This window comes from Streptomyces sp. NPDC001858 (assembly GCF_053594615.1).
The window spans coordinates 55,832-111,616 of sequence record NZ_JBSFEV010000022.1 but is presented as its reverse complement, the minus strand read 5'-3'; the positions used below and the strand labels follow the sequence as shown (position 1 = coordinate 111,616).

56 protein-coding genes (2 of these 56 only partly in view) are annotated in these 55,785 nt (G+C 72.2%); 38 read left to right on the top strand and 18 right to left on the bottom strand.

Features of this window, described 5'->3' with window-relative positions; genetic code table 11:
• A protein-coding gene (locus tag ACWCPF_RS27755) for a carbohydrate ABC transporter permease (protein WP_451047827.1) crosses the window boundary here: on the top strand, positions 1–496 show its 3' end. Its footprint begins 530 nt before the window's first position; 496 of the gene's 1,026 nt are visible here — the last part of the coding sequence; its start codon lies beyond the left edge, outside the window; it ends in the stop codon at positions 494–496.
• A gap of 2 nt (positions 497–498) precedes the next feature.
• Positions 499–1,359 carry a carbohydrate ABC transporter permease gene (locus ACWCPF_RS27750; RefSeq protein ID WP_451047826.1) on the top strand — a complete coding sequence of 287 codons (861 nt, stop codon included), beginning with the start codon at positions 499–501 and terminating at the stop codon, positions 1,357–1,359.
• 34 nt (positions 1,360–1,393) lie between these two features.
• Here ACWCPF_RS27750 and ACWCPF_RS27745 read toward each other — a convergent pair whose 3' ends face one another.
• From ACWCPF_RS27745 to ACWCPF_RS27720, 6 genes are all read right to left on the bottom strand, one after another.
• On the bottom strand, positions 1,394–1,810 hold the full coding sequence (locus ACWCPF_RS27745) for a hypothetical protein (protein ID WP_451047825.1): 417 nt from the start codon (positions 1,808–1,810) through the stop codon (positions 1,394–1,396).
• Between the two features lie 159 nt (positions 1,811–1,969).
• Entirely contained in the window at positions 1,970–3,178 is a 1,209-nt protein-coding gene (locus tag ACWCPF_RS27740; protein WP_451047824.1) for an ABC transporter substrate-binding protein, read from the bottom strand.
• Positions 3,179–3,203: 25 nt separating this feature from the next.
• A complete protein-coding gene (locus tag ACWCPF_RS27735) occupies positions 3,204–5,768 on the bottom strand; it encodes an ATP-binding cassette domain-containing protein (RefSeq protein ID WP_451047823.1) in 2,565 nt (854 codons plus the stop codon).
• Positions 5,769–5,780: 12 nt separating this feature from the next.
• Complete coding sequence (locus ACWCPF_RS27730; RefSeq protein ID WP_451047822.1) at positions 5,781–6,650, bottom strand: branched-chain amino acid ABC transporter permease; 870 nt, start codon at positions 6,648–6,650, stop codon at positions 5,781–5,783.
• Positions 6,651–6,852: 202 nt separating this feature from the next.
• Complete coding sequence (locus ACWCPF_RS27725; protein ID WP_451047821.1) at positions 6,853–8,244, bottom strand: FAD-dependent oxidoreductase; 1,392 nt, start codon at positions 8,242–8,244, stop codon at positions 6,853–6,855.
• A 199-nt stretch (positions 8,245–8,443) separates the two neighbouring features.
• Entirely contained in the window at positions 8,444–9,541 is a 1,098-nt protein-coding gene (locus tag ACWCPF_RS27720) for an NAD(P)-dependent alcohol dehydrogenase (RefSeq protein WP_451047820.1), read from the bottom strand.
• A gap of 61 nt (positions 9,542–9,602) precedes the next feature.
• On the opposite strand from ACWCPF_RS27720, the gene ACWCPF_RS27715 reads away from it, so the two are divergent.
• The 17 genes from ACWCPF_RS27715 to ACWCPF_RS27635 all read left to right on the top strand — a co-directional run bounded on the left by ACWCPF_RS27715 (position 9,603) and on the right by ACWCPF_RS27635 (position 24,609).
• Positions 9,603–10,397, top strand: coding sequence for an SDR family NAD(P)-dependent oxidoreductase (locus ACWCPF_RS27715; protein ID WP_451047819.1), 795 nt, complete (start codon positions 9,603–9,605; stop codon positions 10,395–10,397).
• A gap of 114 nt (positions 10,398–10,511) precedes the next feature.
• Positions 10,512–11,690, top strand: a complete 1,179-nt coding sequence (locus ACWCPF_RS27710; RefSeq protein ID WP_451047818.1) for an acyl-CoA dehydrogenase family protein — start codon at positions 10,512–10,514, stop codon at positions 11,688–11,690.
• Positions 11,691–11,800: 110 nt separating this feature from the next.
• Positions 11,801–12,589, top strand: coding sequence for an enoyl-CoA hydratase/isomerase family protein (locus tag ACWCPF_RS27705; RefSeq protein ID WP_451047817.1), 789 nt, complete (start codon positions 11,801–11,803; stop codon positions 12,587–12,589).
• On the top strand, positions 12,574–12,990 hold the full coding sequence (locus ACWCPF_RS27700; protein ID WP_451047816.1) for a Zn-ribbon domain-containing OB-fold protein: 417 nt from the start codon (positions 12,574–12,576) through the stop codon (positions 12,988–12,990). The genes ACWCPF_RS27705 and ACWCPF_RS27700 overlap by 16 nt, the downstream gene beginning before the upstream one ends.
• The gene (locus ACWCPF_RS27695; protein ID WP_451047815.1) at positions 12,987–14,135 is read left to right on the top strand and encodes a thiolase family protein; all 1,149 of its coding nucleotides are present in this window, start codon (positions 12,987–12,989) and stop codon (positions 14,133–14,135) included. Before ACWCPF_RS27700 ends, ACWCPF_RS27695 begins: the two co-directional genes overlap by 4 nt.
• Positions 14,136–14,190: 55 nt before the next feature.
• Positions 14,191–15,402 (top strand): acyl-CoA dehydrogenase family protein, encoded by a 1,212-nt coding sequence (locus ACWCPF_RS27690; protein WP_451047814.1) that lies wholly within the window; start codon positions 14,191–14,193, stop codon positions 15,400–15,402.
• Positions 15,399–16,370: a phosphotransferase family protein gene (locus tag ACWCPF_RS27685; protein ID WP_451047813.1), complete on the top strand. Its 972-nt coding sequence runs from the start codon at positions 15,399–15,401 to the stop codon at positions 16,368–16,370. The genes ACWCPF_RS27690 and ACWCPF_RS27685 overlap by 4 nt, the downstream gene beginning before the upstream one ends.
• Before the next feature lie 13 nt (positions 16,371–16,383).
• Positions 16,384–17,598: an acyl-CoA dehydrogenase family protein gene (locus tag ACWCPF_RS27680; RefSeq protein ID WP_451047812.1), complete on the top strand. Its 1,215-nt coding sequence runs from the start codon at positions 16,384–16,386 to the stop codon at positions 17,596–17,598.
• On the top strand, positions 17,595–18,371 hold the full coding sequence (locus ACWCPF_RS27675) for an SDR family oxidoreductase (protein WP_451047811.1): 777 nt from the start codon (positions 17,595–17,597) through the stop codon (positions 18,369–18,371). The genes ACWCPF_RS27680 and ACWCPF_RS27675 overlap by 4 nt, the downstream gene beginning before the upstream one ends.
• A complete protein-coding gene (locus ACWCPF_RS27670) occupies positions 18,368–19,144 on the top strand; it encodes an SDR family NAD(P)-dependent oxidoreductase (protein ID WP_451047810.1) in 777 nt (258 codons plus the stop codon). Before ACWCPF_RS27675 ends, ACWCPF_RS27670 begins: the two co-directional genes overlap by 4 nt.
• Positions 19,141–19,944, top strand: a complete 804-nt coding sequence (locus ACWCPF_RS27665) for an enoyl-CoA hydratase/isomerase family protein (RefSeq protein ID WP_451047809.1) — start codon at positions 19,141–19,143, stop codon at positions 19,942–19,944. Before ACWCPF_RS27670 ends, ACWCPF_RS27665 begins: the two co-directional genes overlap by 4 nt.
• 102 nt (positions 19,945–20,046) lie before the next feature.
• A complete protein-coding gene (locus tag ACWCPF_RS27660) occupies positions 20,047–20,673 on the top strand; it encodes a TetR/AcrR family transcriptional regulator (protein ID WP_451047808.1) in 627 nt (208 codons plus the stop codon).
• A gap of 99 nt (positions 20,674–20,772) precedes the next feature.
• The gene (locus ACWCPF_RS27655; RefSeq protein ID WP_451047807.1) at positions 20,773–21,123 is read left to right on the top strand and encodes a nuclear transport factor 2 family protein; all 351 of its coding nucleotides are present in this window, start codon (positions 20,773–20,775) and stop codon (positions 21,121–21,123) included.
• A complete protein-coding gene (locus tag ACWCPF_RS27650) occupies positions 21,120–21,500 on the top strand; it encodes a nuclear transport factor 2 family protein (RefSeq protein ID WP_451047806.1) in 381 nt (126 codons plus the stop codon). The genes ACWCPF_RS27655 and ACWCPF_RS27650 overlap by 4 nt, the downstream gene beginning before the upstream one ends.
• Before the next feature lie 153 nt (positions 21,501–21,653).
• Positions 21,654–21,974, top strand: coding sequence for an EthD family reductase (locus tag ACWCPF_RS27645; protein ID WP_451047805.1), 321 nt, complete (start codon positions 21,654–21,656; stop codon positions 21,972–21,974).
• Between the two features lie 50 nt (positions 21,975–22,024).
• The gene (locus ACWCPF_RS27640) at positions 22,025–23,557 is read left to right on the top strand and encodes a class I adenylate-forming enzyme family protein (RefSeq protein ID WP_451047804.1); all 1,533 of its coding nucleotides are present in this window, start codon (positions 22,025–22,027) and stop codon (positions 23,555–23,557) included.
• Positions 23,554–24,609 (top strand): MBL fold metallo-hydrolase, encoded by a 1,056-nt coding sequence (locus tag ACWCPF_RS27635; protein WP_451047803.1) that lies wholly within the window; start codon positions 23,554–23,556, stop codon positions 24,607–24,609. The genes ACWCPF_RS27640 and ACWCPF_RS27635 overlap by 4 nt, the downstream gene beginning before the upstream one ends.
• Positions 24,610–24,744: 135 nt before the next feature.
• On the opposite strand, the gene ACWCPF_RS27630 is transcribed toward ACWCPF_RS27635, so the two are convergent.
• The 3 genes from ACWCPF_RS27630 to ACWCPF_RS27620 all read right to left on the bottom strand — a co-directional run bounded on the left by ACWCPF_RS27630 (position 24,745) and on the right by ACWCPF_RS27620 (position 27,236).
• Entirely contained in the window at positions 24,745–25,494 is a 750-nt protein-coding gene (locus ACWCPF_RS27630) for an SDR family NAD(P)-dependent oxidoreductase (RefSeq protein ID WP_451047802.1), read from the bottom strand.
• Positions 25,495–25,553: 59 nt separating this feature from the next.
• Positions 25,554–26,357, bottom strand: a complete 804-nt coding sequence (locus ACWCPF_RS27625) for an SDR family NAD(P)-dependent oxidoreductase (protein WP_451047801.1) — start codon at positions 26,355–26,357, stop codon at positions 25,554–25,556.
• A 171-nt stretch (positions 26,358–26,528) separates the two neighbouring features.
• Entirely contained in the window at positions 26,529–27,236 is a 708-nt protein-coding gene (locus ACWCPF_RS27620) for a TetR family transcriptional regulator (protein ID WP_451047800.1), read from the bottom strand.
• A gap of 139 nt (positions 27,237–27,375) precedes the next feature.
• Here ACWCPF_RS27620 and ACWCPF_RS27615 point away from each other — a divergent pair, with 139 nt between their 5' ends.
• Positions 27,376–28,200, top strand: a complete 825-nt coding sequence (locus ACWCPF_RS27615; RefSeq protein ID WP_451047799.1) for an SDR family oxidoreductase — start codon at positions 27,376–27,378, stop codon at positions 28,198–28,200.
• A gap of 96 nt (positions 28,201–28,296) precedes the next feature.
• Here the strand turns inward: ACWCPF_RS27615 and mftG are convergent, their stop codons facing one another.
• On the bottom strand, positions 28,297–29,883 hold the full coding sequence (gene mftG / locus ACWCPF_RS27610) for a mycofactocin dehydrogenase MftG (protein WP_451047798.1): 1,587 nt from the start codon (positions 29,881–29,883) through the stop codon (positions 28,297–28,299).
• Between the two features lie 123 nt (positions 29,884–30,006).
• On the opposite strand from mftG, the gene mftA reads away from it, so the two are divergent.
• The 9 genes from mftA to ACWCPF_RS27565 all read left to right on the top strand — a co-directional run bounded on the left by mftA (position 30,007) and on the right by ACWCPF_RS27565 (position 37,685).
• A complete protein-coding gene (mftA, locus tag ACWCPF_RS27605; protein WP_451047797.1) occupies positions 30,007–30,153 on the top strand; it encodes a mycofactocin precursor MftA in 147 nt (48 codons plus the stop codon).
• A 10-nt stretch (positions 30,154–30,163) separates the two neighbouring features.
• Positions 30,164–30,439 (top strand): mycofactocin biosynthesis chaperone MftB, encoded by a 276-nt coding sequence (mftB, locus tag ACWCPF_RS27600; protein WP_451047796.1) that lies wholly within the window; start codon positions 30,164–30,166, stop codon positions 30,437–30,439.
• Positions 30,436–31,656 carry a mycofactocin radical SAM maturase gene (gene mftC, locus ACWCPF_RS27595; protein WP_451047795.1) on the top strand — a complete coding sequence of 407 codons (1,221 nt, stop codon included), beginning with the start codon at positions 30,436–30,438 and terminating at the stop codon, positions 31,654–31,656. The genes mftB and mftC overlap by 4 nt, the downstream gene beginning before the upstream one ends.
• Positions 31,649–32,881, top strand: coding sequence for a pre-mycofactocin synthase MftD (gene mftD / locus ACWCPF_RS27590; protein WP_451047794.1), 1,233 nt, complete (start codon positions 31,649–31,651; stop codon positions 32,879–32,881). Before mftC ends, mftD begins: the two co-directional genes overlap by 8 nt.
• A gap of 2 nt (positions 32,882–32,883) precedes the next feature.
• Positions 32,884–33,657: a mycofactocin biosynthesis peptidyl-dipeptidase MftE gene (gene mftE, locus ACWCPF_RS27585; protein WP_451047793.1), complete on the top strand. Its 774-nt coding sequence runs from the start codon at positions 32,884–32,886 to the stop codon at positions 33,655–33,657.
• The gene (gene mftF, locus ACWCPF_RS27580; RefSeq protein WP_451047792.1) at positions 33,654–35,039 is read left to right on the top strand and encodes a mycofactocin biosynthesis glycosyltransferase MftF; all 1,386 of its coding nucleotides are present in this window, start codon (positions 33,654–33,656) and stop codon (positions 35,037–35,039) included. The genes mftE and mftF overlap by 4 nt, the downstream gene beginning before the upstream one ends.
• A gap of 129 nt (positions 35,040–35,168) precedes the next feature.
• Positions 35,169–36,350: a hydroxylase gene (locus ACWCPF_RS27575; RefSeq protein WP_451047791.1), complete on the top strand. Its 1,182-nt coding sequence runs from the start codon at positions 35,169–35,171 to the stop codon at positions 36,348–36,350.
• On the top strand, positions 36,347–36,922 hold the full coding sequence (locus ACWCPF_RS27570) for a flavin reductase family protein (RefSeq protein WP_451047790.1): 576 nt from the start codon (positions 36,347–36,349) through the stop codon (positions 36,920–36,922). The genes ACWCPF_RS27575 and ACWCPF_RS27570 overlap by 4 nt, the downstream gene beginning before the upstream one ends.
• 22 nt (positions 36,923–36,944) lie before the next feature.
• Complete coding sequence (locus tag ACWCPF_RS27565) at positions 36,945–37,685, top strand: hypothetical protein (protein WP_451047789.1); 741 nt, start codon at positions 36,945–36,947, stop codon at positions 37,683–37,685.
• A gap of 224 nt (positions 37,686–37,909) precedes the next feature.
• Here the strand turns inward: ACWCPF_RS27565 and ACWCPF_RS27560 are convergent, their stop codons facing one another.
• Genes ACWCPF_RS27560 through ACWCPF_RS27545 form a run of 4 tightly spaced genes read right to left on the bottom strand, consistent with a single transcriptional unit; the run spans position 37,910 to position 42,119 of the window.
• Positions 37,910–38,668, bottom strand: a complete 759-nt coding sequence (locus ACWCPF_RS27560; protein WP_451047788.1) for an SDR family NAD(P)-dependent oxidoreductase — start codon at positions 38,666–38,668, stop codon at positions 37,910–37,912.
• A gap of 8 nt (positions 38,669–38,676) precedes the next feature.
• A complete protein-coding gene (locus ACWCPF_RS27555) occupies positions 38,677–39,441 on the bottom strand; it encodes an SDR family NAD(P)-dependent oxidoreductase (RefSeq protein WP_451047787.1) in 765 nt (254 codons plus the stop codon).
• A gap of 25 nt (positions 39,442–39,466) precedes the next feature.
• Complete coding sequence (locus ACWCPF_RS27550; protein ID WP_451047786.1) at positions 39,467–40,597, bottom strand: acyl-CoA dehydrogenase family protein; 1,131 nt, start codon at positions 40,595–40,597, stop codon at positions 39,467–39,469.
• A gap of 43 nt (positions 40,598–40,640) precedes the next feature.
• Positions 40,641–42,119, bottom strand: coding sequence for an aldehyde dehydrogenase family protein (locus ACWCPF_RS27545; protein ID WP_451047785.1), 1,479 nt, complete (start codon positions 42,117–42,119; stop codon positions 40,641–40,643).
• Between the two features lie 226 nt (positions 42,120–42,345).
• Between ACWCPF_RS27545 and ACWCPF_RS27540 the strand changes: the two genes are divergently transcribed.
• Positions 42,346–43,605, top strand: a complete 1,260-nt coding sequence (locus ACWCPF_RS27540) for an amidohydrolase family protein (RefSeq protein ID WP_451047784.1) — start codon at positions 42,346–42,348, stop codon at positions 43,603–43,605.
• Between the two features lie 81 nt (positions 43,606–43,686).
• Here the strand turns inward: ACWCPF_RS27540 and ACWCPF_RS27535 are convergent, their stop codons facing one another.
• Positions 43,687–44,697, bottom strand: coding sequence for an LLM class flavin-dependent oxidoreductase (locus ACWCPF_RS27535; RefSeq protein ID WP_451047783.1), 1,011 nt, complete (start codon positions 44,695–44,697; stop codon positions 43,687–43,689).
• A gap of 63 nt (positions 44,698–44,760) precedes the next feature.
• Complete coding sequence (locus ACWCPF_RS27530; protein ID WP_451047782.1) at positions 44,761–45,534, bottom strand: enoyl-CoA hydratase/isomerase family protein; 774 nt, start codon at positions 45,532–45,534, stop codon at positions 44,761–44,763.
• Positions 45,535–45,637: 103 nt separating this feature from the next.
• Here ACWCPF_RS27530 and ACWCPF_RS27525 point away from each other — a divergent pair, with 103 nt between their 5' ends.
• From ACWCPF_RS27525 to ACWCPF_RS27515, 3 genes are read left to right on the top strand one after another with little or no spacing between them, the layout of a single operon-like run.
• Positions 45,638–45,949 carry a hypothetical protein gene (locus tag ACWCPF_RS27525; protein WP_451047781.1) on the top strand — a complete coding sequence of 104 codons (312 nt, stop codon included), beginning with the start codon at positions 45,638–45,640 and terminating at the stop codon, positions 45,947–45,949.
• 18 nt (positions 45,950–45,967) lie between these two features.
• Complete coding sequence (locus ACWCPF_RS27520) at positions 45,968–47,488, top strand: class I adenylate-forming enzyme family protein (protein ID WP_451047780.1); 1,521 nt, start codon at positions 45,968–45,970, stop codon at positions 47,486–47,488.
• A 4-nt stretch (positions 47,489–47,492) separates the two neighbouring features.
• Positions 47,493–48,533 (top strand): phosphotransferase family protein, encoded by a 1,041-nt coding sequence (locus tag ACWCPF_RS27515; RefSeq protein WP_451047779.1) that lies wholly within the window; start codon positions 47,493–47,495, stop codon positions 48,531–48,533.
• Positions 48,534–48,644: 111 nt separating this feature from the next.
• Here ACWCPF_RS27515 and ACWCPF_RS27510 read toward each other — a convergent pair whose 3' ends face one another.
• Entirely contained in the window at positions 48,645–49,415 is a 771-nt protein-coding gene (locus ACWCPF_RS27510; RefSeq protein WP_451047778.1) for an SDR family NAD(P)-dependent oxidoreductase, read from the bottom strand.
• A complete protein-coding gene (locus ACWCPF_RS27505; RefSeq protein WP_451047777.1) occupies positions 49,412–50,731 on the bottom strand; it encodes an acyl-CoA dehydrogenase family protein in 1,320 nt (439 codons plus the stop codon). The genes ACWCPF_RS27510 and ACWCPF_RS27505 overlap by 4 nt, the downstream gene beginning before the upstream one ends.
• 137 nt (positions 50,732–50,868) lie before the next feature.
• On the opposite strand from ACWCPF_RS27505, the gene ACWCPF_RS27500 reads away from it, so the two are divergent.
• From ACWCPF_RS27500 to ACWCPF_RS27480, 5 genes are all read left to right on the top strand, one after another.
• Entirely contained in the window at positions 50,869–52,101 is a 1,233-nt protein-coding gene (locus tag ACWCPF_RS27500) for a CaiB/BaiF CoA transferase family protein (RefSeq protein WP_451047776.1), read from the top strand.
• 42 nt (positions 52,102–52,143) lie between these two features.
• Positions 52,144–53,343, top strand: a complete 1,200-nt coding sequence (locus tag ACWCPF_RS27495; protein ID WP_451047775.1) for a cytochrome P450 — start codon at positions 52,144–52,146, stop codon at positions 53,341–53,343.
• 157 nt (positions 53,344–53,500) lie between these two features.
• Positions 53,501–53,866, top strand: a complete 366-nt coding sequence (locus tag ACWCPF_RS27490) for a VOC family protein (RefSeq protein ID WP_451047774.1) — start codon at positions 53,501–53,503, stop codon at positions 53,864–53,866.
• Between the two features lie 15 nt (positions 53,867–53,881).
• Positions 53,882–55,024, top strand: coding sequence for an acyl-CoA dehydrogenase family protein (locus ACWCPF_RS27485; protein ID WP_451047773.1), 1,143 nt, complete (start codon positions 53,882–53,884; stop codon positions 55,022–55,024).
• Between the two features lie 4 nt (positions 55,025–55,028).
• Positions 55,029–55,785 carry the 5' portion of a class I adenylate-forming enzyme family protein gene (locus ACWCPF_RS27480; RefSeq protein ID WP_451047772.1) on the top strand. It continues 740 nt past the right edge of the window, so the window shows 757 of its 1,497 coding nt (coding positions 1–757); its start codon is at positions 55,029–55,031; its stop codon lies beyond the right edge, outside the window.

Sequence of the window (55,785 nt, the reverse complement as noted above, 5' to 3'; positions counted from 1 at the left end):
CATGCTCAACTCCGCACTGGACGCGGTGAGTTTCGGCAACTGGGGCGCCTTCGACTGGCTCGGCGACTCCATGACCGCGATGGCCTCGATCATCGTGCTGTCGGTGTGGCAGGGCGTCGGCTTCCAGATGGTCATCCTGCTGGCCGGACTCCAGCAGATACCCACCGAGCTCTACGAGGCGGCGCGCCTCGACCGCGCCACCCGCTGGCAGCAGTTCCGCCATGTCACCCTGCCCGGCATGCACGGCACCCTCGTCTTCGTCGCCATGCTCACCTCGGTGCTGTCCTTCCGGGTCTTCGACCAGGTGTACGTCCTGGTCAAGGGCGGCGGACTCGACGAGGACGCCACCCGCACCGTGATGTACCAGGCCGTCACCACCGCCTTCGACCAGAACAACATCGGCCAGGCGTCCGCGATCACCGTCGTCTTCTTCCTGATCGTCGTGGTCCTGACGCTCGTCCAGCGCCGAGTCGTCCGCCCCGGAAACGAGGACTGAGCATGAGTACGAGCATCAGTGCGGGGACGCCCCGCCCGCGACTGCGGCGCTTCCTCGACTACGCCGTGCTCAGTGTGCTGGCGTTCGTCTTCACCCTGCCGGTGATCTACCTGTTCCTGGGCAGCCTCAAGCCCTCCGACGAGGTGCTGAACGGGCTGTCCGGGTTCCTCCCCACCCATCTGTCCTTCGACAACTACGCCGCTGTGTTCGACGCGCTCAACTCCGACAGCACCGGCTACTTCTGGCGCTTCATGGGCGTCTCGCTGCTGCTGGCGTTCGTCGTGGTGACCGGCGGTCTGTTCGTCAACTCGATGGCGGCGTACGGACTGTCACGGCTGAAGTGGCGTGGCCGGGAGGCCGTCTTCACCCTCGTCCTGCTGCTGATGCTGGTCCCGTTCGAGTCGGTGGCCGTGCCGCTGTTCTACATGTTCAACGACCAGCGCAACACGCTTCTCGTCCAGGCGCTCCCGTTCATCGCCAACGCCTTCTCCGTCTACCAGTTCCACACGGTCTTCCGCTCGATCCCGCCGAGCATCGAGGAAGCCGCCCGTATCGACGGCGCAGGACCGTGGCGCACCTTCTTCGCCATCGTCGTCCCCATGTCGAAGCCGGCGTTCGCGTCCGTCGCGATCCTCACCTTCCTCACCCAGTGGGGCTCCTTCCTGTGGCCGGTCCTGATGGTCTCCGACCCCGCGGTCCGTCCGCTGCCGCTGGAGATGAGCGTCTTCCAGGGACAACTGCCGCCGGACTGGGGTCAGATCCTGGCCTTCGGCGTCCTTCTGGTCCTGCCCGTGCTGGTGGTGTTCGTCTTCTTCCAGCGCTGGTTCGTCCAGGGCGTGGCCAGCTCCGCGGTCAAGGGATGACAGGTGACAGGTCGGGCAGGACAGGGCGCCGGGTCTAACCGGCGGAGCACAGGCCGTTGATCGGGCAGAACATCACCCACGTGAAGTTGTAGCCGGTCCGTATGGTCACGGGATTCGGCGTGGGTCCGTCGTTCACGACGGACCCCGGGTCCGGGGTGGCCGTGAAGGTGACCGTGGTGCCGACCTCGAAGGTCGCGGTGCACGGGCCGGACGGGTACGGCTGCGGTTGCTCCTCCGCGTACGGGTCCCATGCCGTCGTATGGCAGTTGATCCCGGCGGGCTGGCTGGTGACGGTTCCGCCGCCCCAGCCGTCGGTGACCCACGCGGACAGTTGAGCGGTGGACTGAGCCTGAACCGGGGCTGCGGAGGCGATCGCGGCGGCCGTGGCGAACGCGGTGACGACTCCCGCCGCACGCCAGGCGCCCGTTCTGTTCTTCCTCGTCTTCCTCATGGGACGCTCCTCGGACCGGATCAGAGATCGACCCCTTCGACCAGCGTATTCGTCTCCCCGGGGACCTGCTACAGGAGGCGCGTCCGGCCGGCCCGGCATGCAGCGGCATGCCGGGCCGGCCGAACGGGCTCCTTCGCAGGAGTACGACGGGGAGAGCTCTCAGTCGCGGGCGGGCGGCGTGTAGAAGTCGCCGACGGACGTCCAGACGCCGTTCTTCACGACGACGCGCTGCACACTGCGCGTGCCGAGATGGTCGCTCGCGCTGAACTTCATCACCGGCGACACCCCGGGATCCACCGCGGACGCCTTCTCGTACGCCGCGGTGATGGCCTGTGAGGTGACCGGCCCCTTGACGGTCTTCGCGATCTCGGCGAACACCTTCGCGTTGCTCCAGCCCCACAGGGCGAGGAAGCCCGCGTCCTGACCGGGCTCGTACTTGGCCATCGCGGTCCGGAACTCCTGCACCGCGGGATCCGCGTCCGAGGGCGCCTTCACCAGTTGCACGGCCTTGAGGCCGTCGGCCGCGTCCTTCGCCAGCGCGACCGTCGACTCGGCGGCCACCGGGGCGTACGCGTACGTCGGCAGGGAGAGCCCCTGGAGCTTGGCCTCCTTGAGGAAGGCGGCCGCCTCGGGGGAGGTGAGGATCACGATCACCGCCTGGGTCTTCGCGGCCTTCACCTTGCTGATCACCGGTGTGTAGTCGGTGGTCTGGTACTTCACGGGCAGCCGCTCCACCTCCACCGACGGGTCGATCTTCTTCGCGACGGGCTCCACCTGCTCGGCCACGTTCACGAACGCGGCCGGGTCGCTGTGCACGACGAGGATCTTCTTCGCGCCGTCCTGCACCGCCCAGGCGGCGATCGCCGCGGCCTGGTCCTCGTAGAGGGTCTGGGTGCCGAACAGCCCGGCGCGCGGCGGCTCGTACCAGGACTCGGTGCCGCCCACCTCGTTGAGGACCGGCACCTTGGACTGATTGAGGACGAACGGGAAGGCCGCCTCCGCCTGCGCGGTGCCGTTCGCGTTGACGATGGCCACGACCTTGTCCTGGCCCACCAGCTCTCGGGCGATCTGCACGGTCTGCTGCGGGTCGGCCGCGTTGTCCTTGACGGTCCACTTGATCTTGCGGCCGTTGACGCCGCCCTGGGCGTTGAGCATCTTGAAGTACGCGTCGGCGCCCGCCCGCTCGGCCACGCCGTACGTGGCGGTCGCCCCCGTGAGCGGGAGCCACGCGCCGATGTGGATCTCGGACGAGCTGCCGCCGGCCGCCGCGGAGTCCTCACCGGCACAGGCGTTGGCCGTCAGCGCCACCACGGCCAGCACGGCCGTCGCTCCCGCTGCTCGGCGGAATCTTCTTATGGTCCGGAACACGGTCCACCTCGTTCACAACGGGAGTTCAGTTCAATGGGGAGGTCCGGGCGGAGGCCGCCACGGTGGGGGCGGCCGCCAGGCCGCCGCTGAAGTAGGCCGCTTCGGCCAGGGCCGCGAACTCGGGGTCGTCCGGCCGCCCGTGGGCCGCGACGACGCCCTCGTGCAGCACGGCCACCTCGTGGCACACCGACATGGCCCGGCTGAGCAGTTGTTCGAGCAGGACGACGGTCAGGCCGTCGTGGGCCAGCCGCGCCAGCCGGTCGTACACCTCGTCGACCAGAGCGGGCGCCAGCCCGAGCGCCGGTTCGTCGACGATCAGGACGTCCGGCCCGACGATCAGAGCCCGGGCGATCGCGAGCATCTGCTGCTCGCCGCCGGACAGCCCGCCGGCCGAGGCGGACATCCGGTCGCGCAACCGCACCGGGAGCCAGTCGACGGTTTCCTCCAGCCGTTCGCGCAGCGGCGCACCGGTGATGCCCGCCGCGTACGCCGCGACTTCGAGGTTCTCGCGCAGGGACAGCGTCTTGAACAGGGCCCGTCCCTCGGGCGCCAGGCTGGTGCGGACCACCCCGCCCGTCTCCCGGCCGCCGCGGGCCGGTGCGAGCGAGCCGTGCAGGATGCCGGCCAGCGTGCTCTTGCCCGCTCCGTTGGCTCCGGCGATGCCCAGCACGACCCCCTGGCGGACGTCGAGGTCGACGTCGCGCAGGGCGACCACGCCACCGTAGGTGTGGCCGACCCCGTGCAGCCGGATCATGCTCCGATCGCCGACGCGCTCGGGCGGCCGCGTCCGGCCGTCGACCGTCCCCAGGTACGACGACCGCACCTTCGGGTCCTCCAGAACGGTGTCCGGGGTGCCCTCGCCGATCGTGCGGCCGAAGTCGAAGGCGAGCACCCGGTGGGCGACGGAGAAGAGGTCGTCGAGGACGTGGTCGATGACGACCACGGCGGTGCCGTCGGCCTGCAGCCGCCTGATGTGCCCTGCCAGCAGGGCCCGTTCACTGGAGTCCAGACCGCCGAACGGCTCGTCCAGGACCAGCAGTTTCGGTTCCCCGGCCATCGCACGGGCCAGGTCGAGACGCTTCTGCAGACCGAACGGCAGCTCCCCGGGGCGGCGGTCGGCCAGCTCCGCGAGGCCGACGGAGTGCAGCAGCCGCGCGACCTCGGCCCGGTCCCGGGCGGTGATCCGGCGGCGGGTGCACAACACGTTCTCCGCGACGGTGAGTTCGGAGAACACCTCCGCGTGCTGAAACGTGCGGCCGATGCCCAGCCGCCGCCGCGCGGTCGCCCTGGCCTTCAGCAGCGGCCGGCCGGCGAAGTCGGCGGTCCCGCTCACCCGGCCGTTGCCCGTCAGCCCGGACAGCGCGTTCAACAGGGTCGTCTTTCCCGCCCCGTTGGGCCCGATGACCGCCAGGATCTCGTGCTGCCGCAGGGACAGCGAGGCGTCCTCCAGGGCCTTGAGCCCCCCGTAGGAGACCGACACATGCTCCAGGTGCAGGAGGACGGGGCCGTCGCCGGTGGCCTCGGACGCCGGGCGGGGCGACGCGATGGACGCGAGGTCGGCCGACGCTTCGGAGGGCGACGCCTCGGCGGGCGACGGCGACGGCACTTCGGCGTCCGGCCTTCGCAAGCCGCGCCGCAGGACGATCCGCGCGGGCCTGGCGAGGAACGGCACGACCCCGCCCGGCAGGAAGAGGAGCACCGCGATCAGCACGAGGCCCTGCACGACCGGCTGGGGCAGTCCGACGGCGGACGACAGCGAGGGGTTCCAGGTGAGATAGATCCCGCCGGCCACGGCCCCGACGACGGTCCCGACCCCGCCGAGCACACACGCCGCGATCAGCGAGATGCCCAGGGTCAGCGAGAACGGGTCCGGGCTGACGAACCCGGTGAGCAGCCCGAGCAGCACCCCCGCGAAGCAGGTGGCCGCCCCGCTCACCGCGAACGACAGCGCCGACTGCGCCTCCGGCGCGATGCCGATCGTACGGGCGGCCAGGGGGTGCGACTTGGCGGCCACCAGGCGCATCCGCAGCCCCGAGGCGGCGGCGGGCACGGCCAGCGCCAGCACCACGGCGGCCGCCCCGACCGCGAGGTACTGGGCGTCGGTGCCGCCGCCCGCGAGGGTGCCCAGGCCCAGCGCGCTGCGCAGCTGGATCACCGGCACCCCCTGGTCGCCGCCGGTCACGCTGCTCCAGCGGTTGATCAGCTCCAGGGTGACCGTGGTGAACGCGAGGGTCAGCAGGGCGATGTAGAGGACGGAGAACCTGGCGCCCGCGTACCCCAGGAAGGCGCCCAGGGCGGCCCCGGCGGCGACGGCGCACAGGACGACCGTCTCCAGGGACCAGTCGTGGCCGCTGCCGTACGCGGCGAAGTAGGCGCCGATGGCGAAGAAGGCGGGGTGGCCGACCGACCAGATGCCGGACCAGCCGGCCAGCAGGCCGACCGACAGCACGACGATCGTGTACACGGCCGCGAGCCCCACCGAGTACATCTGGTAGGCGGGGATCGCGCCGGCGGCCATGAACGCCATCAGCACCGCGCCGGCGGCCGGGCCCAGGGCGGCCCGCGCCAGGAGGGAACGGTTGAAGACCATGGATGCGACCCCTCAGACCCGTTGGAAGGTGCGGGTGCCGAACATTCCCTGCGGACGGATCAGCAGCACCAGCACGGTGAACGAGAACACGAACGTGTCCCGGAAGCTGGCGGAGGCGTAGTTCGCCGCCAGGTTGTCCAGGACGCCGATGGTCAGCCCGCCGAGGACAGCCCCGTACATGCTGGTCAGGCCGCCCAGGAAGATTCCCGCGAAGGCCCGGAACAGGGGCGCGACGAGCGCGGTGGGCACCAGGCCGGAACGCGGCGCGTACAGACAGGCGGCGAGTGCGGCCAGGCCCAGGCCGAGCGCCCAGGAGATCCGGGCCAGGCGCTGCGCGCTCAGCCCGACGACGCGGGCGGTGTCCGCGGACTCGGCCACCGCGCGCATCGCCGAGCCGAGCGTGGTGCGGGAGAACAGATACCCCACCAGCGCCATCGCGACGGCGGCGACGGCGATCGTCACCAGGCTCTGGACCGGCACGGCGGCGCCCGACCAGCGCACCGACCCGTCGACCAGACTGGGGAAGGCCTTGGGCTGGTCGCCCCAGATCGATCCGGCCACGCTCTCCGCGATCAGGGACACGCCCATCGTCACGACGAGCGCGGAGAACAACTGGCCCTGTCCCAACGGCCGGATCACCGTCTCGCGCACCACCAGGCCCGCCGCGATCGTGATCGTCACGGCGGCGAGGATGCCGACCACCGTGGCCACACCGCGGTCGTGCAGCGAGACCGCCACGTACAGGCCCAGGGTCGCGAGCGAGGCCATCGCGAAGTTCACGACGTCCGTGGCCCGATAGATGATCACCAGCCCGAGACCCATCAGGCCGTACACGGCTCCACTGGCCACCCCACTGACCAGGACAAGCAGGAACTGACTCACAGTCCCTCCCTCGGGGAAGAGCGCGTTCGCGCCACGCATGCGGAAAGCATGATCACCTCACGAACCATCGAGTTAAAGTGAACTCAATTCAGTAAGCTAGACACTGCGGTGCCGGACGGGCAAGCCTCGTGCACGGGATTTGTGCGGAGCGGCAGCCGAAGCCGACGGAAGCAGATGGAAGCCGACCGGAGCCGACCGGAGCTCAGCGGGCGAGGGCGGCCGGTGCCCCGGCGAGGGCGGTGCGTGCCGCCGTCAGGCCGAAGACCAGCGCGGGGGCGAGGCCGCCCGCGTAGGCGCGGCGGTAGAGGCCCCCGGCGTCGGCGCCGGCCGCGAGGAGGCCGGGCACCGGGCGCCGGCCACCCGGGTCCGTCGAGAGGACGTGTGTCGCGGCGTCGATCAGCAGGCCCCCGAAGGTGAACGTGATCGCCGGGGCCGCCTCTATGACGTAGAACGGCGGCTCGTCGAGCGGTCGACGGTCGAGCGGCCGACGGTCGAGCAGGCGGCCGGGTGTCGGCCCGCCGCTCGCTTCGGTCGCGCCGGCGCCGCCCACGGAGTCGTTGAACTCCTCGATGCGGTCGCGGATCGTCGCGCCGGGATAGCCCCATTCCTCGGGCATCGAGGCGAAGTCATCCAGGCTGTCGGCCACCGCGCTGCGGGCCCCGGCGCGGTGGCAGAGCTGGAACTTGTCCACGCCGGGGATGCCCTCCACGTACGAGGCGCTGATCCACTCGCGGTGCACCCGCGCGTCGGCGACCAGCAGACCGCGGGCCTCCGGCCGTTCCAGCAGCGCCATGGTGGTGAGATGGTCCCCGAGCGTCTCGTCGACGAAGCGCTCGCCCGTCGTGTCGAACAGCAGGGCGTGCTCGCTGTAGTAGAGCGCCAGGTCGACGAAGCGAGCCGGGTCGGCCAGCGAGACGCCCGCCGGCATCAGGTGCCCGTAGAACCCCGCGTCCTTCTTGCCGAAGGCCGCGCCCGCGGTGCGCCCGAGGGTCAGGCCGTCGCCCCGGCTGTGCGGGTTGGCCCGCAGCCCGATGTCCACGGCCCGAGGGTGCAGATGCTCGGCGCGCAGACTCGGATCCCCCTGGAAACCGCCGGTCGCGAGCAGGGTCCAGGCGGCCTCGACGCGGCGCAGCGATCCGTCCGGCAGGACGCACTCCGCCCCCTTGACGACGCCGTTCTCCATCACGAGGGAGCGCGTCCAGGTGTCGGTCAGCACTTCCTGGCCCCGCTCGCGGATCAACCGCTCGCAGGTGTCGAGGTAGTGGTTCGTGTCGACCTGGTGCCCACGGCCGAAGCCGAGCACGGGCACCGGCGGTCGGCAATCCACACCGAGCGACCGGATCCAGGAAACGCCGTCGGCGAACCCGTCCACCAGGGCGGTGGCCAGCTCCGGGTCGCCGTCCGGGTTGACCCGGCGCAGCTCCTCGACGGTCGGGGTCGTCCATACGAAACCGGCGAAGCGCGCGGAGCCGCCGGTGCGCTCCGCCTTCTCCACCAGCGCCACCGAGCCGCCCTGGGCGGCCACTTGGGCGGCGGCCGTCAGACCGGCCATGCCGCCGCCTATCACCAGCAGATCCACTGTCTCCGCATTCATAGCGGGTCCCACCGCCTTCGCATTGCCGAGTAGTGCGAGAAAACGCTAATTGAACTCACTTCTGGAGTCGAGAGGGTGGTCGGCAACGGGTACGGCAGTACGGGTTTCGGCCGGACGGGCGGGAGCGGCGCGAGAAGCGTGTCGATCGATCGGGCCGATCGGATCAGCCGCGCCGATCGGCCCGGTCGGACCGGTCGGGTCAGTCGGGGAGCAGGACCGCGCGCCCCCGGACCTCGCCGGAGCGGAGCCGCTCGACGGCCTCCGTCGCGCTCGACAGCCCGAACCGTTCGACGTCCACCTTCAGCACCCCTTCGCGCGCCAGGGCCACCACGGCCTCCAGTTCGGGCCGGGTCCCCCAGAACGGCAGCGAGACCCGCGTTCCCGGAGGGAGAGCGCCGGGTTTACGGACCTTCAGCTCCCCGCCGCCGCTGCCGACCACCGCCAGTTCCCCGCCCGCCCGCAGCACGGCCACCGCAAGCTCCAGGCTGGACCGGCTGCCGACGAAGTCGAGCACGGCCACCGCCCCGACTCCGCCCGTCCGGCCCCGCAGGACCGCCGCCGTGTCGGGTCGCAGCAGCGTGCCGAAGTGGGCCCCGCACTCGTCGGCCAGCGCGAGCGCCTCCTCCCGCACGTCCACGGCCAGTACCTGCGCGGTCGTCGTGGCGCGCAGGATCTGCACGGCCAGATGCCCCAGCCCGCCGACGCCGACGACGACCACGCCGGCGCCCGCCTCGTCGTCCAGCGCGCGGCGCACCGTGGCCACGGCGTGGTACGCGGTGAGCCCGGCGTCCGACAGGGGTGCGGCCTGGGTGGCGGCCAGGTCGCCGACCGGGACCAGCAGTCGTCCGGACGGGACGAGCAGCAGGTCGGCCATCCCGCCGTCGCGTCCGAGTCCCGCCCCGGTGCCGACGCGGTCCGCGTCCAGGGTCGCGCGCCGGTCGCAGTAGTTCTCCGCTCCGACCGTGCAGCGCGCACAGCTCCCGCAGCCCCAGGGGCCGTGGACGACGACGCGCGCGCCCACCGCGGGGCCGACGGCGAGCGGGCCGCGTTCCATCACCCGGCCCGCGACCTCGTGCCCGAGCGTGAACGGAAGCCGGTAGGGGAGATCGCCCGGCCGGGCGTCGATGACGTGAAGGTCCGAACGGCACAGGCCGGCCGCCTCCACCCGGATCAGCACCTCTTCGCCCGTGGGGGTGGGGCGCGGCACCTCGGTGAGGATCGGCGGACCGCCCCAGCGGGTCAGCCGCAGCGCTCTTGTCGCGTCCGTCGTCGCGTGCGTTGACCGGTCTGTTGACATACGTGAGACAGTAACAAAAATGAAGTCAGTTCAGTAACTGATTGCGGGGTGGTGACCGTGCATGGACGGTGAGCACACGGGGCGTTTCGACGGGCGGATCGCGCTGGTCACCGGCGCGGGATCCGGCATCGGCGCGGCGGTCGTCCGGCGACTGTGCGCGCAGGGCGCCGAGGTCTTCGCCGTGGACGTCGACGGCCCGGCGGCGCAGGCCGTCGCGAAGGAGGTGCCGGGAGCGCACCCCCTGACCGTCGACGTGGCCGAACCGGCGCAGGTCGACGAAGCCTTCGAGGAGGTCGTACGGCGGCACGGGCGGCTCGACATCGTCGTGCACGCGGCCGGAGTCGACGACCCCACGGCCAAGGAGTGGATCGCCGAGGCCCTGGTGGCGGACCGGCCGCCGGAGGTGACGGGGCGGCTGGGCGACGACGCCTGGCGGCGCGTCATGCGCGTCAACCTGGACGGCGCCTTCCACGTCCTGCGTGCCGCCCTGCGGGTCATGGCGCCGCACCGGTCCGGAGCCGTCGTCACCGTCGGCTCCTCCTCGGCCTTCGACGCCCAGGCCGGCTATCCGCACTACGCGGCCTCCAAGGCGGGTGTCCATGCGCTCAGCCAGTCGGTCGCCAAGGAGGCGATCGCGTTCGGCGTCCGCGTCAACACGGTCGCTCCGGGGCCGACGGAGACGGGCATGGCCGCTCGGACCCCCGCGGCCCTGCGCAGCGGCTTCGCCGATCCGCGGGTCCGCCCCTACGCGACGCCGGAGGAGATCGCCGACATCGCGCTGTTCCTGGCCGGCGACGAGGCCGCGAACCTCGTCGGGGCGGTGCTGTTGGCCAACGGCGGGCGGTTCACGGTGTGAGGGTCCCCCTGGCGTGTGCCGGCTGCGGGCCGTCCGTGGCCGGTCGCGCCCCGCGGCGCAACCGCGGACCGAAGGATCCCCGCGCCCCTGGCGGTACAACCGAGGGAGGATTGGATGTTCCGGCTCGATGCCGATCCCGGGCTGCTGCTCGAGACCGAAGAGCGGCGCGAACTGCGCACGGTCCTACGGGACTTGCTCACCGACAGCGGCGGGACCGAAGAAGTGCGCAGGCAGGCCGAGAGCCCGCGCGGATACGACCGGGAGCTCTGGGACCGGCTCGCGGGCGAGATCGGTGTGCACGGGCTCGCCGTGCCCGAGGAGTACGGCGGCGCGGGCTACACCTTCGCCGAACTCGCCGTGGCACTGGAGGAGACCGGCCGCGCGCTGTGCCCCGCACCGCTGCTGAGCACCGTCGTCCTCGCCGGACACGCCCTGCTGGAGAGCGGCGACCGGCAGGCGTGTGCGCGCTGGCTGCCGGGCATCGCCGGCGGTGCGCGCACGGCGACGGTCGCCGGATTCCTGCAGCCCGCCGACGTCACGGCGGAGCGCGGCCCGGACGGCTGGGTGCTGCGCGGAGACGCCGACTTCGTGCCCGACGGAGCGGGCGCCGAACTGCTGCTGGTCGCGGCCCGCGCGCCGGACGGGAAGCGGCTGTTCGCCTGCGAGCCGGACGGCGCGACCTGCGACCGCACGGCTCGCCGGGTTCTCGACCCCACCCGCCGCCAGGCGCTCGTCCGCTTCCGGGCGGCTCCGGCCGAGCCGGTCGGCGAGCCCGGACCGGCGGCGGAGGAGGTCGTCGATGCCGTCCTCGACGCCGGGCGGGTGGCGCTGGCGGCCGAGCACGTCGGCGGCAGTGCGCACGCCCTGGACGCCGTACTCGCCCATGTCTCCCGGCGGACCCAGTTCGGCCGGGCCATCGGCTCGTTCCAGGCGGTCAAGCACCGGCTGGCCGATCTGCTCGTCGCGGTCGAGGGCGCGCGGTCGGCGTCGGCGTATGCGAGCGCCTGCCTCGCCTCGCGGGCCGGCGAACTGCCCGTGGCGGCGAGCGCGGCGGCGGTGGCCTGCACCGGCGCCTATCGGCTGGCCACCACGGAATACGTCCAGCTCCACGGCGGGATCGGCTTCACCTGGGAGCATCCGGCCCATCTGTATGTGCGCCGGGCCCGGGCCGACGAAGCGCTGTTCGGCACGGCGGACGACCATCGCCTGCGGCTGGCCGGCCTGCTCGGCCTCACCGGCGGCAGCGGCCTCGCCCGCACCGGCCGCAGCGGCAGCATCGACCGTACCGACTGACCGGTCGCGGTTCTGCCCGTCGGGTGGCGCAACCACCCCGTCCCAGTCCATTGACACGGGCCATCACTGGCCACAGAATCGAACTCAATTCAGTTCAGTTTGGAGGACTCATGGCAGTCGAAGACGAGATCCAGTTCGAGCGGGACGGTCATGTCGCGCGGGTCTGGCTGAACCGCCCGCACAAGAAGAACTGCGTGACCGTGCCGATCCTGAACCGGCTGGACGAGATCATCACCGAGGTCGACGCGGACCCCGAACTGCGTGTGCTGGTGCTGCGGGGGCGCGGCAACACCTTCTGCTCCGGGTTCGACCTGGACAGCCTCAAGGCCGACTTCATCGGCAGCTCCACCGCCATCGACGTCGCCGTGCTGTCGGCGAAGGTCTGCGACCGGCTCTACTCGATGAAGACCCCGTCGATCGCAGTCCTCGAAGGCCATGTCACCGCGGGCGGCTTCGAGCTGATGATCTCCTGCGACTTCGCGATCGCCGCGGACGACGCCCTGATCGGGGACTTCCACATCCGGCGCGCGCTGTTCGGCGGCGCCGGGCCGATCTACCGGGTGCCGCGCATGATCGGCGTCCGCAAGACGAAGGAGCTGATGCTCACCGGCAAGCTGCTCACCGGGGTCGAGGCCGCGGAGTTCGGTCTCATCAATTCCTCGGCGCCCGCGGACAAGCTCGACGCGACCGTCGAGGAGTTCGCCGACCAGCTCATCGACAAGAGCCCGTTCACCATGTGGATCACCAAGATGACCATCGACCGCAGCCTCGACGCCGACATCCAGTCGCTGATGGTCATGGAGCACCTCGCGGTCGGCGTGATGCTCAACTCCGAGGACGCGGCGGAGGGCGTGGCGGCGTTCCTGGAGAAGCGGGAGCCGCAGTGGAAGGGTCGCTGACCCGCGGGCCGGAGACCGGGAGCCGCCTGCGCGGCTCCCGGTGCGCCGACTGCGCGGTGGCCGCCTACCCCGCCCAGCCGGCGTGTCCGCGCTGCGGCGGGCCGGCCGAGCCGGTCCTGCTCTCCGCCGCCGGCACGCTGTGGACCTGGACCGCGCAGCGCTACGCGCCCAAGTCGCCGCCGTACCTCCCGCCCGCCGCCGGATTCGCGCCGTTCACCGTCGGCTACGTCGAACTGCCGGAGGGCGTACGGGTGTTGGCGGTCCTCGACATCCGGCCCGAGGACGCCGAAATCGGCATGCCGGTGACCATCACGGCGGGGGACGGCGTCCCCAGGGCCACCGGAGCGGCCGGAGTCGCCGGAGCCGTCGGAGCGGCCGGAGTCGCCGGAGCCGCCGTATGAGCGACGAGGAAGTACTCGTCTGCGGTGCCGGGATCACCTCCTTCGCCCGTACGGAGGCCGACGGCCGGCAGCTGGCCGTGCAGGCCGTGCGCGCCGCGCTGGCCGACGCCGGACTGCCGTGGTCACGGGTGCGGGCCGCCTACGGCGGCAGCGACGCGGCCGGCAACGCCGACACCCTGGTCGCCGAACTCGGTCTGACCGGAGTGCCGTTCACCAATGTGCGCAACGGCTGCGCGACCGGCGGCAGCGCCCTGGTCGCGGCCACGCATGCGATCCGTTCCGGCGCGGCGGACGTGGCCCTCGCCGTCGGCTTCGACAAGCACCCGCGCGGCGCCTTCGACCCCCGGCCCGCGGACTGGGGGCTCGACGAGGCCTACGGCCGCGACGGGCTGATGGTGACCACCCAGTTCTTCGCCATGAAGATCCAGCGGTACATGTACGACCACGGCATCAGCGCCCGCACCCTCGCGCTGGTCGCCGAGAAGGCGTACGCCAACGGCGTGCTCAACCCGCACGCCTGGCGCCGCAAACCGCTCGACGCGGACGAGATCCTGGCGTCCGGCACGGTCAACGACCCGCTGACCCGGTACATGTTCTGCTCGCCCGGCCAGGGCGCCGTCGCCCTGATCCTGTGCAACCGGGCGGTGGCCCGCGAGCTCGACGCCACGCCGGTCGCGCTGCGGGCGGCGGTCGTACGGACCCGCCGGTTCGGCTCCTTCGAGGTGTTCAGCCCGTGGGCGCCGCCGGGAACGCCGACGAGCGTGACCGCGGACGCCGCGCAACACGCCTTCGAGGAGGCCGGGTTGGGGCCGCGCGACATCGACGTGTGCCAGCTGCAGGACACCGAGAGCGGGGCCGAGGTGATGCACATGGCCGAGTGCGGGTTCTGCGAGCACGGCGAGCAGGAGTCGCTCATCCCGTTCGGGGCGACCAGGATCGACGGCTTGCTCCCGGTCAACACCGACGGCGGCTGCATCGCCAACGGCGAGCCCATCGGCGCGTCCGGACTGCGCCAGGTCCACGAGGTCGTGCAGCAGTTGCGCGGCCGGGCCGGCGAACGGCAGGTGCCGGGGGACCCGTCGACCGGCTTCACCCATGTGTACGGGGCGCCGGGCGTCAGCGCCTGCACCGTACTGACCCGTTGAGAGCCCGCCGAGATCTCCGTCGAGATCCGTTGGGGGTCCGTTCGAAAGGAGGATCATGGACGGCATACCCGCACCGGACGACTTCCGCGCCGAGGCCCGGCGCTGGCTGAAGGGCGTGGCGACAGCGCGCGCCGCAGATCGTGAGTGGGGCCGCGGCGACGACTCGGTGGCCGTCTTCGAGAACTGGACCGAGGCCGAGGAACGCGCCCACACGGACCGGGCCCGGGACTGGGAACGCACCCGTCACGACCAGGGCTGGGGCGCGCTCGCCTGGCCCCCGGAGTACGGCGGCCGTGAACTGCCCGCCCACTACGAGCAGTTGTACCGGACCGAGGAGTCCGCCTTCGACGTACCGAGGCGCACCGAGGTCTTCCCGGTCACCCAGCAACTCGTCGCCCCCGCCATCCGCAGCTGGGGGACGGACGAGCAGAAGGCGCGCTGGCTGCGCCCCATGCTCCGCACCGACGAACTCGCCTGTCAGCTGTTCTCGGAGACCGAGGCCGGCTCCGATCTCGCCGCCGTCCGCACCCGGGCCGTGCGGGAGGGCGACGGCTGGATCCTGAACGGCCACAAGATCTGGACCTCCGGGGCCCGCGTCGCCACCTGGGGTGTGGCCGTCTGCCGCACCGATTCCGCTGTGCCCAAGCACGCGGGCATCACGGTCTTCCTGGTCCGGATGGACGCGCCGGGCGTGACCGTCCGGCCCATCCGGCAGATGACCGGCGGCGCCAGCTTCAACGAGGTGTATCTGGACGACGTCCACGTGCCCGACACCGACCGGCTCGGCCCCGTCGGCGAGGGCTGGCGGGTCACGCTCACCGTGCTCGCGGCGGAACGCCTCGACTCCGGCGGACTGGGGCTGGACAACGCCGAGCGCGCCCTCGACCTCGCCCGGCACCTGCCCCGCCCGCTCACCGACGGGGAGCGGCTGCAGGCGGCCGACCTGGTCGTCCACACCCTCGTCCAACGGCTCACCGGACTGCGTGTGACATCGGCGCTGGCGGCCGGCCGCGCACCGGGCGCCGAGGCCTCCGTCGGCAAGCTCCACGCCACCGCGACCATGCGCGCCACCACCGACCTCGTCCAGCAACTCCTCGGACCGCGCCTCGCCGCCGACACGGGGGAGTGGGGCGCCTTCGCCTGGACCGAGCACCTGCTCGGCGCTCCCGGCTACCGCATCGCCGGCGGCAGCGACGAGATCCAGCGCAACATCCTCGCCGAGCGGGTGCTGGGACTGCCCAAGGAACCGAAGGGGGCGGGGAGTTGAGCACCGCCACCGAGGTCGCCGAACTCACCCGCCGGGTCCGCGGGCAGCTCGCCGCACGCCATCCGGGCGCCCCGCTCGGCGACCTGCGCACGCTGCCCGGCGGCCACTCGGGACTGACCTACTCCATCACGGCGGGACCGGTCTCGTACGTCGTCAAGGCGGTGCCGCCGGGCCGGCGGCCCATCGGGCGCGACGACGTGCTGCGCCAGGCCCGGATCCTGCGCGCGCTCGCCGGATCACCGGTCCCCGTGCCGGGCGTCGTCGCCGTCGACGAAGCCGAACCGGCCTGGTTCGCCATGGAGTTCGTCGACGGCGAGGCGATCGAACCCGTCCTCGACGAGCACCGGCTCGACCCCGCGCTCTGCCGCACCCGGATGCTGGTCCTGGCCGACGTACTCCGCGACCTGCACGCCACCAAGAGCCCTCAGACCGATGAACTCCTGGATCGGGAAGGCGAGTTGGACCGCTGGAGCCGCACCATGCGCGCGGTCCCGCCCGAACTCCGCCCCGGGGCCGAGGACGTGCTGGCCGCCCTGGCCGCGCGCCTTCCGGAACCGGTCGCGCCCACCCTCACCCACGGCGACTTCCGGCTCGGCAACGCCCTGTTCGCGGGCGCCCGACCGGCCGCCGTCGTCGACTGGGAGATCTGGGGCCACGGCGATCCCCGCATCGATCTCGCGTGGTTCCTCCTCTTCGCCGACCACCGCAACTTCCCCCGGCTCGGCCGTGCCGTCCCCGGCCTGCCCACCGAGGAGGAGCTGCTCGCCGCCTACCTCGACGGAGACCCCGAACCCCCCGCCTTCGACTGGTTCCGTGCCCTGGCCCGCACCAAGATGGCCGCGATCATGGGCCACAACCTGCGCCGGCACCGCGAGGGCAAGCACCACGACCCCGACCAGGAGCGGCTGCCGCCGACCATCGCGGCGATGATCCGCGCGGCCCGCGACGTCCTCGCCCGACGGCCCTGAAGGAGCGCCACTCATGGATTTCGCACTCTCCCCGAGGGCCGACGAACTCCGCTCGCGCATGGCCGCGTTCATGACGGAGTACGTCATGCCCGCCGAGCCCGTCTACGACCGGCAGCTCGCCGAAGCGGACGATCCCCATGAACTACCGCCCGTCATGCGGGAGTTGAAGGAGAAGGCGCGCGCCGAGGGCCTGTGGAACCTCTTCCTCGCGCACGGCGACTGGGGCGCCGGCCTCACCAACCTCGAATACGCCCCCCTCGCCGAACTGGCCGGCCGGTCCGTGATCGGACCGGAGGTTTTCAACTGCTCCGCACCCGACACCGGCAACATGGAACTGCTCGCCCTCTTCGGCACCCCCGAGCAGCAGGACCGCTGGCTGCGGCCCCTGCTCGCCGCCGAGATCAGATCCTGCTTCGCCATGACCGAGCCCGAGGTGGCCAGCTCCGACGCGCGCAACATCCGCACCCGGATCACCCGGGACGGCGACGAGTACGTCGTCGACGGCCACAAGTGGTACACGTCCGGGATCCTCGATCCGGACTGCCGGATGATCATCCTGATGGGCGTCACCGACCCGGACGCGCCGACGTACCGGCAGCAGAGCATGCTGCTGATCCCGCGCGACACCCCCGGCATCACGATCCTCCGCGATCTGCCGATGTTCGGCTACACCGACCGCTGCGGCCACGGCGACGTGCTCTTCGAGAACGTACGGGTGCCTGCGTCGGCGCTGCTGGGCGGCGAGGGCGACGGATTCGCCCTCGCGCAGGGGCGGTTGGGGCCCGGCCGCATGCATTACGCCATGCGGGCGGTCGGATTCGCCGAACGGGCCCTGGAGTTGATGTGCCGACGGACCCTGACCCGCACCGCCTTCGGCGGTCCGCTCGCCGAACGGGGCGTGGTGCGCGAGTGGATCGCCCGCAGCCGGATCGAGATCGAGCAACTGCGGCTGCTGGTCCTCAAGTCGGCCTGGCTGATGGACACCTCGGGCAACGCGGCCGCCCGCACCGAGGTCGCCGCGATCAAGGTGGCCGCCCTGGAGGTGGCCCACCGGGTCGTCGACCGGGCGGTACAGGCGCACGGGGCCGCAGGGGTGAGCGACGACACCGTACTGGCCCGGCTGTACGCGATCACCAGGGCGCTGCGGATCGCCGACGGACCGGACGAGGTCCATCTGCGGACGGTCGCCCGGCGCGAACTGGCCAAGTACCCGGAGGAGTCGGCGTGAGCACACAGGCACTGAGCGGGCGGGTCGCCGTGATCACCGGCGGTTCCCGGGGCATCGGACTCGGGATCGCCAAGGCGTACCGGGAAGCGGGCGCCCATGTGGTGATCGCCGCCCGCAAACCGGACGGACTCGCCGCCGCACGCGAGGAGTTGCTGCGCGTCAAGGGCGACGGCGAGGTCCACGAGACGGTCGCCAACGCGGGCGAGCCGGCCGACGCCGAGGCTTGCGTCGAGGAGACCATGGCCCGCCTCGGACGCCTCGACGTCCTGGTCAACAACGCGGCCACCAACCCCTACATGGGCGATCTCCTCGACCTCGACCTGCCGCGCGCGGAGAAGACCGTGCGGGTCAACCAGTACGGCATGATCGCCTGGACCCGGTGTGCCTGGCGCGCGTGGATGCGCGAGCACGGGGGAGCGGTCGTCAACATCGCCTCCGTCGGCGGACTGATCGTCGACCCCCACATCGGCTGGTACAACGCCACCAAGGCGGCCATGCTGCACATGACCCGCCAACTCGCCTACGAACTCGGCCCGATGGCCCGCGTGAACGCGATCGCGCCCGGATTGATCAAGACCGAGCTCGCCCGGGCCGTCTGGGAGCCGAGAGAGCCCATCCTGACCGCGAAGCTGCCGCTGCGCCGACTCGGGACGGTGGAGGACGTCGCGCACGCGGCCCTCTTCCTGGCCTCCGACGCCTCGTCCTGGATGACGGGGCAGACGCTGGTCCTGGACGGCGGGGCGACCGTGCTGCCGATCGGGGTGGAGGGATGAGCCACGCGATCACGGACCTGTTCTCGCTGGACGGCCGGACCGCCGTGGTCACCGGGGCGTCGTCCGGGCTCGGGGCCCGGTTCGCCACGGTGCTCGCGTCGGCCGGCGCCACCGTCCTCGCCGCCGCCCGGCGACCGGACAAGCTCAAGGAACTCGCCGACGGCGACCCGCGCATCCACCCCGTCGTCTGCGACGTCTCGCGCGGCGAGGACCGGGTGCGGCTGATGGAGACGGCGCTCGACGAGACCGGCCGGATCGACGTCCTCGTCAACAACGCCGGCGCGCCCGGCGCCGTACGCGCCGAGGACGAGAGCGCCGACGACTTCGCGGACGTGCTGGCCGTGAATCTCGTGGCGCCCTTTCACCTCGCGCGGCTGCTGGCGGAGGTGCCGGCGCACGACCACGGCCGTCCGACGCGATCGGTCGTGAACGTCTCCTCCGTCCTGGGCCTGGTCTCCGGCGCCCCGCTGGGCGGAGCGGCCTACGCGGCCTCCAAGGCCGGGCTCGTCGGGCTGACCCGGGAACTGGCGGGTCAGTGGGGAAGGTCGGGGGTGCGGGTCAACGCGCTCGCGCCCGGCTGGTTCCGCTCGGAGATGACCGACGAGTTGTTCGCCGACGAGCGCTCCCGCCGCTGGGTCGAGCGGGGCACGATGCTGGGGCGCGGCGGGGAGCCGGGGGAGCTGGACGGGGCGCTGCTCTATCTGGCCTCGGACGCGTCCTCGTACTGCACCGGGCACGTGCTCACCGTGGACGGCGGATGGACGGCGCGATGAGGGTCACGGTCGAGATCGACGGCGACGGGCTGGCCCGGGTCGAGATGTGCCGCGGTGCCGGCAACGCCATCGATCTGGCGATGGCCCGGTCGCTGCTGGACGCCGCCCGGGAGTGCGAGAAGGAGCGGGTGCGGGCGGTGCTGCTCACCGGTCGGGGCCGGTCCTTCTGCGTCGGCGGCGATCTGAAGGAGTTCGCCGCCCTGCCTCCGGAACGCCTGGCCGGGCATCTCACCGACGTCACCGACGCGCTCCACGGGGCGCTGCGGATCCTCGCCGGGCTGGACGCGCCGCTGGTGGTCGCCGTGCGGGGGGCCGTCGCGGGCGCCGGGCTGGGGCTCGTGGCGGCGGCGGACGTGAGCCTCGCGGCGACCGACGCGGGCTTCACGGCCGCGTACACCGCGATCGGGTACACGCCGGACGCCGGGGTCAGCTGGTCCCTGCCCCGGCTCGTCGGACCGCGGCGGGCCGTGGACCTGCTGCTGACCAACCGGCGCGTGCCCGCCGCCGAGGCACTGCAGCTGGGCCTCGTCGGCCGGGTCGTCGCGCCGGAGCGGCTGGACGAGGAAGCCGCACGGGTGGCGGGCGAGCTGGCGCGCGGCGCGACGGAGGCGTACGGGGCGACCCGGCGGCTGGTCGGGCAGGCGGCAGCCGACACCCTCGACGAACACCTCGACGCGGAGGCCCGCAGGCTGGCCGCCGCCGCAGTGTCCGGGGAGGGCCGGGAAGGCGTGGCGGCGTTCCTCGCCGGACGCCGGCCCGACTTCGCGGGAACCCGCGCCTCACGGTCGGACGGCCGGTGAGGGCTCCGGACGATCTTCGATTCGTAGCCGACCTGAACTTGGGTCTACTCTCGGACGACCGGGGCGGCGGTCGGTGCCGACCGTGGAGGAGAGGGAGAGACGATGGCAAGGGCACGGATCGTGGATCCGGAGGAGGGGCCCAGGTCGAAGCGCGGCGCGATCCTCGTGGCCGCCGTGGAGCGGTTCGGGGAGGACGGCTACGAGAACACCAAGTGGTCCGAGGTGGCCGACCGGGTCGGCATCGGGCAGACCGCGCTGTACCACTACTTCGAGTCCAAGGCCCACTGCCTGCTCACCATCATGCGGCTGGAACTGCAGCGCTCCCACGACCAGTTCGTCGAGGCCACGGGCGGTGTGTCGGAACCGGTGGAGGAGCTGCGCGCCGCGGTCGGGGCCGCCTTCGCGGTCACCGACCAGGAGATCCGCCAGATGCGCATCCTCCAGGCCAACATGTCCCTGCTCGCCACCCCGCGGAAGTCCAAGCGCGAGGAGACCGAGCGGGTCGCGGCCCGTCAGCTGGTCCAGATGGTCGAGCGGGACTGGACGAGCCTGCTGATGCGCGGCATGGCGAAGGGCGCCTTCCCGGTCCGCGACGCGCACACGCTGGGCCTCGCCGTGCTCGGCATGATCGTCAGCGTCTGGCGCTGGTACCGCCCGACCGGAGCGATTCCGCTGGCGGAGATCGGCGACACGATAGAGGGATGCGTGGTGCGGATGGTCGCGGAATAGCCTCGGCCCCGCCTCTTGCCGGGGCGGGGCGGCCGTCTTACAGTCAAACTGAACTGAACTCAGGTTGTTTCATGTGGCGCTGAGGGAGAACGATCGGCAATGGTGATTCGCGAATACATGGCCAGAATGGACGACCAGGACCCGGAAAAGGCCCTGGAACTTCTGGAACCCGGATTCCGGTTCCTCATCGCCGTCCCGGGCGGCTTGCACAGCGGCACGTCCCGCGCGGACTTCGCCGACTACATCGCGGGGCGCAACGCCGTGGACCGCAGCCACGAGATCGTGCGCTACTCGGTCGACGGCGACGTCGAGACGGCGTACGGCTTCGTCGTCGACCGGGGTGCGACCTCCGGCGCGTTTCTGTCCGCCGCGCAGATCTCGCCCGCCGGGCTGATGGCCCGCTACCAGTCCTTCTTCACCCCCGAGTTCGACCTCGTGGACCGGCCGTGAGCGCGCCCGCCACCTCCGCCGCCCCGTTCCTGACCACCTGGTTCGGGATCCTGGACAGCCCCGACGCCGACCGCATCCTCGACCTGATCAGCGACGACTTCTCCTTCTCGATCCTGTTCTCCACCGGCGGCGACGCCGGCACCGACTTCCATGGCGGCCGGGCGGAGATGGAGGGCTACCTCGCCCAGCGCGAGGTGGGCGTGCGCACCCACCACCTGCTCACCGCGTCCACGGTCGGCCCGGACGAGCTGTACCTCGGCGAGGTGCGCAGAGCGGGCGTGCCGGAGGCGACCTTCGTGGCCTCGGTGCGGCTCGACGACCAGGGCCGGGTACGGCGGCTGCTGATCGGGCGCTCGCCCGCGGTCCTGTTCACCTGAGCGGACCCGCTCCCGACCGGGTCCGCTCCAGACCGGGTCCGATCCCGACCGGGTCCGATCCCGACCAGGCACGGCCCGGACCGGGCCCGATCCCGACCAGGCACGATCCCGACCAGGCACGATCCTGGGCATGCGCGATGCTGAGGAGGCGCGATGTACAACCTCGTCCTGCTGGCGGCCCGGCCGCCCGAGTGGACCCACGAACGGTTCATCGACTGGTGGCGCGGCGAACACGCCGAACTCACCCGCCACCTGCCCGGGCTCAGGTCCTGGCGGCACACCGACCTCGACGCGGCCCTCGAACCGCGCTCGGAGGGCTGGGACGGCCTCTCCGTCCTGAGCTTCGACACCGCCGAGGACCTGCGCAATGCGCTGCAGAGCCCCGAGTGGGCGGCCGCCGTCGCCCAGGTCGGCGACATGCGCGGCCGCCGGATCGCCGTCATGGGCGGCGAGCTGGAGATGTACGGCGGCTGAGCGCGGCAAGAGGTTCGGCAAAGAGGCTTCGCAAAGGGGCGAGGAAACGGATGCGACAGACAGTGCGGGAGTTCTACTACCGGTCCGAACAGGCCGACTTCACAGCCGTCGTCGACGATCACGGACGCCACGGCGCACGCGATCTCCTACAGCGGGCCACCGACCTGGCCGAGGCGATGACCCCGGAGGACACCACGGGCGGCACGGTGCTCCTCCAGGCCGACAACTCGTGGCGCACGGTCGCGGCCACCCTCGCCGTCGGGCTGACCGGCGGTGTCCTGGCCCTGGTCAACCGGCACACGACGCGTGCCGAGTTCGCCGCCGCGATGGAGGACATCCGGCCGGACGTCCTGATCGCCGAGCCGTCCGCGATCGAGGAGTGGGGCGGCGCCCCGGCGCTGCCCGGCGCCGTGACGGCCGAGGTCCTGGACGGCTGGACGGTCCGCGCCCGCCGCGGCCCGCGTGATGTCTCCCGCTGGTCCGGCGGCAGCGTCATCGGCCTCACCTCCGGCTCCACCGGACGCCCCAAGGGCGTCGTCCAGTCCGAGGACGCCCTGCGGTACGCGTGCTCGTGCACGATCGACGTCAACGGCCTGAGCGACGGGGACGCGGTGGCGGCCGTCGTCCCGCTCTCCTCGACCGCCGCCTACTGCTTCGGCGTCTGCCTCGCGCTCATGCTGGGCGGGCCGCTCGTCCTGTCCGGCCGCTGGGACCGCGAGGAGGCGCTCGCCCGGATGGCCGCCCAGGACGTCCGGTGGACCATGTGCGTGCCGACCATGGCCCTCCAGCTGGGCTCGGCCGCGGCCGGCTCGAAGGCGCTCGACGGGGTCCGCTCGATCACCGTCGGCGGCGGCCCCATGGACCATGGAGCCCTCGCCCGCGCCGAACGCTCCCTCGGGACGAAGATCCTGCGCGTCTTCGGCATGTCCGAGTGCCTCGGACACACCTCCCCCAGGCCCGAGGACCCCGAGGAGATCCGCCTCGGCCGCGACGGACGGCCCTTCCCCGGCACCGACCTCAGAGCTGTCGCCGCCGACGGAACCGTCCTGGGGCCCGGCGCGACCGGCCGTGCCCAGGTCCGCGGCCCGTCCCTCTTCCTCGGCTACGCCCGCGACGGCAAGGTCGAGCCGCCGGCCCTCACCCCGGACGGCTTCTTCCCCACCGGCGACCTGCTGGTCACCGGCGCGGACGGCACGGTGACCGTGATGGGCCGCGAGAAGGACGTCATCATCCGCGGCGGACGCAACCTCGACATCACCGAGATCGAACGCGCCGTCGCCGCCCACCCGGCGGTGGCCCGCGCCTGCGTGACCCCGGTACCGGACCCGCTCCTCGGCGAACGAGCCGCCGTACTCGTCGTGGTCGAGGACGGCAACGGTGAACTCGGCCTCGACGAGATCACCGCACACCTCGCCCGGACCGGCCTGTCCAAGGCCAAGTGGCCCGAATTCGCCTTCACCGTGGGCGAGTTGCCGCAGACGACCGTCGGCAAGCTCGACCGGTCGGGAGCCCGCAGGCTCGCCCACGACCTGTACGCGGTGCTCGCCGCACACCCCGAACAGCACCGGCAAGGAGATGCATGACCACCCCCACGACCCGCACCCCCCGTTTCGACCGCGGCAGTTGGGCGCAGCCCGGACCCGAGACCGTGCGGCCCGGCGTCCACCGCATCCCGCTGCCGCTGCCGGACGACGGACTGCGGGCCGTCAACGTCTACGCCCTGGAAGGGCTGACGGACGGGCTGGTCCTGATCGACGGCGGATGGTCGATCCCCGAGTCCCGCCAGGCACTTGAGGACGCGTTGAACGAACTCGGCCACGACCTCGGCGAGATCACCGATGTCCTGGTGACCCACATCCACCGCGACCACTACACCCAGGCCGTCGAACTGCGCAGGCTGCTGGGCTCCCGGGTCTACCTCGGCGCGGGCGAGCGCACCGGCCTGGAACTCCTGGGCGAGCTGCGCACGGACGAGCCGACCGGTTCGCTGCGGACACTGCGCCGGGCCGGGGCCCACGAACTCGCCGAGCGGGTCGCCGCGATGTACGACGGCGACTTCGACGCCACCGTCTGGGAGGCGCCGGACCGCTGGCTGAACGCGGAGGAACTCCACTTCGGCGACACGCGGTTGACGGTCGTGCCGACGCCCGGACACACCCAGGGGCATGTCGTGTACCTCGACCGGGCGCGCGGGCTGCTGTTCTCCGGGGATCACGTGCTGCCGCACATCACCCCCTCCATCGGCTTCGAACTCGGCGGCCCCGCCCTGCCGTTGGGCGACTACCTGGACTCGCTGCACCTGATGACCACCCTCGCCGACGCGAGCCTGCTGCCCGCGCACGGCCCGGTCGGCGACAGCGTGCACGCACGGGTCGGGGAGCTCCTGGCCCACCACGACGAGCGGCTCGCCGAGACGCTGACCGCCCTCGGCGGCCGCACGCGCACCGCACATGAGGTGGCGGGGGATCTGGGATGGACCCGGCGCAGGGTCGCCTTCGCGGACCTCGGGCCCTTCGACCAGATGCTCGCCGTCAACGAGACGGCGGCGCACCTGGACGTGCTGGTGGCCCGTGGACGGGCCGGCTGCACACAGATCGACGGAGTCGACCGGTACACGGCCCCGACGGCCGGCTGAGCGCTCAGCGCTCCGCCGGTTGTGCCGCGATGTGCGGTCGTTTTGCTGCGGCGCCGTCGTGGCTGGTCGCGCAGTTCCCCGCGCCCCTGAAGGGGCGCTGCCGGACCGCAGCTTTGAACCTGCGGCCCGGCGGTCTCAGCGGGCCGTCCAGCCTCCGTCTACGTACAGCTCGGAGCCGGTCATGAAGCTTGCGTCGTCGGAGGCGAGGAAGGCCACGGCGGCGGCCGCCTCCTCGGGCGTGCCGAGCCGGCCGAGCGGCGTGCCCTCGAGCATCGCCGTCAACCGGGGTGTGTCGCGCCAGAGTTCGCGCGACCGGGGCGTCTCGACGAAGCCGGGGTGCAGGGAGTTCACCCGGACCCCGCGCCGCGCCCAGTGCAGCGCGGCGTTCTTGGTCATCAGCCGCACCGCGCCCTTGGCCGCGTGGTAGGAGAACTGGGCGCCGAAGCCGCCGACCGTGCCGAAGATCGACGCGACGTTGACGATCGAGCCGCCCCCGGAGCGCTCGATGGACGGACCGGCGTGCTTCATGCCGAGCCACACACCGGTCTGGGTGACCCCCAGGACCTGGTCCCAGGACTCCATGGTCTCGGTCTCGACCGTGTGCATCGTGGCGATGCCGGCGTTGTTGACCAGCACGGACAGCTCTCCCAGCGCGGCGGTCGCGGTGGCGACGACCTCGCGCCACGCCTCCTCGTCCGAGACGTCCAGCGCCAGCCCCAGGGCCCCGCCGCCGACCTCCTCCGCGAGCTTCGCGCAGCGGTCGGCGTCGAGGTCGGTCACCACGACCGCCGCGCCCTCGGCCGCGAGCCGTCGTACGACGGCGTCGCCGATGCCTCCCGTGGCACCGGTCACCAGCGCGGTCTTCCCGGTCAGCCTCGACTGCATGGAGTCCCCTCCTCGTTGACGGTGTAACGGTGTGGCGGTCTCGCGGCCCCCGGTGGTCCTCAGTCCCGTACGCCGAGCCAGGCGAGGGCCCCGCCGTCGATCACGTACGACGATCCGGTGATGAACGCGGCGTCGTCGGAGGCCAGGAAGCACGCGAGCCGCGCGACCTCCTGCGGGCGTCCGAGCCGTTCCACCAACTGCGGTGCGGTCAGCTCGTGTTCCATGGCGGCACGGTCGGGGGCGGCGGCGAAGAAGTCCTGGGCGAGCGGTGTGTCGATGACGCCGGGACAGAAGCAGTTGCAGCGCACCGGGGCCAGATCGACCGCCGTGACCTTGGTCAGATGGATGACGCCGGCCTTGGTGACCCCGTAGGCGGGTGCGTTGGGGAAGCCGGTGAGGCCGGAGACGGACGCGGTGTTGACGATGGCGGGCCCGCGTCGCGAGCGCCGCAGATGGGGTGCGGCGAACTTGGTCGTCAGCCACACCGCCTTGAGGTTGACCTCGTAGACCGCGTCCCACACCTCCTCGGACAGCGAGTCGACGCCGCGGTCCGGTTCGGCCGTGAACGCGGTCTCGATCACGCCCGCGTTGTTGACCAGGACGTCGAGTCCCTCGAAGCGCTCCGCGCTCCGCGCGACCATGGCGGCGATGCTGTCGCGATCGCGCAGATCGCAGACGATGGCCTCGGCCCGCGCCCCGGCGGCGCGCACCAGCTCGGCGGTCTCGGCGGCGGTCTTCTCGTTCCGGTCGGCGACGGCCACCGCGGACGCGCCCTGCCGGGCCATCTCCACGGCGATCGCCTGTCCGATGCCTTGTCCCGCACCCGTGACGAGCACGGTCTTGCCGTCCACGGAACCCATCATGAGTCTCCTCCCGAGTGCGCGTCGCGATACCTGAACTGAATTAGCTTCATTTCCGTAGAGTCTAGATTCGCGAGGCGCGGGCGACAAGGCTGGGGGCGGAGACTGAACCCGGTTGAAGGGGAAGCACGGGGGTCGGCCCGCGGTGCGCCGCAGCGCCCCGCAGGCCCTTCGTCACCGATCGGCGGGGACGGACTCCCAGCCGGCCTCGGGGTCGAGCGGCAGCTCGGGCCGGTCGCGCTTGAAGGCCTCGGCCAGTTCCTCGACCCTCGGCAGGGCGTGGTCGGGCGCACCGAAGCCACGGAACAGGGTCGCGCAGTACTCGCGGGCCAGGAACGCGGCGTCCCAGTCCCCGTCCGGGTTCACCCACTGGTAGGTGTGGTTGTGCAGGTTGAGGAACTGCAGGGTGGCCAGGCGCGGCGGCATCGTACGGAAGACGCCCTGCTCGACGGCCTCCGTGAGCAGCCCCGAGATCAACTGCTCGAAGTCGGCCCGCTGGCCCAGCAGGGTCTTCAGCTCGGTGCCGCTCAGACTGCGGTAGTCGTGCTCGTAGACCCAGATGTGGTCGAGCCTGCGGAAGATGATGGTCAGCAGTGACTCGGACAGCAGGCGCAGCCGCAGCAGGGGATCCGCGTCGAGCTCGGTGATCTGCCGGGTCCGGGACAGCAGCGGCCCCATCACGCGGGACTGGATCTCGACGAGCAGGTTCTCCTTGGAGCCGATGTAGTAGTACAGGGCCCCCTTGGCGAGCCCGACCGCGCGGCCCAGGTCGTTGATGGACGTCGCCGCGTATCCCTGCTGGGCGAACAACGACGCCGCGATGTCGATGATCTTCTGGCGTCTGACCTCGAAGCCCGGTCCGTGGCCCGGCGGTCGTGGCATGAGCTCTCTCCCCGCTTGACGTGACGACGTATCGATTAAAGCCGACTTCGCGGGCCGCGGGGCGTCCGGGGAGGCCCTCCTTCGCCGCCGACCGCGAGACACTCGTCCTGTGACGGGTGTCTCCAGTGAGGAGTGACGCATGACCACGGTAGGGATCGCCACGGGTGCCGGGCACGGGACGGGGGAGGCATGCGCGAGGCGCCTCGCCGACATGGTGGACGTGCTGGTGCTCACCGACCGCAACGACGCGGTCGCCGCCGCCGTCGCTAAGGACTTGTCCGGCGCGGGCACGAGGGCCGTGGCCGAGCCGTTCGGCATGGACGTCACCGACCCGGAGGACTTCGCCCGGCTGGCCGAGCGGGTCAGGGAACTCGGCACGCTGCGCGCCGTCGCGCACGCCGAGAGCGTCGCGCCGGAGGAGGCCGACTGGCGCAGGATCATCGAGGTCGACTTCGTCTCGACCGTGCTGCTCGCCGCGGAGCTCGGCCCGCTGGCCACCGCCGGCACGGCCTTCGTGTACACCGCGTCGGTCTCCCCGTTGATCGCGCACATCGACCCCGCCCCGGAGGTCGCGGCCGTCCTGGACGACTCGGCGCGGGAGGGATTCCTCGACCGTCTCCGGGCCGCCATCGGTCCGGCGGTCGAGGACCCCGCCTGGGCGTACCCTTGGGCGACGTACGGTGTGCAGCGGTTCGCCCGCGCCGAGGCGGTGCGCCTCGGGCCGGTGGGCGCCCGCGTGTGCTCCCTGTCGCCCGGCGCCATCGACACCCCGCAGACGCGGCGGGAGGCGGCACGCAACGAGTCGGTGCGACAGCTCATCCGACGCACGCCGCTGGGCCGCACCGGACGGTGCGACGAGGTCGCCGCCGTCGCCGCGTTCCTGCTGTCGGACGAGGCGAGCTATCTGACCGGTGTCGACATCGTCGTCGACGGCGGCCTGTGCGCCGCCGTGCAGGACGGGTGACGACGTAGCCGCCCAGGGGCGACGCGGCGGCACCGGCGGCCGGCTACGGGGACCCGGCCACCGGCGGACGACAGCGCCGCCTCCGACCGGACCGGTTCAGGCCACGCCGCGGCGCATGGCGTCGGCGACGACCTCGCCGACCAGGACGGCGGTGGCCGCCGGGCCCCGCAGCGGGGGCGTGGGCAGGATCGACGTGTCCGCGACCCGCAGTCCCGCGACCCCGTGCACCCTGCCGTAGGAGTCGACGGCGGCCCGCGGATCGTCGGCGGGGCCCATCGGCACGGTGCCGCAGGTGTGGTGGGACGTGCCGAGCCGCCCGAGGATCCATCGGTCGAGCAGACGGTCGTCGTCCAGCACCTGTGGCACCGGTTCCGTGAGCCCGGCGGAGAGCTCCGCGAAGTCGCCGGTGCCGGTCAACTCGGCGGTGACACGGACCGCTTCGCGCAGGCGCCGCCGGTCCCGCGCGGTCGACAGATAGCCGTAGTCGAGGCGCGGAGGCAGCGCGGGATCGGCGGAGAGGGTGCGCATCCGGCCGGTCAGCCGCGGGGTGTGGACGGAGACGAGGAACGCGAGGGGCGCCAGAGGCGCGCCGGGAATCGACACCCTCCCGCTGGTCAGAGCGGCCGACGGGACGAGGGACTGCAGGATCTCCAGATCGCCTCCAGGGTGACCCCCGTGCGAGGAGGGCAGATGCAGGACGCCGCCGAGCCACGAGCCCGAGGGCTCCGGCACGGGCCGCCGGGGCGCCCACTCCAGGACCACCTGCGGGTGGTCGCCGAACCGGGCGCCGACGGCGGGAGCGTCCCGGACGACGGGGACGCCGAGGGCCTCCAGCTCGCGGCGCGGCCCGATCCCCGACAGCCGTAGCAGGTGAGGGGAGCGCAACGCGCCCGCGCTGAGCACGATCTCGCCGCCGCGGACCACCGCGCGGCGTCCGTCGCGCTCCACCAGCACCCCGACCGCACGGCCGCGCTCGACGACGACCCTGAGGACCGTACTGTCGCCCTCCACCCGGAGGTTGGGACGGTCCAGCGCGCCCAGCAGGTAGCCGATACCGGTGTTGACGCGCACGCCGTCCACGGCATTGGACGGCACGGGCCCGAATCCGGGCGGGTCCTGGGCGTTCTTGTCCGGCTCCTCGGGAAAGCCCAGTCGGCGGGCGGCCGCCCGGAACGCGACGGCGGCCGGGTGCCGCAGCTCCGTGCGGCGCACGCGTACCGGACCGCGGTGACCGTGCAGCGCATCGGCGCCGTGGTCCAGGTCGGTCTCCAGAGCGCGCAGGAACGGCAGCGCCCGCGCGTACGACCAGGCGGGACCGCCCACGGCCGCCCAGCGGTCGAAGTCCTCCCGCCGGGCCCGCACGAAGTACCCGCCGTTCACGGTCGTCGAGCCGCCGAGCCCGTGCCCCCGGACGACCGTGTACGGACGCGTCGGCGTGAGATGCACGGCGTACGGCCGCACGGCCGGGTGTCCCGGCTGCGCGCCCGGGACGAGCCGTGCGTCCAGCAACCCGGGAGCGAACGCCGACGGGTGCCGCGGCACCGGACCCGCCTCCAGTACCAGGACCGTGCGGCCCGGGTCCTCGCTGAGCCGGGCCGCGAGCGCGGCGCCACTGCCCCCGGCGCCCACCACGACGACGTCCGGGGAGCGGGCCCGGCCGCGCCCGTGCTCGGTCTGCTCCATGGGGCAGGGATTCAACACACGGTGACCGCACCGCGCAACGGCCCGTTCCACTGGCCGGGACCGGGGCACCCGCCCGGCCTGCCGGTGACCTACCGTCGGTCGCCGATGCCGAGGGAGAGTCGCATGAACGAGCTCCGCACCGCCCTGTCCGCAAAGGCCGTCGCCGACACGGAGTCCGAGGCCGATCGGGTCGCGGACATGGCCCCGCTGATCGAAGCCGAGGATCTCCTGGAGGAGATCTCCATCGACGGCATGTGCGGCGTCTACTAGGCGCCGCCGCATGATCGAGATGGACCTCGACCGCGCCTGGGGCCTGCATCCGCAGGTCTCGGTGCGGCCGGAACCCTTCGGCGCGCTGCTGTACCACTTCGGTACCCGCAGGCTCTCGTTCCTCAAGGACCGGCGGCTCCTGGCCGTCGTCCAGGCCCTCGCCCACGAGCCCACCGCTCGTGCCGCCTGCCGGGCCGCGGGGCTGCGCGAGGACGAACTGCCTCGCTACGGCCGGGCCCTGGCCGTCCTCGTCCAGTCGTCGATGGTCGTCGGAAGGACCCCATGAGCGCCCGCCTGACCGGTACGCCACGGCTGGTCGACCTGTTCGAGCAGGGGCTCGACGCGCCGATCTGCCTCACCTGGGAACTCACCTACGCCTGCAACCTCGCCTGCACGCACTGCCTGTCCAGCTCCGGCCGCCGCGACCCGCGCGAACTGAGCACCGCCGAGGCCAAGGCCGTCATCGACGAACTGCAGGCCATGCAGGTCTTCTACGTCAACATCGGAGGCGGCGAGCCCACCGTCCGCGCGGACTTCTGGGAACTCCTGGACTACGCCACCGCACACCACGTGGGCGTGAAGTTCTCCACGAACGGCGTCCGGATCACCACCGAAGCCGCCGAGCGCCTCGCCCGCAACGACTACGTCGACGTCCAGATCTCCCTCGACGGCGCCACCCCCGAGGTCAACGACGCCGTACGCGGGGCGGGTTCCTACGCGACGGCGCTGCGGGCGCTGGAGAACCTGGCTGCCGCGGGGATGCGGAACTTCAAGATCTCCGTGGTCTGCACCCGGCACAACATCCCCCAGCTCGACGCCTTCAAGGCGCTCGCCGACCGCTACGGCGCCCGGCTCCGCCTGACCCGGCTGCGCCCCTCCGGGCGCGGCGCCGACGTCTGGGACGAACTGCATCCCACCGCGGCGCAGCAACGCGAGCTGTACGACTGGCTGTCGGCCCACGGCGACGACGTGCTGACCGGCGACTCCTTCTTCCACCTCGCCGCCTACGGACAGCCGCTGCCCGGCCTCAACCTGTGCGGCGCCGGACGCGTCGTGTGCCTGATCGACCCGGTCGGCGACGTCTACGCCTGTCCGTTCGCGATCCACGACGACTTCCTCGCCGGGAACGTCCGCGAGCCGGGCGGCTTCCGCGGCGTCTGGCGCGACGCCGAACTGTTCGCCCGGCTGCGCGCCCCGCAGCACGGCGGCGCCTGCGCGTCCTGCGCGTTCTACGACACCTGCAAGGGCGGCTGCATGGCCGCCAAGTTCTTCACCGGGCTCCCGCTGGACGGCCCCGACCCCGAGTGCGTCCAGGGCCACGGCGAGCGGGAGCTGGCCCGACGCGACCGGACCCGGGCGCCGAGACCCTCCGGCGACCACTCGCGGCGCGCCCCCGTGGACCTCGTCCTCACCCGGCGTCCCCCGGTGCGCGCCTGCGACGAGAACCCGCTGGCCGGGCCGGACCGCACACCCACCGCGAGCAAGGACACGGCACATGCCTAGGAACCCCTGGTTCGAGACCGTCGCCGAAGCACAGCGGCGGGCCCGCAGGCGGCTGCCCCGATCGGTGTACGGCGCGCTCGTCGCCGGCTCGGAGCGCGGCCGCACGCTCGACGCCAACCTCGCCGCCTTCGCGGAACTCGGCTTCGCCCCCCGGGTCGTGGGCCACCACGCGGACCGGGACCTGTCCACGACCGTGCTCGGCGTGCCCACCGCGCTGCCCGTGCTGATCTCGCCGACCGGCGTGCAGGCCGTCGACCCCGAGGGCGAGGTCGCCGTCGCCCGCGCCGCCGCGAGCCGGGGCGTCGTCATGGGCCTCAGCTCGTTCGCGAGCCGCAGCGTCGAGGACGTCGCCGCCACCGGGGCCGACGTCTTCTTCCAGCTGTACTGGAGCGGCGCCCGCGAGACCATGGTGCAGCGCATGGACCGGGCCAGGGCCGCCGGCGCCAAGGCGCTCATCGTCACCCTCGACTGGTCCTTCTCCCACGGCCGCGACTGGGGCAGCCCCGCCGTCCCCGAGCGCCTCGACCTCAAGGCCGCGCTGCGGTTCGCCCCCGATGTACTGACCAGGCCCGGCTGGTTGTGGAAGTACGCCAGGTCCGGCCGCCTCCCCGACCTGACCGTGCCCAACCTGAGCACGCCCGGCAGCCCGGCCCCCACCTTCTTCGGCGCCTACGGCGAGTGGATGCAGACCACGCCGCCCACCTGGGCGGACGTCGAATGGCTGCGAGCGGAGTGGGGCGGCCCCTTCCTCCTCAAGGGCGTGACCCGGGTGGACGACGCCAAGCGGGCGGTCGACGCCGGGGTGTCGGCGTTGTCCGTGTCCAACCACGGAGGGAACAACCTGGACACCACCCCGGCCACCGTCCGGGTGCTGCCGTCCATCGTGGAAGCGGTCGGCGACCAGGTCGAAGTCCTGCTGGACGGCGGTGTCCGCCGCGGCGGCGACGTGGCCAAGGCGCTCGCCCTGGGCGCCCGCGCGGTCCTCATCGGCCGGGCCTACCTGTGGGGCCTCGCGGCGAACGGACAGGCCGGCGTCGAGAACGTGCTGGACATCCTGCGCGGCGGACTCGACTCGGCAGTCCTGGGCCTCGGCCACTCCTCCGTCCACGAACTGGGGCCCACGGACCTGGCGATACCCCCGGGCTTCCCGCTGACCCTGGGCGGCGCGGACGTGCCGACCGCTCCCGCGACGACCCCGGCCGGGGTCGGGGCACCGGTCGGCTGAGCATGCCGCCAGAGACCGCGTTCCGAGTGCTGGCCGACACGGTCTGGCCGGCCGTGCCGTCCGGCGCGCTCGTCCTGGTTCCGGTGGGGTCCACCGAACAGCACGGACCCCATCTGCCGCTCGACACCGACACCGTCGTCGCCCAGGCCGTCGCGCGGCGCACCGCCGACGCCCTCGCCGCCGGACCCCACGGCCCGCCGTCGGTCGCGCCGCCCGTCGGCTACGGCGCGAGCGGCGAACACGCGCACTTCCCGGGGACCGTCTCGATCGGGCACGAGGCGCTGCGCGCGGTGATCGTCGAACTGGCCCGCTCGCTGTCCCTGTGGGCGGGCCGCGTCGTGTTCGTCAACGGCCACGGCGGCAACACGGCCGCCCTCGACTCGGCCGTCGGTCAGCTGCGCGCCGAGGGCCACGACCTCGCCTGGACCGGCTGCGCGGTGCCCGGCGGCGACGCGCACGCCGGCCGCACCGAGACCTCGCTGATGCTGCACCTGGCGCCCGAGCGGGTACGACTCGCCGGCGCGACCGCCGGTGACACCCGACCGCTCGCCGTCCTCCTGCCGGACCTGATGACGCTCGGCGTCCGCGCGGTCTCGCCCACCGGCGTGCTCGGCGATCCCGCCGGGGCCTCCGCCGAGGAGGGACGCCGGGCGATGGACGCGACGGTGTCCACGACGGTCCGCCGGATCACCCGGTGGACCGTCGACGCCCGCGGCCGCCTCGCCGAACCCGGCCGCCCGCCCGGCGCATCCGGGTCCACGGACGTACGCCCGTGACGCTTCCCGTCGGCTCCGTGGTCGAGTTCGACCGGCACACCCGGGTGCTCGACGGCGGCCGGGCCCTCCTCGGCGGCTTCCCGACCCGGCTGCTGAAGCTGACCCCCAGGGCGCGCGGACTGCTCGCCGGCCGGACGCTCCCGGTGCGGGACGCGGCGAGCGCGCTCCTCGCCGACCGGCTCCTCGACACCGGCATGGCCCATCCCGTCGTCGCCTCGCTCCCCGCGCCCGCCGACCCCCGGTACACGGTCGTCGTACCGGTCCGCGACCGGGCCCGCCCACTGGACCGGCTGCTGGGCAGCATCGGCACGGACACCCCCGTGATCGTGGTCGACGACGCCTCCCGGCACCCGGCGGCCGTCGCCGCCGTCGCCGCCCGCCACGGCGCCCACCTCGTCGCCCTGCCCGCCAACCTCGGACCCGCCGGCGCGCGCAACGCCGGGCTGCGCCTGGTCACCACGCCGTACGTGGTGTTCGCCGACTCCGACATCGTGCTCGACCCGGACACGGTCCCCACCCTGCTCCGGCACTTCGCCGATCCCCGGGTCGCCCTGGCCGTCCCCCGCATCACCGGCCTGTCCGCCGCCGCCACGACCTGGATCGAACGGTACGAGAACTCCCGGTCCTCCCTCGACCTCGGCGCCCACCCGGCCGCGGTGCGCCCCGGCACCCCCGTCTCGTGGGCGTCCTCGGCCTGCGTCGTGGCACGGGTCGACGCGCTGGCCGACGGCTTCGACGAGCGCATGCGCGTCGGCGAGGACGTCGACCTGTGCTGGCGGCTGATCGCGGCGGGACGGCGCATCCGCTACGAGCCCACCGTCCGGGCCGCCCACGAACACCGTGTGCGCGTGGGGGACTGGCTGCTGCGCAAGGCCGTCTACGGCACCGGCGCCCAGCCCCTCGCCGAGCGGCACCCCGACTGCATCGCACCCGCCGTCCTCGCCCCGTGGAGCGCGGCGTTCGCCGCCGCACTGCTCGCCCAGCGGCGCTGGTCGACGCCGGTGGCGGGGGCCGTCCTCGGCGTCGTCGCCGTACGCATCGGCCGCAAGCTCGACGGGACCCGGCACCCCGGCCGGCTGGCCGTGCGGCTCACCGCTGACGGCGCGCTGGGCACCCTCACGCAGACCTCCGCACTGCTGACCCGCCACTGGTGGCCGCTCACCGCCGTCGGCTGCACGCTGTCCCGCCGGGTGCGCCGGGCCGCGGCGGTCGCCGCCCTGGCCGACATCGCACTCGAGTACCGGCGTGATCAAGCCACCCTCGACCCCCTGCGCTACGGCATCGCCCGCCGCCTCGACGACCTCTCCTACGGCGTCGGCGTATGGCTCTCCGCCCTGCGGGGGCGCTCCGCCGCCGCACTGCGCCCCCGCGTCACGCGCTGACGCCGGCGCCCAGTCCCGGTCAGCGGAAAGCGCCCAGCGGGCGCCCGTCCCGGGCCCCGAGACTGAGGTCATCGCGCCGCCGGCGACGCGCGGCGCAGGCGAGGGACCAGTCACCAGGAGGTGTGCGGAGTGACGCATGAAGTGGTCGGCCGTGTCGAGGAGTCGGGCGCCGAACTGGCCGCGCTCGCCGACGAGAACGAGACACTCGGCAAGCTGAGCGACCGGACCGTCGAACTGCTCCGTTCCGCAGGGGTCGTACGGCTGCTGCAGCCCAAGGAGTTCGGCGGGTTCGGCGCTCACCCCCGGGACTTCGCGGAAGCCGTGATGGAGGTGGCGCGGCACGACGGGGCCGCCGGCTGGGTGTGCGGCGTCGTCGGAGTCCACCCGTGGGAGCTGGCCCAGCTGGACCCGCGCCTCGCCCACGAGGTCTGGGACGACGACCCCGACACCTGGATCGCCTCGCCGTACATGCCCAACGGCATCGCCGAACCGGTGGACGGCGGTTACCTGCTCAGCGGACGCTGGCCCTTCTCCTCGGGCAGCGACCACTGCGGCTGGGACTTCCTCGGCGCCCTCCTAGGCGACGGCAAGGGCAGACCGGCGGGGCCGATCACCGTGCTGCACGTCGTGCTGCCCCGCTCGGACTACGAGATCATCGACGGCACCTGGGACGTCGTCGGACTGTCCGGCACCGGCAGCAAGGACGTCGTCGTCGACAAGGCGTTCGTCCCCGAGTACCGCACGATCAGACAGGAAGCGGTCCAGGAGGGCACCGCGGCGGAGGCGGTCGGACTCACCGACACCCTGTACAAACTGCCGTTCAGCTCGATGTTCCCGCTCGGGATCACCGCGGCGGTCGTCGGCATCTGCGAGGGCGCCCTCGCCCTGCACCTGGCCCAGCAGAAGGAACGGGTCGCCGTGACCGGCGTCCAGGTGCGCGACGACCCGTACGTCCTCTACGCCGCCGGCGAGGCCGCGGCCGAGATCTCCGCCTCCCGGGTGCAACTCCTCGACGGCATCAGCCGGTTGTACGACCAGGTCGACGCGGGAAAGCCGATCAGCCTGGAGGACCGGGCCGACGTCCGGCGCAATCAGGTCCGTTGCGCCTGGCGGGCCGTCGCCGCCCTGGACGAGATCTTCGCCCGCTCCGGCGGCAACGCGATCCGCAAGGGCAACCCGATCCAGCGGTACTGGCGGGACGCGCATGTCGGACTCCAGCACATGATCCATGTGCCGGGCTCCGCCTACCACGCGAACGCGCTGGCCGCGATGGGCCTCGAACTGCCCGAACCGATGCGCATCCTGATATGAGCGAGCGCGCGACGCCCTCCCGGACGGCGGACGCGGACGTGCATGCGCACGCGCATGTGATCGACGGGCGACGGTTCCGCGAAGTCCTGGGCAACTTCCCCACCAGCGTGGTCGCGATCACCACCGTGGACGGCGAGGCACGGCCGCACGGCATGGTCGTCGGCACCTTCACCTCGGTGTCGCTCGACCCGCCCCTGGTGTCCTTCCTCGCCGACCGCTCCTCCACGACCCTGCGGACGATCAGGGCCGCGGGCCGCTTCTGCGCCAACGCGCTCGCGGGCAACCAGGAGCGCCTGTCCCGGCAGTTGGCGACCGGTCCGGCCGGGCAGCGGTTCGAGGGCGCCGCCTGGAGCGCTTCCGCGCTGGGCACCCCCGTACTCGACGGAGTGGTCGCGTGGGTCGACTGCACGGTGGAGCAGTCCGTCGAGATCGGTGACCACCTGTTGGTCGTGGGACGGGTCCACGACCTCCGCGTCGAATCCCTGAAAACCCCGTTGCTGTTCTTCCGGGGCGGATACGGCGACTACCTCGCGAGCGCGACGCTCGTGCTGGACCGGCTTGTCGGATGGTAATCAGCTCAAAAGGGGAGCCGCAATGAAGAACGACCTCCATATAAGACTGCAGAGAATATCGGCGTGGTGTGGCGTCATCCTCTTCGTGGGATTCCTCGTCGCCTACTCCGTCGGCCATCTCATTCCGCCGATGAGCCCGACGGAGAGCCCGGACGACGTCGTCGCCTTCCTCAAGGACCATCGCACGGGGATCCTCACCTGCGTCGCCCTGATGGTGCTGCTCGTCCCGTTCGAGTACCCGTACGTCGTCGTGACGAGCATGCAGCTGCGCCGGGTGGAGGGCGGCTGGGGGTTGCTGTCCATGATCCAGCTCACCACGGGCGTGGTGGCCCCGATCGGGTTCTTCTTCCCGCTCGCGATCCTCGCCGCCGCGGCCTACCGACCGGAGGCCCACTCCGTCGACGTCCTGACCGCGATGGTCGACACGTTCTGGCTCATGTTCGTGGGCAACGCCTGCATATTCGTCCTCCAGGTCTGGTCGATCGGCTACGCCGCGTTCATCGACCACACCCGGGACAAGCCGCTCTTCCCGCGCTGGTACGGCTGGCTCAGCGTGGTGCTGGGCGTGACGCTCATCCCGGGCGCCTTCGTCTTCCTCAACCAGAGCGGGCCGCTCGCCTGGAACGGACTTCTCGCCAACATCGTCCCCTCGATCGCGTACGCCCTGTGGAAGATCGCCACGCCGTACGTGCTGCTGAAGGCGATCACGAACGAGGAGCAGGAACTCGCCGAGAAGCCGGAGAACGAACCGGTGACCGTGTAGCACGGGCCGACACCCTGCGGCTAGGGCCTGTCCGGCCGATCATGCCCCAGACGCGGGGTCTGGCACGCACTCCCCCAGAGGGGGTGCCCCCAGCGGCGTTGTCGTCGGTTGCCGACGCTCCGCGTCGACGCCCTCCTCCGCCTTGCAGTTGCGCGCACCAGACCCCGCTCACCCGTGTTCCAAAGCCCCGGCGGTTTCCTGTGACTTGATCGGCCGGACAGGCCCTAGACGGAGAGCGCGAAGCCGCCCGTCACGCGCAGGGTCTCGCCGGTGACGAAGGACGCCTTCGACGAGACCAGATACAGCAGCGCCTCGACGATGTCCTGTTCCCGGCCCTCCTGCCGCAGGATCTGCTCCCCGAGGACCCGCTCGGCCTCGGCCGGGGACAGCTGGTCCCGTACGGCGTCGGTGAAGATCAGGCCGGGCGCGATCGCGTTGACCCTGATGCCGTCGGCGGCGAACTCGCGAGCCAAGGACACCGTCAGGCCTCGCACGGCGAGCTTGGACACGCCGTAGACGCTCCGGTTCGCGTAGGCCGCCGCCGACGAGATGTTGACGATGGAGGCGCCGGCCCGGCCCTTCATCGCCTCCCGGGCCGCCAGCGAGCAGATGACGACGCCCATGACGTTGACGTCGAACACCCGCCGCACGGCGGTCAGGCCGAGTTCGGCGAACGGCCTGTGGTACGCGGCGTGCAGGCCGGCGTTGTTGACCAGGACGTCGAGTCCGCCGTGGCGGTCGACGACCTCGCGCACGACCGCGTCGACCGCGGCCTCGTCGGCCACGTCACAGGCGACTCCGCTCGCGCTGCGGCCCTTGGCGGTGAGCTCCGCCGCCGCCTCGGTCGCGGCGGCGCCGTCGATGTCGGCGAGCACGACGTGCGCGCCGAGGGCCGACAGGGCGTCGCCGAACGCCTTGCCGAAGCCTCGGCCGCCGCCGGTGACGAGGGCGACCTTGCCCCGGTGCTCTGCGGTGTCGGGCATGGTGAACCTCACTTCGGTCCGAAGCGCTGGCCGGCGTCGAGGCGCAGGCACTGGCCGTTCAGCATGGGGTTGTCGACGACGGCCAGGGCCAGCTTGGCGTACTCCTCGGGCCGGCCCAGCCGTCGTGGGAACGCGGCGTCCTTCACCAGCGCGGCCCGCGTCTCGGCGGGGATCTTCTCGGTGGCGCCCGTCTCGAACAGGCTGGGCGCGATGGCCACGACGCGGATGCCGAGCGAGCCGAGGTCGCGGGCCATGGTGAGACTCATCCCGGCGATCGCCGCCTTGGCCGCCGAGTACGCGACCTGGCCGATCTGCCCCTCGAAGGCGGCGATCGAGGACGTGTTGACGATGACGCCCCGCTCGCCGTCGGGCTCCTCGGGCTCGTTGCGGCTCATGTGCGCGGCGGCCAGCCGGCTGATGTTGAAGGTGGCGACGGCGTTCAGGTCGAGCACCCGGCGGAAGGTCTCCAGGTCGTGCGGCCCGTCCTTGCCGAGCGTGCGCCGCACGCTGCCGCCGCCCGCCGTCGTGACCGCCACATGCAGCCCGCCGAGAGCGTCGACGGCGGCGTCCAGCGCGCTCGCCGTCGCCTCGAAGTCGGTCACGTCGACGGGGTGGAAGCTCCCGCCGAACGCGGCGGCCGCCTCCTTCCCCGCCGATGCCGGACGGTCGAGCACGGCGACGTCGGCGCCGCGGGCCGCGAGCAGCTCGGCGGTGGCCCGGCCCATGCCGGAGGCGCCGCCGAACACGACGGCCTTCTTGCCCTTGATCTCCATCGGGAACCTTTCGGATCTGTTCTGCTCAGGCGGATGCGGGCACGGGCACCGGTCGCAGGAGAGCGCACAGCCGGTCGCGGTGTACGGCGGCGTCCCCGTACAGCACGCTGTCGGCCCGCGCGCGGCGCAGGTGGAGGTGGAGGTCGTGCTCCCAGGTGAAGCCGATCCCGCCGTGCAGCTGGAGCGCCCGGCCCGCGACCTCAACGGCCCCGGCCGAGACGTACGAGGCGGCGGCGCAGGACGCCGGGGCGGCGTCGTCGGCGCGGGCGTCGGCCGCCATCGCCGCGTGGTGCGTGGCGGCGCGGGAGGCGTGGACGAGCAGCGCCATGTCGGCGCACGCGTGCTTGACGGCCTGGAAGGCTCCGATCGGCCGCCCGAACTGCACCCGGGCGCAGGTGTGCTCGACCGTGAGTTCCAACAGGCGCTCCATCACCCCGAGCGCGTCGGCGCACCGCAGCAGCGACGCCTCGTCGAGCAGCCGCTGGATCTCGGCGGGTCCGCAGTCCAGGCGGCGCTCACGCGGGACGCGTACCCCCGTCAGCCGGACCTCGTGGAACGAGCGGGTCGGGTCGAGGACGCGTTGCCGCCGGACCGCGACCCCCGGGGCCTCGCGGTCGACGAGAAACGACGCCGGGACGCCGTCGTGGAGTGCGGTGACGAGCAGCCGGCGGGCGCCGCCGGCGTCCTGCACGGCCGTCTTCACCCCGTCGAGGACGAACGCGTCGCCGTCGGCGCGGGCGGTGGACCGGACGCCGTCGAGTGCCCACGGGAGGCGGGGTTCGGCGAAGGCCCAGGTGGCCCACTCCGCTCCGGCCGCGAGTGCGGGCAGCACCTCGGCCCGCAGCCGGGGCGGCCCCCAGGCGGCGAGCGCCCGGCCGACGATCGCGGTGGGCACGAACGGGGCCCGCCCGAGCGCCCGCCCGATCTCCTGTGCGACGAGCGCGAGTTCCACGACTCCCTGGCCGGTGCCGCCGTACGCCTCGGGCACGGCCAGTCCGGGCCACCCGAGGTCCGACATCAGCCGCCACAGGTCGGGGTCGACGTCCTGGTCACCGTCCAGCCACGCCCGGACGCGCTCGATCGGGGCCCGGTCCGCCAGCAGGGCGCGCGACGCCTCGCGCAGCATGGCCTGCTCCTCGCTGAGCTCGAAGTCCATCACGGCAAAGTGTCCTCTTTTCAGGGCATGGTCGGCGTGCGCCTCAGCGGGCCGCCCAGCTGACCGTCTTGGTCTGCAGATACTCGTCGAGCCCGAACGCGCCCCACTCCCGGCCGAGTCCGCTCTGTTTGTATCCGCCGAACGCGGCCCGGGGACTCACCCCGGCGCTGCCGCCGTTGATGGTGACGCTCCCGGCCCGGACCCGGGCGGCGATCTCGTACGCGGCCACGGTGTCGGCGCTCCACACGGCGCCGGCGAGACCGTAGGGGCTGTCGTTGGCGAGCCGCACCGCCTCCTCGTCCGTGCGGAACGGGATGACGACGCCGACGGGCCCGAAGAACTCCGTGCGCGCGACGGTCATCTCGTTGGTGACGTCGACGAACAGGGCCGGTTCGAGGAAGTGCCCCCGGTCGAGACCGGCCGGCCGCCCGCCGCCGCAGACCAGACGCGCCCCTTCCTCCTCGCCGACGCGGATCAGCTTCTCGACCTTGTCCCGCTGCGCCTCGCTGATCAGCGGGCCCATGGTGGTGGCCGGATCGGCCGGGTCGCCCACCTTGACCCGGGCGAGGCCCTCGACCAGCCGGGCGACCAGTTCGTCGTGGACGGACTCGTGCACCAGCGTGCGGGTCAGCAGGGAACAGCCCTGGCCGGCGTGGGTGGTGATGCCCGCCAGCGCGGACCGCACGGCGCCGTCGAGGTCGGCGTCGGCGCGGACGACGGCGGCCGACTTGCCGCCGAGTTCGAGGACCACCTTCTTCAGCGAGGCCGCGGCCTGGGCGTAGACCGCGCGCCCGACCGTGTCCGAGCCGGTGAAGCTCACCAGGTCCACCATGGGGTGGGTGGTCAGCTCGCGTCCGGCCTCGATGTCGCCGGTCACGATGTTCAGCACGCCCGGCGGCAGCCCGGCGGCGTCGGCGAAGTCGCCGATCAGCAAGGACTCCAGCGGAGTGGCGGGCGCCGGTTTCAGCACGGCCGTGCAGCCGGCCGCCAGGGCCGGGATCACCTTCATCATGCTGAGGAAGAAGGGGAAGTTGTAGGCGGAGATCAGGGCGCACACACCGAACGCCTCGCGACGCAGCACCCCTTGGGAGATGCCGATGCCGGGCGCGACCGTCGGGTCCATCGGGCGCTCCCAGGCGAAGGCCGGCATCACCCGCTCGGCCATGTCGCGCAGCTGCGCCACCGGAACCCGGGTCTGCAGGCTCTCCGCGAGCGGCCGGACCGACCCCGCCTCGGCGATGTTGACGGTGACGAGGTCAGGGAGGCGGCGCTCCATCTCTTCGGCCATGCGCAACAGCACCGCCGCCCGCTCGGCGGGCCTCATCCGGGGCCACGGACCCTCGTCGAAGGCCCGGCGCGCGGCTTCGACAGCGCGTCGCACATCGGTGAGGGAGGACTGGGGCACCTCCGCGATCGCTTCCTCCGTCGCGGGATTGCGCACGACGAGAGACGCATCCGAATCGCCGTCCGTGCGGCGCCCGTCGATGTAGAGCTGTGAGGAGAACGAGTAGGCCGTCGTCATGACATTGAGTGTACTTAATTGCAAGTGGGAGGGAAGAGGGGTGCGGTGCGATCTTGTGTCAGCCGCTTGTCAGGTTCCTGGGGGCTGGATGTCAGGTTATTCCGTATGCTGAATTATTGACTGGACCGATCGGTACAGCTAACTTCGGCGTCATCCACGGGTTGCGTTTCTGGCACGCGAACGACGAGGTTCGAAAGAGGTCCCGCCTGTGTTCAAGGAATTTGTCGTGTCCGGCGATTCGCACATCATCGAGCCGGTCGATCTTTTCAAGACCCGACTGCCCAAGAACCTTCGCGAGAGGGCTCTGTGGGAAGAGGAGTTCACCCTCGACGAGCCGATCGTTCCCGGCGGCCACACGGAGTTCAAGAAGCTCCACACCATCGGGTTCGACGGCTGGACCATCTCCAAGTACCGCCAGCTCGGCGGGGAGACCCCGGACGGCGATCCGGAGCACATCATCCGGGACATGAACATCGACGGCGTCGACGCCTCGGTCATGTTCCCCAATCTCTCGCTGTTCGTCCTGTTCACCGACGACCACGAGCTGTCCATGGCCCACGCCCGGGTGTGGAACGACTACCTCGTCGAGCGGTACCTCCCGTACAAGGACCGGTTGCGTCCGACGGCCGCGATCCCGCTCACGAACGTGCCCGAGGCGGTCGCGGAGATCGAGCGGTGCGCCCGCCTGGGACTCGGCGCGATCCTGCTCCCGGAGATCCCGCCCCTGCCGTACTACGCGCGGGAGTACGACCCGGTCTGGGCCGCCGCGCAGGCGCACGGGCTGCCGGTCTTCATCCACGTGGCCACCGGCGGGGTGAAGGTCAAGGAGGAGGTGTCCGAGACGGCGGTGACCGTGCGGGGCCTGATGAACGCCATGAACATGGGCAAGGGCAACCTGACCGACGACATGGTGGCCGGCCGGACCATGGGCAGCGCGGTCGGCTCGGCCGTGGCCGGTCCGCAGGGCATCATCGCCAGCCTGGTCGGCGGCGGCGTGTGCGAGCGCTTCCCCGATCTGCACTTCAACCTGATCGAGTACACGGCCGGCTGGCTGGTCTCCTTCATGGGCTACATGGACAAGGCGTGGAAGACCGGCACCGGCCAGGACCCCGACTGGTGGCTCGGCTTCTGGGACGACAACCGCCCGCCGACCGAACAGCCCGCCATGGGACGGCTGTTCGCCATCAACGACAAGTGGCCCTACCCGCTCAAGCCCACCGACTACGTCCGCCGCCAGATCCATGTGCAGTTCGCGGACGACCCGACCGCCGTCAAGGCCCGCCACATCACCGGCCTCTCGACCGTCATCTGGGGCAACGACTACCCGCACGCCGAGGGCACCTTCCGCGACAGCGCCGAGTGCATCGCGGAGAACTTCGAGGGCGTCCCGGACGAGGACCGCGCGGCCATCCTCGGCGGCACGCTGGCCGACGTCGTGCACTTCGACAAGAGCAAGAAGCTCGCGCCGCTTGCCCAGGAGGCGTGAGTCGATCCCGGCTGGCGGCTCATGTCGCGGACCGGCCCCGGAGCGCTGACGCTCCGGGGCCGGTCGCACTCCGTGGGTGCGTCAGGCCCGGTTCTCCGGCACGGCGCCGATCAGGGCGAGGCTCGAGCGGGCGTACGCGGCCCGCCGCCTCGGGCTCACCAGGAAACTCGGGGGCGCGAAGTAGCCGACATCGCGGGGGAGCGATCCGGCGCGGCGGACGAGGGTGTCCTTGGCCTCCGCGGTCGTCCCGCAGACCGCGATCTCGGTGACCATCTCGTCCGTGACCGCCCGGGCCATGGCGTCGGTGTCGCCCGCCCGGAACGCGGCCCGCAGCTCGGCGACCGGTTCCCCCCAGCCGTGGTGGGCCACAAAGGGGTCGTACGTCTTCACCGTGAGATAGAAGGCGATCATCCGGCGCGCGTCGGCGACGGCACGCTCGGGCGCGGAGTCGTCGACCGCCGTGATGATCCAGCCGTGTTCGAGGAAACGGGCCCCGGGGGCGGCGTCGCTCGCGCCGCGCTCCACCGAGGGCCGTACGACGTCGTTCCACCAGGAGGAGGTGAACAGCCCGTGTCCGATGACCCCGTCGGCGACCCGGCCCGCGGTGGCGGCCATACCGGTGTTGAACGCCGCCAGCAGGACCGGGATGTCGAGCCGGCCGAGCACGGGCGCCCGCACCTCGGCGTCGAGCGCGTAGAACTCACCGGAGTAGCGGACCTTCTCGCCGTTCTCCGCGTGCAGCCAGGCCCGCACCGCGGCGACGGTCTCGGCGATCCGGTGCACGGGACGGTCGGCGGGCACCCCCAGCCAGTCGCGGTTGATCCGGAACGCGGCGCTGCCCAGTCCGAGGAAGAGCCGGCCCGGCGCCCGGGCGTGCAGTTGGCGCAGGGCGGTGGCATGCGCGTACGGGGTGCGGGCGAAGGCGTAGGCGATGGCGGGGCCCGCCAGGGCGTGTTCCGTGTGCGCCACGATGTCGGCGACGGTGAGATAGGCGTCGTGGTCGGCGAACTCCCCGGCGCAGAAGGCGCCGACTCCCGCCTGCTCGGCCTCCCGCGCGACGTCCCGGCCGGGCCAGGGCATGCCGAACCGCATGAGATCCTCCTCTTCCAACATCCCCTAAAAAAGTACACTTATTTAAGGGAGGGTAGGGGAGTGTCAGCGCAGTGTCCACGGTCCGCGCGGCACCGCGGAGCGGTCGATCTCGGCCTTCCCGAGGGGGTTGCCGAGCTGTGTGTACGACAGCCCGCCGCGCAGCGCCTGGGTGCGGGTCGCGTCGAGCGACTCCCAGATCGCGCGGACGGTCCCCTGGATCGCGGCCGGTGGTTTGGCCGCGATGATCCGGGCGATCTCATCGGCCCGGGCCCACAGGCCTTCGCGCGGAAGCACCTCGCTGACCAGGCCGATCTGCAGGGCGCGTGCGGCCGACACGCGCTCGTCCAGCCCGAGCAGCGCGATGCGCAGCGCCTCGCCGAGCGGGACGCGGCGGGCCAGGCCGATCGGCTCCAGGGCCGCGGTGAGTCCATAGCTGACGTGCGGGTCGAAGAACGTCGCGTCCTCGGAGCAGATCAGGATGTCGGCCTCGTTGAGCCAGTAGAAGGCGCCGCCGGCGGCCATCCCGTGCACCGCGCACACCAGCGGTTTCCACACCTGGTTGAGCTTCGGCGAGAGGTACTCGCCGGGGTCGGTCTGCGACCAGACGTTGGGATGCCGGTCGATGCCCTCCTTCACGTCCATGCCCGTGCAGAAGGCCCGCTCACCGGCGGCGCGCAGCACGACGACGCGTACGTCGTCGTCCGTCCTGACGGTCTGCCAGAGCGCGGAGAACTCCTCCAGCATCCGCTGGTTGAAGCCGTTCATGGCCTGGGGTCGGTTCAGGGTGATCGTGGCGACATGGTCGGTCACCTCGAACAGGACGGTCTCGAGATCCATCCGGCAACTCTCCGTTCTCGACGCGATCGAGGTAAGTAGTATACTTTTTTCGGGTTGATCGGCACAGTCACTCGGCACCACGAGAACCGCGGAGGACGCTGCGATGAGGCCACGCGTGGGGCAGCTGCTCGCCAGTACGGTCGACACGACGACGGTGATCGTCGTGCGATGCCCCGACGAAGAGGTGGAGATCACCTGCGGTGGGACGGCCATGGCCGAGGGGAGCGGCACGGGCCCGGCGACCACCGGCGCCCCCGACCCCGAACTGATGGGCGGTTCGCTGCTCGGCAAGCGGTACGCCGACGAAGACCTTGGCCTCGAACTGCTCTGCACCAAACCCGGGCCGGGCACCCTGGCCGCGAACGGCACACCCCTGCCGATGAAGAGCCCCAAACCGCTCCCGGCCTCGGACTGAGTGGGCGGGAAGGAGCCCATGAACATATCGATGCTCCTGGACATGGCCGCCGAGGGCTTCGGCGACCGGGTGGTCATCGGACGCGCGACCGACGGGCTGACGGCCCTGCGGCTGCGCGAACTGTCCGTCGGCGGCGCCCACGCGGTGCGCACCGCCGGCGCCGACGCGATCGTGTACCTCGCGGCGAACGGACCGGCCCTGCCGGTCGCGCTGTTCGCCGCGGCCCGCGCCGGAGTCCCCCTGGTCCCGGTCAACTACCGGCTCGGCGACGAACAACTCGACGCCCTCCTCGCGAACCACCCCCGGGCCCTGGGCATCGCCGACCCGCAGCACGGCGCGGCACTGACCCGCGCGGGACTGCCGGTGTGCGCTCCCGCCGACTGGCTCGCCCGGGCCGCGGCGGACTCCGGCCGTCCCGTCGACGAGGATCCGGCACAGCCCGGCTCCCCGGCCGTCCTCATCTACACCAGCGGGACGACGTCCGTGCCGAAGGGCGTGCTCCTGCGCCACCACAACCTGGTGTCGTACGTCCTGGGCACGGTGGAGTTCGCCGCGGCCGACCCCGGCGAGGCGGCCCTGATCAGCGTCCCGCCCTACCACATCGCCGCCGTGTCGAACGTACTGACGAACCTGTACGCGGGGCGCCGGGCCCTCACCCTCGACCAGTTCACACCCGACGGCTGGCTCGGCCTCGTCCGGGAACAGCGGGTCACCCACGCGATGGTGGTGCCGACGATGCTCGCCCGGCTGATGCACGGCGAAGGGCTGGACCGGTCCGTCCCCTCGCTGCGCACGCTCGCCTACGGCGGGGCCCGGATGCCGGTGCGGGTGATCGAGACCGCCCTGGGCGAGTGGCCGCACGTGGACTTCGTGAACGCCTACGGGCTGACGGAGACGTCGTCCACCATCACCGTCCTGGGCCCGGGCGAGCACCGGACGGCCGTCGCCAGCGGCGACCCCGCGGTGCGGGCCCGGCTCGGTTCGGCCGGACTGCCGGTGCCGGGCGTCGAACTGGAGGTCCGTGAGGTTTCCGGAGAAGCCGTGGCCCGGGGGCAGAGCGGGCAGATCTGGGTGCGCGGCGAACAGGTCTCGGGCGAGTACGCGGGGCAGGGCTCCACGGTCGACGAGCGGGGCTTCTTCCACACCCGCGACCGCGGCCGGGTCGATGCCGACGGCTACCTCCACATCGAGGGCAGGGCCGACGACACGATCATCCGCGGCGCCGAGAACATCGCCCCCGCCGAGATCGAGGACATCCTGCTGCGCCACCCGGACGTGCTCGACGCGGTCGTCGTCGGAGTCCCCGACGAGGAATGGGGCCAGCGGATCGAGGCCGTGGTCGTCACCCGCAGCGGCGCGGAGATCGACGGCGCTGCGCTGCGGGCCGAGGTCCGCGACACCCTGCGCGGCTCGAAGACCCCCGACCGCATCACCTCCTGGCCCGAACTGCCCCGCACCGCGACGGGCAAGCTCGTACGCCGTGACATCGTCGCGGCCCTGACCGCACAGCGCCGCCCGGCCTCCGACAGACAGGGATGAGCCCGTGAGCACCGTTGCGAACAGCAGGCGCCTGATCCCGGAGTTGACGGAGCGCACAGCCGCGGCGCTGCGCAGCTGGGCTCCCGACGCCACGGTCACCGGTGTCGAGCCGCTCACCGGCGGCACGTCGAGTCTCACCTTCGTGGCCTCGCTGTCGGGTGCACCGGCCCGGTACGAGCGCGTCGTGCTGAAGGTGGCCCCGCCCGGTCTGGCGCCGGTCCGCAACCGGGACGTGCTGCGCCAGGCGCGGATCATGGAGGCACTGGCCGGCCGGATCGGGGTGCGGGTGCCGACCGTCCTGTTCCATGACGCGGGCGCGCCACCGGAGATCCCGCCCTTCGTGGCCATGGAGCTGGTGCGGGGGCAGTGCGTGGAGCCGGTGCTGGTGCCGCGCGGCACGCTGCCCGCCGGCCGGGTCCGCTCCCGTGCGCTCGACGCGGCCCGGATGCTGGCCGCCCTGCACCGGGTGGACCCGCGCAGCACGCCGCTGGCGGCGGAACCGGTTGTCACGCTCGCCGCCGAGATCGACCGCTGGACCACCGCGTTCACGACGGTCCCCGCCGATCTGCGCGCAGGCCACGAGGCGGTCGCGGAGCGGCTGCACGCCACGACGCCGGCCGCGATGACCCCGGTGTTCACCCATGGCGACTACCGGCTGGGCAACACGCTCTGCGACGCGGACTGGGTCGACGCGATCATCGACTGGGAGCTCTGGTCGCTCGGCGACCCCCGGGTCGACCTGACCTGGCTCACCTTCTTCAGCGACGAGGCCCGGCACCCGGCGGCCCCGTCCGACGAACCCACCGGGATGCCCACCAGGGCCGAACTCCTCGCCGCCTACCAGGAGATCCGGGGCGAACCCCTCCACGACCTGCCCTGGTTCGAGGCGCTGACCAAGTACAAGGAGTCCGCCGCCACCGCCCTGCTGATCAAACGAGGGAGGAAGGCCGGCCTGCTGACGACCATGCACCGGCGCATGCTGCCCGCACTTCCGGTGCTGCTCGATGAGGCGATGGCTCTACTGGATCGGCCGGACGAGCCTTGAGCGCTCCGTTGGTAGTGCCGCGATGTGCCGTCGTTTCGCTGCGGCGCCGTCGTGGCTGGTCGCGCAGTTCCCCGCGCCCCTTCAGGGCGCCGCCGACTGCGCCCGACCCGCTCAGTACAGTCCGCCGTCCACCCGGATCAGTGAACCGGTGGTGTAGCCGGAGGCGTCGCTCGCGAGGTACAGCGCCGTGCCGATGATCTCCTCCGGCCGCCCCGGCCGGCCGATCGCGCTGCGCGTGGTCTGGCGCTTCTCCTCGGACCAGGCCTTGGAGACATCGGTGAGGAACGGACCGGCCGAGATCGTGTTGACGCGCACCTTCGGACCGTATTCCAGGGCGAAGACGGTCGTCAGCGCGTTGAGCGCGGCCTTGGCCCCGGCGTAGGGCCCGAACCGCGGCTGCGGGAACAGCGCGCCCGAGGAGGAGACGTTGATGATCGAGCCGCCGTCCCCCTCGGCCATCCGCCGCCCGATCAGCGAGGCGAGCCGGAAGGGGCCCTTGAAGTTGACCCCGACCACTTTGTCGAACAGCTCCTCGCTGGTCTCCGCCGAGGAGGGCGCCAGCGGGGACATACCCGCGTTGTTGACGAGGACGTCGACCTTCCCGAACTCGTCGTACGCGGTGTCGACGAGCCGGCCGACGTCGTCCCAGCGGCCCACGTGCGCGGCCACCGGCAGGGCGCGCCGGCCCAGGTCGCGGACCTCCTCGGCGGCGGCCTCGCAGGCGTCGACCTTGCGGCTGGCGATGACGACATCGGCGCCCGCGGCGGCGAAGGCCCGCACCATCTCCAGGCCCAGGCCACGGCTGCCTCCCGTGACGAGAGCGACCTTGCCGGACAGGTCGAACAGGTCGAACAGGTCCGACGCGGCGCCGGACCCGCTCATGCGTTCACCTGGCCCGAGAGGTTGTCGTCGGTGACGATGTGCGCGTACCGCTTGCGCGCCGCTTCCAGCTTGGGCGGGATGTGCTCGCTGGGGAACAGCCCCTCGGCCGGCCGGTGGTTCCGCAGCAGCTGCTTGGCGATCGTGGTGCGGTGCACCTCGGTCGGTCCGTCGGCGAGGGCGAGGTTCGGGGCGGCCATCCACCACTTCGCGAGCGGGAGTTCGCCCGTGGTGCCGAGGGAGCCGTGCAGATGCACCGCCCGCTGGACGATGTCGTGCAGCACCCTGGCCGTCTGCACCTTGCACATGGCGATCTGGGTGCGGGCGGCGCCGTGCGGCTGCGTGTCGATGATCCACGCGGTGTGCAGGACGAGCAGCCGGAACTGCTGCAGCTCCACCCAGGAGTCCGCGATGAACTGCTGCACCGCCTGCTTGTCGGCCAGCAGGGTCCCCTGCGTCCGGCGGGACAGCGCCCGCTCGCACATCATGTCGAAGGCACGCGTGCACTTGCCCACCGTCCGCATGGCGTGGTGCACCCGGCCGCCGCCGAGGCGGGCCTGGGCCACCTTGAAGCCCTCGCCGGGGCCGCCGAGCATCGCGTCGAGCGGGACCCGGACCCGGTGGTAGCGGAGGTAGGCGTGGATGCCCTCGTCCAGGGACTCGCGCTCGTCCATCGTGCCGACGTTGCGCTTGATCTCGATGCCGGGCGTCTCGGCCGGGACGATGAACATCGACATCCGGGCATGCGGGGGAGCGTCGGGGTCGGTGACGGCCATGACGATGAGGAAGGCCGCGTACCGGGCGTTGGAGGAGAACCACTTCTCCCCGTCGATCACCCACTCCTCACCCTCCCGCCAGGCGCGGCACACGAACTCCTTCGGATCCGCGCCGGCTTGGGGCTCGGTCATCGAGAACGTCGAGACGATCTCGCCGTCGAGCAGCGGCCGCAGATACCGGGCCTTCTGCTCCTCGGTGCCGAACATGGCGAGGATCTCGGCGTTCCCGGTGTCCGGGGCCGCGGTGCCGAAGACGGTCGGGGCCCAGTAGGAGCGGCCGAGGATCTCGTTGAGCAGGGCGAGCTTCACCTGGCCGAAGCCCGGCCCGTCCAGTTCGGGGCCGAGATGGCAGGCCCACAGGCCCTGCGCCCGGACCTGCTCCTGGAGCGGCCGCAGGATCGCGCGGGCCTTCTCGTTGCGGGTGTCGTACGGGTCGCCTCCGTGCGGGAACAGGAGGTCGAGCGGCTCGACCTCGTCACGTACGAAGGCCGCCGCCCAGTCCAGCCTGGCCTGGAACTCGGGGTCGATCGAGAAATCCAGCATGCCGAAAACAGTATACTTTTTAGCCCCCTCGGTCCATACTCGACCCGTCGGTTCGCCAATTGGGTATGCGCAATGAAGGCGCGCAGCGAAGACGCGATGCAGACGCAATGAAGATCAGACTCGGAGGGGTTGGTCCGATGCAGAGGCCGATGGAGGGCGTGCGGGTCCTTGAGGTCGCGCAGTTCACCTTCGTCCCGGCGGCAGGCGCCGTGCTCGCGGACTGGGGCGCCGACGTGATCAAGATCGAGCACGCCGAACGCGGCGACGCCCAGCGGGGGTTGATCCGGGTGCTCGGGTACGAGGCCGCCAGCGCGGGGTCGTCGTTCTTCCCGATCATGGAGGGGCCCAACCGAGGGAAACGCAGCGTGGGCCTCGCTCTGGAGAAGCCGTCCGCGCGCCGGGTGCTGGAGGAACTGATCCGCGGCAGCGACGTGTTCCTCACGAACTTCCTGCCCGAGGCGCGGGCGAAGCTGCGCATCGACGTCGAGGACGTCCGGGCGGTCAACCCCGACATCATCTACGTTCGCGGCAGCGGCTTCGGCGCCCGCGGGGACGAGGCGGGCAAGGGCGGCTATGACAGCACCGCCTTCTGGGCGCGCGGCGGCAGCGCCGCCGGGGTCACCCCGCCCGGCGCGGACCGGATGAACCGGATGCCGGCCGGCGCCTACGGCGACTCGATGGGCGGCATGACGATCGCCGGCGGGGTGGCCGCCGCCCTCTACTCGCGTGCCATGACCGGGCAGCCGTCCGTCGTCGACGTGTCGTTGGTCGGTGTCGGGGCCTGGGCGACGCAGTTCACGGTCAACCTCGCCCTGATGGGCGGCGGACCGCTCCCGGTGAACATCCCGCCCCGGCACGGTTCGGCCACCAACCCGCTCATCGGCGGCTACCGCACCTCGGACGGCCGCTGGATCGAGCTGGCGATGCTGCAACCCGGCCGGTACTGGGCGGAGTTCTGCAAGCTGGCCGGGCGCGAGGACCTGAGCGGCGACGAACGCTTCGACAGCACGGAGAAGTTGATGGCGGGCGCCGCCGAGGCCGCCGAGATCGTCGCCGAGCTCATCGCCTCCCGCCCCTACGCCGAGTGGGTCGAGATCCTCTCGCGCGGGGAGGGCCAGTGGGCGGCCGTGCAGAACGCCTGGGAGGTCGGCCAGGATCCCGCCCTGCGCGCCAACGGCCTCATAGCCCCCGTCGTGGACGCCGACGGCGTCGACCGTGAACTGGTCGCGAACCCGGTCCAGTTCGACGAGAGCCCGGTCTCCCTGACCCGGGCGCCGCAGTTCGCGGAACACACGGACGACGTCCTGCGCGAGCTCGGCCTGAGCGAGGACGAGCTGATCGCGCTGAAGATCGACGGCGCGGCGACATGAGACGAACGACGACCTGACGGACGTACGACGAGAGGAGCCGTGTTGAGCAGGACACTCGAACCCGACGGAAGCCATGACGGTGTCCCCGCCTACCACTTCGACAACCGGCTCGGCGGGCCCGTCCTCAGCCATCAGGAGCGATGGGACGAGATCGCCGGCACCCACTCCGGGTTCCGCAGCACCGTCGCCCGCGGCTACTGGGTCGTCACCGACGGCCCGGAGGTGCAGCAGGCGCTCCAGGACTGGCGGACGTTCTCCAACAAGTCGGTGACGGTGCTCGAACCGGACCCGAAGTTCCTGTGGATACCCGAGATGCTCGATCCGCCCGTGCACGCCGTCTGGCGCCGGCTCCTCGGGCGCTACTTCTCCCCGGGCGCCGTCGCCGCCCGCGAGCCGGAGGTCCGCCAGGTCGCGGCCGACATGATCGACGCGCTGAGGGAACGCGACGGCGCCGACGTGCTCGACGAGTTCGCGCGCCGCTTCCCGACGCTGATCTTCATGCGGCTGATGGGCCTGCCCGAGGAGGACCTGCCCACCTTCCTCGCCTGGACCCACGAACTGCTGCACCTGCCCCACGGCGAAGACCCGGACGGCGGCAGGCAGTTGAGCGCCATGCGGGCCGTGTCGGCCTACTTCGAGGAACAGATCGCCCTGCGCCGCAAGGCCCCGCGCGACGACCTGCTCTCCCACGCCATGAACTGGACGATCGACGGCGAGCCGATCGGCGACCGGGACATGCACGCCTTCTGCGTCCTGCTGTTCCAGGCCGGCTTCGACACCGTCCCGATCTCGATCGGCTGGGCGCTGTACCACTTCGCCACCCATCCGGAGCAGCGCAAGGAGATCCTCGCCAACCCGTCGCTCATCGCGACCGCCGTGGAGGAGACCCTCCGCGTCTACTCGTTCGTCGTCCCGGCGCGCAAGGCGACGCAGGACGTCGAGATCGGCGGCTGCCCCGTCAAGGCGGGCGAGATGGTGATGCTCCCCCTGGCGGTCACCAACCGCGACCCCGCACGGTACGACAACCCGTCGGAAGTCGATCTGCACCGCAAGGCCACCAACCACATCGCGTTCGGCTCGGGCCCGCACCGCTGCCTGGGCTCGCACCTGGCCCGCCTCGAACTCAACGTGGCCGTCGAGGAGTGGCACCGGCGGATCCCCGACTACCGGATCGCCCCCGGCCAGGAACTCCGGGCGCACGGCAACATGTACGGCATCACCTCGCTCCGCCTGGAGTGGTGAGGGACCCCATGACGCATCCCATGAAGCATCCCGTGACTGATCCCATGAGCGCTCCCATGAGCCCTCCCCTCAGAGCGACGGATCTCTACCACACCGGCATCGTGGTCCCGGACGTGGACGAGTGGAAGACCCGGATGACCGAGGTCGCCGGCCACCGATGGACCGCGACCATGTCCGCCGACCTGCCGGTCCGCCTCGCGGACGGCGAGCGCGTGCTGCCCCTGCGCTACGCGTACTCCCTCGACGCCCGCACCTCGAACTCGTCCAGGAGATCCCCGGGACACCGTGGACGGCGGCCGATCACATCGCGACCCATCACCTCGGCTACTTCTGCGACGACGTCCCGACGACGTCGAAACGGCTGGCGGAGTCGGGCTTCGCCCTGGAGGCCTGCGCGGTGGTCGACGGAAAACCCTCGATCTTCGCCTACCACCTGGCCCCCTCCGGGATCCGGATCGAGATCGTGGACCGCGCCCGGATGCCGGACTTCCCCGCCTACCTGCGGTCGAAGACGCCCCAGTGACCGTGGAGGAAGCACGTGGCACCGACCTTCACCGAGGAGCACGAGACGCTCCGCTCGACGCTGCGCCGCTTCCTGGCGGACAAGGCGCCGCGCGAGTCGGTGCGCCGTGCGATGGAGTCCGAGGAAGGACATGATCCGGCGCTCTGGCGGCAGATGGCGGGTCAACTCGGCCTGCACGCACTGGCGTTGCCGCGGCAGTACGGCGGCTTCGGCGGCGGCCCGCTGGAGTTGGGGATCGTCATGGAGGAACTGGGGCGGGCCCTGGTGCCGTCGCCGTACTTCTCCACCGTGGCCCTCGCCGGCCAGGCACTCGTCGCGTCCGGCGACGACACGGCCATGGCGCGCTGGCTGCCCGCGATCGCCGACGGTTCGCTGACCGGCACCCTGGCGCTGGCCGAGGAGGCCGGCTCCTGGCGGGTCGAGGACGTGGCGGCGTCCGCGACCCGAGGCGGCGACGGCGCCTGGACGGTGTCGGGCACCAAGATGTTCGTCGTCGACGGCTGCACCGCCGGCCTGCTCCTCGTCGTGGCCCGCACCGACACGGGACCCGGGCTGTTCGCCGTGGACGACGCCGCGGCCGGAGTGACCCGCACCCCGCTGGAGACGCTCGACCCGACCCGCCGGCTGGCGCGGATCGACCTCGACGGCGCTCCGGCGGCCCGCGTCGGCCCCGACGGGGACGCCACGGCGTATCTGCGGACCGTGATCGACCTCGCGGTCGTGGCGCTGGCCTCCGAACAGGTCGGCGGGGCACAGGCCTGTCTGGACGCCGCGGTGCGGTACGCGAAGGTCCGGGTGCAGTTCGGCCGTCCTATCGGGTCGTTCCAGGCGGTCAAGCACAAGTGCGCCGACCTGCTGCTGAGGGTCGAGGCCGCCCGGTCGGCCGCGTACCACGCGATGTCCGTGGCGGCCGAGGGACCGGGCGAGCTGCCGGTGGCCGCCGCGCTCGCCGGGGCGTACTGCGCGGACGCCTTCACCCACGCGGCCAAGGAGCACCTCCAGATCCACGGCGGCATCGGCTACACGTGGGAGCACGACGCGCACCTCCACCTCAAGCGCGCGAAGTCGTCCGAGCAGCTCTTCGGGAGCCCGGCGACCCATCGGGGGCGGCTGGCCGAGCTGGTCGGCATCTCCGCCACCACGGCGACGGAAGGCTGAGCACGTGGGAATTCGCGACCGCCTGTCCCGGCTGCTCGCCGAAGCCGCCGCCGACACCGAGGCGATCGAGCACGACGGACAGTGGTGGACCTGGGGACAGGTCCAGCAGACCGCCCGACAGGTCGTCGAGGCCCTGGACGCGGCGGGCCTGCGCGCCGACGCCCGCATCGGCGTCGTCCTGGAGAACCGGCCCGAGCACATCGCCGTGGTCGCCGCGGTGATCGCCTCCGGACGCTGTCTGGTGATGCTGAGCCCGCTGCAGCCTGCCGCGCGCCTCGCCGCCGACATCGCCGACTGCGCACCGCCCGTCGTCGTCTCCGGCGCCGAACCCCTGGCCCGTGAGGGCGTCCTGGCGGCGGTGACCGCGCACGGAGCGGCCCTGGAACTCGGCACGGACGGCACGCTGCGGTCCGTCGGCGGCACGGCACCCGTGGGAGGCCCGGCCAATCCCGGCGTCGCCGTGGAGATGCTCACCTCCGGCACCACCGGCCCCCCGAAGCGCGTCCACCTGCGCATCGGTCAGCTCGACCAGGCGCTCGTCTCCGGCGGGCAGACCCCGAAGGACGAGCGGCTCCTGTCGCGGTCGGCGGCGCTCGTGGCCGCACCGCTCGTGCACATCGGCGGACTGTGGCGGGCGCTGGCCTGTCTCGCGACCGGGCGGCGCATGCTCCTCATGCCCAGGTTCGCCGTCGAACCCTGGGTGAGCGCCGTGGAGCGCCACCGACTGCGGGCGGCGAGCCTGGTACCGGCGGCCATCCGCG

Bases quoted from the DNA above. Each gene is read 5' to 3' on its own strand.
- ACWCPF_RS27750 (WP_451047826.1), top strand. From the start codon at position 499: ATGAGTACGAGCATCAGTGCGGGGACGCCCCGCCCGCGACTGCGGCGC.
- ACWCPF_RS27745 (WP_451047825.1), bottom strand. From the start codon at position 1,810: ATGAGGAAGACGAGGAAGAACAGAACGGGCGCCTGGCGTGCGGCGGGA.
- ACWCPF_RS27735 (WP_451047823.1), bottom strand. From the start codon at position 5,768: ATGGTCTTCAACCGTTCCCTCCTGGCGCGGGCCGCCCTGGGCCCGGCC.
- ACWCPF_RS27725 (WP_451047821.1), bottom strand. From the start codon at position 8,244: ATGAATGCGGAGACAGTGGATCTGCTGGTGATAGGCGGCGGCATGGCC.
- ACWCPF_RS27720 (WP_451047820.1), bottom strand. From the start codon at position 9,541: ATGTCAACAGACCGGTCAACGCACGCGACGACGGACGCGACAAGAGCG.
- ACWCPF_RS27715 (WP_451047819.1), top strand. From the start codon at position 9,603: ATGGACGGTGAGCACACGGGGCGTTTCGACGGGCGGATCGCGCTGGTC.
- ACWCPF_RS27710 (WP_451047818.1), top strand. From the start codon at position 10,512: ATGTTCCGGCTCGATGCCGATCCCGGGCTGCTGCTCGAGACCGAAGAG.
- ACWCPF_RS27705 (WP_451047817.1), top strand. From the start codon at position 11,801: ATGGCAGTCGAAGACGAGATCCAGTTCGAGCGGGACGGTCATGTCGCG.
- ACWCPF_RS27695 (WP_451047815.1), top strand. From the start codon at position 12,987: ATGAGCGACGAGGAAGTACTCGTCTGCGGTGCCGGGATCACCTCCTTC.
- ACWCPF_RS27690 (WP_451047814.1), top strand. From the start codon at position 14,191: ATGGACGGCATACCCGCACCGGACGACTTCCGCGCCGAGGCCCGGCGC.
- ACWCPF_RS27680 (WP_451047812.1), top strand. From the start codon at position 16,384: ATGGATTTCGCACTCTCCCCGAGGGCCGACGAACTCCGCTCGCGCATG.
- ACWCPF_RS27670 (WP_451047810.1), top strand. From the start codon at position 18,368: ATGAGCCACGCGATCACGGACCTGTTCTCGCTGGACGGCCGGACCGCC.
- ACWCPF_RS27665 (WP_451047809.1), top strand. From the start codon at position 19,141: ATGAGGGTCACGGTCGAGATCGACGGCGACGGGCTGGCCCGGGTCGAG.
- ACWCPF_RS27660 (WP_451047808.1), top strand. From the start codon at position 20,047: ATGGCAAGGGCACGGATCGTGGATCCGGAGGAGGGGCCCAGGTCGAAG.
- ACWCPF_RS27655 (WP_451047807.1), top strand. From the start codon at position 20,773: ATGGTGATTCGCGAATACATGGCCAGAATGGACGACCAGGACCCGGAA.
- ACWCPF_RS27645 (WP_451047805.1), top strand. From the start codon at position 21,654: ATGTACAACCTCGTCCTGCTGGCGGCCCGGCCGCCCGAGTGGACCCAC.
- ACWCPF_RS27640 (WP_451047804.1), top strand. From the start codon at position 22,025: ATGCGACAGACAGTGCGGGAGTTCTACTACCGGTCCGAACAGGCCGAC.
- ACWCPF_RS27635 (WP_451047803.1), top strand. From the start codon at position 23,554: ATGACCACCCCCACGACCCGCACCCCCCGTTTCGACCGCGGCAGTTGG.
- ACWCPF_RS27630 (WP_451047802.1), bottom strand. From the start codon at position 25,494: ATGCAGTCGAGGCTGACCGGGAAGACCGCGCTGGTGACCGGTGCCACG.
- ACWCPF_RS27625 (WP_451047801.1), bottom strand. From the start codon at position 26,357: ATGATGGGTTCCGTGGACGGCAAGACCGTGCTCGTCACGGGTGCGGGA.
- ACWCPF_RS27620 (WP_451047800.1), bottom strand. From the start codon at position 27,236: ATGCCACGACCGCCGGGCCACGGACCGGGCTTCGAGGTCAGACGCCAG.
- ACWCPF_RS27615 (WP_451047799.1), top strand. From the start codon at position 27,376: ATGACCACGGTAGGGATCGCCACGGGTGCCGGGCACGGGACGGGGGAG.
- mftG (WP_451047798.1), bottom strand. From the start codon at position 29,883: ATGGAGCAGACCGAGCACGGGCGCGGCCGGGCCCGCTCCCCGGACGTC.
- mftA (WP_451047797.1), top strand. From the start codon at position 30,007: ATGAACGAGCTCCGCACCGCCCTGTCCGCAAAGGCCGTCGCCGACACG.
- mftB (WP_451047796.1), top strand. From the start codon at position 30,164: ATGATCGAGATGGACCTCGACCGCGCCTGGGGCCTGCATCCGCAGGTC.
- mftC (WP_451047795.1), top strand. From the start codon at position 30,436: ATGAGCGCCCGCCTGACCGGTACGCCACGGCTGGTCGACCTGTTCGAG.
- mftD (WP_451047794.1), top strand. From the start codon at position 31,649: ATGCCTAGGAACCCCTGGTTCGAGACCGTCGCCGAAGCACAGCGGCGG.
- mftE (WP_451047793.1), top strand. From the start codon at position 32,884: ATGCCGCCAGAGACCGCGTTCCGAGTGCTGGCCGACACGGTCTGGCCG.
- ACWCPF_RS27570 (WP_451047790.1), top strand. From the start codon at position 36,347: ATGAGCGAGCGCGCGACGCCCTCCCGGACGGCGGACGCGGACGTGCAT.
- ACWCPF_RS27565 (WP_451047789.1), top strand. From the start codon at position 36,945: ATGAAGAACGACCTCCATATAAGACTGCAGAGAATATCGGCGTGGTGT.
- ACWCPF_RS27560 (WP_451047788.1), bottom strand. From the start codon at position 38,668: ATGCCCGACACCGCAGAGCACCGGGGCAAGGTCGCCCTCGTCACCGGC.
- ACWCPF_RS27555 (WP_451047787.1), bottom strand. From the start codon at position 39,441: ATGGAGATCAAGGGCAAGAAGGCCGTCGTGTTCGGCGGCGCCTCCGGC.
- ACWCPF_RS27550 (WP_451047786.1), bottom strand. From the start codon at position 40,597: ATGGACTTCGAGCTCAGCGAGGAGCAGGCCATGCTGCGCGAGGCGTCG.
- ACWCPF_RS27545 (WP_451047785.1), bottom strand. From the start codon at position 42,119: ATGACGACGGCCTACTCGTTCTCCTCACAGCTCTACATCGACGGGCGC.
- ACWCPF_RS27535 (WP_451047783.1), bottom strand. From the start codon at position 44,697: ATGCGGTTCGGCATGCCCTGGCCCGGCCGGGACGTCGCGCGGGAGGCC.
- ACWCPF_RS27530 (WP_451047782.1), bottom strand. From the start codon at position 45,534: ATGGATCTCGAGACCGTCCTGTTCGAGGTGACCGACCATGTCGCCACG.
- ACWCPF_RS27525 (WP_451047781.1), top strand. From the start codon at position 45,638: ATGAGGCCACGCGTGGGGCAGCTGCTCGCCAGTACGGTCGACACGACG.
- ACWCPF_RS27520 (WP_451047780.1), top strand. From the start codon at position 45,968: ATGAACATATCGATGCTCCTGGACATGGCCGCCGAGGGCTTCGGCGAC.
- ACWCPF_RS27510 (WP_451047778.1), bottom strand. From the start codon at position 49,415: ATGAGCGGGTCCGGCGCCGCGTCGGACCTGTTCGACCTGTTCGACCTG.
- ACWCPF_RS27505 (WP_451047777.1), bottom strand. From the start codon at position 50,731: ATGCTGGATTTCTCGATCGACCCCGAGTTCCAGGCCAGGCTGGACTGG.
- ACWCPF_RS27500 (WP_451047776.1), top strand. From the start codon at position 50,869: ATGCAGAGGCCGATGGAGGGCGTGCGGGTCCTTGAGGTCGCGCAGTTC.
- ACWCPF_RS27490 (WP_451047774.1), top strand. From the start codon at position 53,501: ATGGACCGCGACCATGTCCGCCGACCTGCCGGTCCGCCTCGCGGACGG.